Source organism: Duganella caerulea, from assembly GCF_040362985.1.
GTDB lineage: Bacteria > Pseudomonadota > Gammaproteobacteria > Burkholderiales > Burkholderiaceae_D > Rugamonas > Rugamonas vulcania.
The window spans coordinates 1-56,480 of the sequence record NZ_BPWJ01000002.1 but is presented as its reverse complement, the minus strand read 5'-3'; the positions used below and the strand labels follow the sequence as shown (position 1 = coordinate 56,480).

General features: G+C 63.1%; 53 protein-coding genes (1 of these 53 running past the window's edge). 18 read left to right on the top strand and 35 right to left on the bottom strand.

Features of this window, described 5'->3' with window-relative positions:
• The 19 genes from ACUJB0_RS05020 to pyrG form a co-directional block, all read right to left on the bottom strand.
• On the bottom strand, positions 1-103 hold the 5' end (the start) of the coding sequence (locus ACUJB0_RS05020; protein ID WP_444844271.1) for a hypothetical protein. The gene continues 329 nt to the left of window position 1, outside the view; only the first 103 of its 432 coding nucleotides appear in the window; its start codon is at positions 101-103; its stop codon lies off the left edge, out of view.
• A 40-nt stretch (positions 104-143) separates the two neighbouring features.
• Positions 144-602 carry a hypothetical protein gene (locus tag ACUJB0_RS05015; RefSeq protein WP_444844270.1) on the bottom strand — a complete coding sequence of 153 codons (459 nt, stop codon included), beginning with the start codon at positions 600-602 and terminating at the stop codon, positions 144-146.
• Positions 603-1,185: 583 nt separating this feature from the next.
• Positions 1,186-1,662: a hypothetical protein gene (locus ACUJB0_RS05010; protein WP_444844269.1), complete on the bottom strand. Its 477-nt coding sequence runs from the start codon at positions 1,660-1,662 to the stop codon at positions 1,186-1,188.
• A gap of 90 nt (positions 1,663-1,752) precedes the next feature.
• A complete protein-coding gene (locus ACUJB0_RS05005; protein WP_444844268.1) occupies positions 1,753-2,142 on the bottom strand; it encodes a DUF6331 family protein in 390 nt (129 codons plus the stop codon).
• 46 nt (positions 2,143-2,188) lie between these two features.
• Entirely contained in the window at positions 2,189-2,683 is a 495-nt protein-coding gene (locus tag ACUJB0_RS05000) for a DUF2199 domain-containing protein (protein ID WP_444844267.1), read from the bottom strand.
• 71 nt (positions 2,684-2,754) lie between these two features.
• Positions 2,755-3,057, bottom strand: coding sequence for a DUF5076 domain-containing protein (locus ACUJB0_RS04995; protein WP_444844266.1), 303 nt, complete (start codon positions 3,055-3,057; stop codon positions 2,755-2,757).
• 93 nt (positions 3,058-3,150) lie between these two features.
• Positions 3,151-3,462, bottom strand: a complete 312-nt coding sequence (locus ACUJB0_RS04990) for a hypothetical protein (RefSeq protein ID WP_444844265.1) — start codon at positions 3,460-3,462, stop codon at positions 3,151-3,153.
• A 97-nt stretch (positions 3,463-3,559) separates the two neighbouring features.
• Positions 3,560-3,859: a hypothetical protein gene (locus ACUJB0_RS04985; protein WP_444844264.1), complete on the bottom strand. Its 300-nt coding sequence runs from the start codon at positions 3,857-3,859 to the stop codon at positions 3,560-3,562.
• A 72-nt stretch (positions 3,860-3,931) separates the two neighbouring features.
• The gene (locus tag ACUJB0_RS04980; protein ID WP_444844263.1) at positions 3,932-4,564 is read right to left on the bottom strand and encodes a hypothetical protein; all 633 of its coding nucleotides are present in this window, start codon (positions 4,562-4,564) and stop codon (positions 3,932-3,934) included.
• A gap of 192 nt (positions 4,565-4,756) precedes the next feature.
• Positions 4,757-5,599, bottom strand: a complete 843-nt coding sequence (locus ACUJB0_RS04975; RefSeq protein ID WP_444844262.1) for a hypothetical protein — start codon at positions 5,597-5,599, stop codon at positions 4,757-4,759.
• 126 nt (positions 5,600-5,725) lie between these two features.
• Complete coding sequence (locus ACUJB0_RS04970) at positions 5,726-6,310, bottom strand: nucleotidyltransferase family protein (protein ID WP_444844261.1); 585 nt, start codon at positions 6,308-6,310, stop codon at positions 5,726-5,728.
• Between the two features lie 144 nt (positions 6,311-6,454).
• The gene (locus ACUJB0_RS04965) at positions 6,455-6,763 is read right to left on the bottom strand and encodes a DUF4124 domain-containing protein (RefSeq protein ID WP_161083626.1); all 309 of its coding nucleotides are present in this window, start codon (positions 6,761-6,763) and stop codon (positions 6,455-6,457) included.
• A 78-nt stretch (positions 6,764-6,841) separates the two neighbouring features.
• On the bottom strand, positions 6,842-7,756 hold the full coding sequence (locus ACUJB0_RS04960; RefSeq protein WP_444844260.1) for a L,D-transpeptidase family protein: 915 nt from the start codon (positions 7,754-7,756) through the stop codon (positions 6,842-6,844).
• Positions 7,757-7,838: 82 nt separating this feature from the next.
• Positions 7,839-8,234 (bottom strand): VOC family protein, encoded by a 396-nt coding sequence (locus tag ACUJB0_RS04955; protein WP_444844259.1) that lies wholly within the window; start codon positions 8,232-8,234, stop codon positions 7,839-7,841.
• Positions 8,231-9,031 carry a substrate-binding periplasmic protein gene (locus ACUJB0_RS04950; protein ID WP_444844258.1) on the bottom strand — a complete coding sequence of 267 codons (801 nt, stop codon included), beginning with the start codon at positions 9,029-9,031 and terminating at the stop codon, positions 8,231-8,233. Before ACUJB0_RS04950 ends, ACUJB0_RS04955 begins: the two co-directional genes overlap by 4 nt.
• Before the next feature lie 6 nt (positions 9,032-9,037).
• Positions 9,038-9,358 carry a cell division protein FtsB gene (gene ftsB / locus ACUJB0_RS04945; protein ID WP_444844257.1) on the bottom strand — a complete coding sequence of 107 codons (321 nt, stop codon included), beginning with the start codon at positions 9,356-9,358 and terminating at the stop codon, positions 9,038-9,040.
• Positions 9,359-9,401: 43 nt separating this feature from the next.
• Positions 9,402-10,685 carry a phosphopyruvate hydratase gene (gene eno / locus ACUJB0_RS04940; RefSeq protein WP_161083622.1) on the bottom strand — a complete coding sequence of 428 codons (1,284 nt, stop codon included), beginning with the start codon at positions 10,683-10,685 and terminating at the stop codon, positions 9,402-9,404.
• A gap of 129 nt (positions 10,686-10,814) precedes the next feature.
• On the bottom strand, positions 10,815-11,669 hold the full coding sequence (gene kdsA, locus ACUJB0_RS04935) for a 3-deoxy-8-phosphooctulonate synthase (RefSeq protein WP_161083621.1): 855 nt from the start codon (positions 11,667-11,669) through the stop codon (positions 10,815-10,817).
• Entirely contained in the window at positions 11,666-13,354 is a 1,689-nt protein-coding gene (pyrG, locus tag ACUJB0_RS04930; RefSeq protein ID WP_444844256.1) for a CTP synthase, read from the bottom strand. The genes kdsA and pyrG overlap by 4 nt, the downstream gene beginning before the upstream one ends.
• 203 nt (positions 13,355-13,557) lie before the next feature.
• Between pyrG and ACUJB0_RS04925 the strand changes: the two genes are divergently transcribed.
• A complete protein-coding gene (locus ACUJB0_RS04925; RefSeq protein ID WP_444844255.1) occupies positions 13,558-13,980 on the top strand; it encodes a PRC-barrel domain-containing protein in 423 nt (140 codons plus the stop codon).
• Here ACUJB0_RS04925 and ACUJB0_RS04920 read toward each other — a convergent pair whose 3' ends face one another.
• Positions 13,981-17,133 (bottom strand): error-prone DNA polymerase, encoded by a 3,153-nt coding sequence (locus tag ACUJB0_RS04920; RefSeq protein WP_444844254.1) that lies wholly within the window; start codon positions 17,131-17,133, stop codon positions 13,981-13,983.
• 199 nt (positions 17,134-17,332) lie between these two features.
• Between ACUJB0_RS04920 and ACUJB0_RS04915 the strand changes: the two genes are divergently transcribed.
• The 7 genes from ACUJB0_RS04915 to ACUJB0_RS04885 all read left to right on the top strand — a co-directional run bounded on the left by ACUJB0_RS04915 (position 17,333) and on the right by ACUJB0_RS04885 (position 26,994).
• Positions 17,333-19,735 carry a TonB-dependent receptor plug domain-containing protein gene (locus ACUJB0_RS04915; RefSeq protein WP_444844253.1) on the top strand — a complete coding sequence of 801 codons (2,403 nt, stop codon included), beginning with the start codon at positions 17,333-17,335 and terminating at the stop codon, positions 19,733-19,735.
• 94 nt (positions 19,736-19,829) lie between these two features.
• Entirely contained in the window at positions 19,830-20,714 is an 885-nt protein-coding gene (locus tag ACUJB0_RS04910; RefSeq protein WP_444844252.1) for a LysR substrate-binding domain-containing protein, read from the top strand.
• 121 nt (positions 20,715-20,835) lie between these two features.
• Positions 20,836-21,909, top strand: a complete 1,074-nt coding sequence (locus ACUJB0_RS04905) for a porin (protein ID WP_444844251.1) — start codon at positions 20,836-20,838, stop codon at positions 21,907-21,909.
• Between the two features lie 85 nt (positions 21,910-21,994).
• Positions 21,995-23,293 (top strand): MFS transporter, encoded by a 1,299-nt coding sequence (locus ACUJB0_RS04900; protein WP_444844947.1) that lies wholly within the window; start codon positions 21,995-21,997, stop codon positions 23,291-23,293.
• Positions 23,294-23,302: 9 nt separating this feature from the next.
• Positions 23,303-24,643 (top strand): glucarate dehydratase, encoded by a 1,341-nt coding sequence (gene gudD, locus ACUJB0_RS04895; RefSeq protein ID WP_444844250.1) that lies wholly within the window; start codon positions 23,303-23,305, stop codon positions 24,641-24,643.
• A 104-nt stretch (positions 24,644-24,747) separates the two neighbouring features.
• The gene (locus ACUJB0_RS04890; protein WP_444844249.1) at positions 24,748-25,209 is read left to right on the top strand and encodes a DUF2844 domain-containing protein; all 462 of its coding nucleotides are present in this window, start codon (positions 24,748-24,750) and stop codon (positions 25,207-25,209) included.
• 9 nt (positions 25,210-25,218) lie between these two features.
• Positions 25,219-26,994 (top strand): DUF3443 domain-containing protein, encoded by a 1,776-nt coding sequence (locus ACUJB0_RS04885; RefSeq protein ID WP_444844248.1) that lies wholly within the window; start codon positions 25,219-25,221, stop codon positions 26,992-26,994.
• 12 nt (positions 26,995-27,006) lie between these two features.
• Here the strand turns inward: ACUJB0_RS04885 and ACUJB0_RS04880 are convergent, their stop codons facing one another.
• Positions 27,007-27,930 (bottom strand): LysR family transcriptional regulator, encoded by a 924-nt coding sequence (locus tag ACUJB0_RS04880; RefSeq protein ID WP_444844247.1) that lies wholly within the window; start codon positions 27,928-27,930, stop codon positions 27,007-27,009.
• 100 nt (positions 27,931-28,030) lie between these two features.
• On the opposite strand from ACUJB0_RS04880, the gene ACUJB0_RS04875 reads away from it, so the two are divergent.
• The 4 genes from ACUJB0_RS04875 (at position 28,031) to ACUJB0_RS04860 (ending at position 32,592) form a co-directional block, all read left to right on the top strand.
• Positions 28,031-28,948 carry a DMT family transporter gene (locus ACUJB0_RS04875; RefSeq protein WP_444844246.1) on the top strand — a complete coding sequence of 306 codons (918 nt, stop codon included), beginning with the start codon at positions 28,031-28,033 and terminating at the stop codon, positions 28,946-28,948.
• 97 nt (positions 28,949-29,045) lie between these two features.
• The gene (locus ACUJB0_RS04870; protein WP_444844245.1) at positions 29,046-31,142 is read left to right on the top strand and encodes a bifunctional 2',3'-cyclic-nucleotide 2'-phosphodiesterase/3'-nucleotidase; all 2,097 of its coding nucleotides are present in this window, start codon (positions 29,046-29,048) and stop codon (positions 31,140-31,142) included.
• 50 nt (positions 31,143-31,192) lie between these two features.
• A complete protein-coding gene (locus ACUJB0_RS04865) occupies positions 31,193-31,936 on the top strand; it encodes a tetratricopeptide repeat protein (protein ID WP_444844244.1) in 744 nt (247 codons plus the stop codon).
• A 149-nt stretch (positions 31,937-32,085) separates the two neighbouring features.
• Positions 32,086-32,592: a hemerythrin domain-containing protein gene (locus ACUJB0_RS04860; protein ID WP_444844243.1), complete on the top strand. Its 507-nt coding sequence runs from the start codon at positions 32,086-32,088 to the stop codon at positions 32,590-32,592.
• On the opposite strand, the gene ACUJB0_RS04855 is transcribed toward ACUJB0_RS04860, so the two are convergent.
• The 6 genes from ACUJB0_RS04855 to ACUJB0_RS04830 all read right to left on the bottom strand — a co-directional run bounded on the left by ACUJB0_RS04855 (position 32,589) and on the right by ACUJB0_RS04830 (position 39,815).
• On the bottom strand, positions 32,589-34,253 hold the full coding sequence (locus tag ACUJB0_RS04855; RefSeq protein ID WP_444844242.1) for a phospholipase D-like domain-containing protein: 1,665 nt from the start codon (positions 34,251-34,253) through the stop codon (positions 32,589-32,591). The genes ACUJB0_RS04860 and ACUJB0_RS04855 overlap by 4 nt on opposite strands.
• A 133-nt stretch (positions 34,254-34,386) precedes the next feature.
• Positions 34,387-35,535 (bottom strand): pantetheine-phosphate adenylyltransferase, encoded by a 1,149-nt coding sequence (gene coaD, locus ACUJB0_RS04850; RefSeq protein WP_444844241.1) that lies wholly within the window; start codon positions 35,533-35,535, stop codon positions 34,387-34,389.
• Between the two features lie 32 nt (positions 35,536-35,567).
• The gene (locus ACUJB0_RS04845; protein WP_444844946.1) at positions 35,568-36,959 is read right to left on the bottom strand and encodes an ATP-binding protein; all 1,392 of its coding nucleotides are present in this window, start codon (positions 36,957-36,959) and stop codon (positions 35,568-35,570) included.
• Positions 36,960-36,964: 5 nt separating this feature from the next.
• On the bottom strand, positions 36,965-37,624 hold the full coding sequence (locus ACUJB0_RS04840; RefSeq protein ID WP_161083604.1) for a response regulator: 660 nt from the start codon (positions 37,622-37,624) through the stop codon (positions 36,965-36,967).
• A 59-nt stretch (positions 37,625-37,683) separates the two neighbouring features.
• Positions 37,684-39,189, bottom strand: coding sequence for a DegQ family serine endoprotease (locus tag ACUJB0_RS04835; RefSeq protein WP_444844240.1), 1,506 nt, complete (start codon positions 39,187-39,189; stop codon positions 37,684-37,686).
• Between the two features lie 167 nt (positions 39,190-39,356).
• Positions 39,357-39,815, bottom strand: a complete 459-nt coding sequence (locus ACUJB0_RS04830) for an Hsp20 family protein (RefSeq protein WP_117011535.1) — start codon at positions 39,813-39,815, stop codon at positions 39,357-39,359.
• 256 nt (positions 39,816-40,071) lie between these two features.
• On the opposite strand from ACUJB0_RS04830, the gene ACUJB0_RS04825 reads away from it, so the two are divergent.
• The 3 genes from ACUJB0_RS04825 to ACUJB0_RS04815 all read left to right on the top strand — a co-directional run bounded on the left by ACUJB0_RS04825 (position 40,072) and on the right by ACUJB0_RS04815 (position 43,328).
• A complete protein-coding gene (locus tag ACUJB0_RS04825; protein ID WP_444844239.1) occupies positions 40,072-41,946 on the top strand; it encodes a M61 family metallopeptidase in 1,875 nt (624 codons plus the stop codon).
• A 63-nt stretch (positions 41,947-42,009) separates the two neighbouring features.
• Positions 42,010-42,936 carry a sensor domain-containing diguanylate cyclase gene (locus tag ACUJB0_RS04820; protein ID WP_444844238.1) on the top strand — a complete coding sequence of 309 codons (927 nt, stop codon included), beginning with the start codon at positions 42,010-42,012 and terminating at the stop codon, positions 42,934-42,936.
• 44 nt (positions 42,937-42,980) lie between these two features.
• On the top strand, positions 42,981-43,328 hold the full coding sequence (locus ACUJB0_RS04815) for a hypothetical protein (protein ID WP_444844237.1): 348 nt from the start codon (positions 42,981-42,983) through the stop codon (positions 43,326-43,328).
• Between the two features lie 3 nt (positions 43,329-43,331).
• On the opposite strand, the gene ACUJB0_RS04810 is transcribed toward ACUJB0_RS04815, so the two are convergent.
• Entirely contained in the window at positions 43,332-44,324 is a 993-nt protein-coding gene (locus tag ACUJB0_RS04810; protein ID WP_444844236.1) for a thioredoxin fold domain-containing protein, read from the bottom strand.
• Positions 44,325-44,394: 70 nt separating this feature from the next.
• Complete coding sequence (locus ACUJB0_RS04805) at positions 44,395-45,150, bottom strand: alpha/beta hydrolase family protein (RefSeq protein WP_444844235.1); 756 nt, start codon at positions 45,148-45,150, stop codon at positions 44,395-44,397.
• A 265-nt stretch (positions 45,151-45,415) separates the two neighbouring features.
• Between ACUJB0_RS04805 and ACUJB0_RS04800 the strand changes: the two genes are divergently transcribed.
• The gene (locus ACUJB0_RS04800; RefSeq protein ID WP_444844234.1) at positions 45,416-46,060 is read left to right on the top strand and encodes a hypothetical protein; all 645 of its coding nucleotides are present in this window, start codon (positions 45,416-45,418) and stop codon (positions 46,058-46,060) included.
• Between the two features lie 5 nt (positions 46,061-46,065).
• A complete protein-coding gene (locus tag ACUJB0_RS04795) occupies positions 46,066-46,746 on the top strand; it encodes an RES family NAD+ phosphorylase (protein ID WP_444844233.1) in 681 nt (226 codons plus the stop codon).
• A 74-nt stretch (positions 46,747-46,820) separates the two neighbouring features.
• On the opposite strand, the gene ACUJB0_RS04790 is transcribed toward ACUJB0_RS04795, so the two are convergent.
• Entirely contained in the window at positions 46,821-48,299 is a 1,479-nt protein-coding gene (locus ACUJB0_RS04790; protein WP_444844232.1) for a Y-family DNA polymerase, read from the bottom strand.
• Positions 48,229-48,948, bottom strand: a complete 720-nt coding sequence (gene imuA, locus ACUJB0_RS04785) for a translesion DNA synthesis-associated protein ImuA (protein ID WP_444844231.1) — start codon at positions 48,946-48,948, stop codon at positions 48,229-48,231. Before imuA ends, ACUJB0_RS04790 begins: the two co-directional genes overlap by 71 nt.
• Before the next feature lie 138 nt (positions 48,949-49,086).
• On the opposite strand from imuA, the gene ACUJB0_RS04780 reads away from it, so the two are divergent.
• Positions 49,087-50,340, top strand: coding sequence for a putative Na+/H+ antiporter (locus ACUJB0_RS04780; protein ID WP_444844230.1), 1,254 nt, complete (start codon positions 49,087-49,089; stop codon positions 50,338-50,340).
• Here ACUJB0_RS04780 and ACUJB0_RS04775 read toward each other — a convergent pair.
• The 4 genes from ACUJB0_RS04775 to hrpA form a co-directional block, all read right to left on the bottom strand.
• On the bottom strand, positions 50,276-50,629 hold the full coding sequence (locus ACUJB0_RS04775) for an addiction module antidote protein (RefSeq protein WP_161083681.1): 354 nt from the start codon (positions 50,627-50,629) through the stop codon (positions 50,276-50,278). The two genes, ACUJB0_RS04780 and ACUJB0_RS04775, sit on opposite strands and share 65 nt — an antisense overlap.
• A gap of 6 nt (positions 50,630-50,635) precedes the next feature.
• Positions 50,636-50,923 carry a type II toxin-antitoxin system RelE/ParE family toxin gene (locus ACUJB0_RS04770; RefSeq protein ID WP_444844229.1) on the bottom strand — a complete coding sequence of 96 codons (288 nt, stop codon included), beginning with the start codon at positions 50,921-50,923 and terminating at the stop codon, positions 50,636-50,638.
• Between the two features lie 110 nt (positions 50,924-51,033).
• Complete coding sequence (locus tag ACUJB0_RS04765) at positions 51,034-52,326, bottom strand: extracellular catalytic domain type 1 short-chain-length polyhydroxyalkanoate depolymerase (RefSeq protein ID WP_444844228.1); 1,293 nt, start codon at positions 52,324-52,326, stop codon at positions 51,034-51,036.
• Positions 52,327-52,414: 88 nt separating this feature from the next.
• Positions 52,415-56,425, bottom strand: coding sequence for an ATP-dependent RNA helicase HrpA (gene hrpA, locus ACUJB0_RS04760; protein WP_444844945.1), 4,011 nt, complete (start codon positions 56,423-56,425; stop codon positions 52,415-52,417).
• Positions 56,426-56,480: the final 55 nt, after the last annotated feature.

Sequence of the window (56,480 nt, the reverse complement as noted above, 5' to 3'; positions counted from 1 at the left end):
CACCATACACCCCAGGGTTGACCTGTGATTCATCTGGAAGAAATGGAGCAAATTTATTGGTTCGCAATTCAACCAAATCCATCAAGTCATCTTGCACGCCCATACTTATCCTATCAACGTCTGTTATTGGCCGCCTGCAGACTTCAGCCAGGGAAATTTTTTCCATAGTCACATAGCTGTTTTAGCTGCGGTTGCAGGATGGCTAAGTCGCTTTCCGAAGGCGAAAAACCTCGAATTACATGCAGCGTCATCCCGTCCGCGTAGCCAACAATACGCCATTCGACCTCAACGGTTTTCCGACTCCGAACAAATATTTTTTGGTTCTGTACAATCCCAAACTTGAGATAAATATCTTTTGCATCCATAGTGACCGACGTCCAAATAACGTGGGCACTGTTATTTGCAATGATCGGTAAGCGAACCAACAAACCATCTGGGACCTTGGAAACCAAGAGCGCTGAGACATCGACCGATGTCGGTGCGTCACGAATGCCAGACAAATCCCTTAGTTCTTGGCCAAAACCGGTGGCGGCTGCCGTTTCCACTCCAGAGGAAATTTCAGTTACCTGCATTTCTTTACGCATTAGGAACGTCCATTTCATTCATTCTTTTCATTCTACTCGTTGTTAATGGCTGTCCGTTCCTGGCCGAAGTCGGTCGACGGCGTTTAGGATAGCAGTTTGCGTATCTGCATAACTCACAAATTCTAATTTCGGGCTCAAGGGCAATCTATGTGGACCTTGAGCTATCGGGGCGCACGATGTTACGTCTCCGCATCCAGCGACGCCACGCTAATCTGCAGACCGCAACAGCTAGCATCCAAAACAAAATCGAAAGCCCCAGTTGTGGCCATAAGACGTCATCCTCACCTACCATTAAAGATAAGGGGTCTCGGGCCACCGAGCCTACCGGTGATACTCCCTGGCTGTCTGCGATGAACGGAAGCGGAAAACCATATGCGAGCACCGGGCAATAAATGGGCGTCCCTATATTCGAGCAAACTGCGATGACGTGTCCTAGCACCACCAGCGAAAGGTAGGTCAGTGCGGCTGCGACCAAACAAAATGCCACTATTGATTTGATGTGCGCAATCATTTTTTCTGTAAATTTCCCAAATGGCAGCATTTCCAACGCACCGTGTAGGGAATCGGAGCCGAAGGGCCGTTCATGGCCGAACTCGGCCGATTATTCCTTTATTATAAAGTTCTGGACAAGGTCAAAAATCGCACGGTCGCGAGTCACAACAAATAAGTTAGGCGCTCCATCTCCAAGAACGTGAAGTGGTGTCGTTTCTTTGATTTGCGTCCAAAATGACCTGGTAACGTCGCTCTCATCAAGCAACGAAAAGTCGTAGTGGTTGACGTAATTTTGCGTCGGCACGACATTCGGAGTTTCATCAAAAACGTACCATTCATCAAAACCGACTGCCGGTAGTTCTAGAGGCTCCTCAATCTCTTTGCTGATTGCTGTACTTCCGACAAGGCTCCAACCTGCGTTGACCTCGTCCAGAGATGGCCTGTATGGTCCGCTGTCGCACGAAGTGATCGCCACACGCTTGCCATACACTAGCTCGGGGGCGACTCGAATCAGGTCGGCTAGCGATTGACACGCGTCCTCTGACCATTGAATCGCCCAATACCCGTCTCGTTGTATCTGTTTCACGTCACTTCCTGCGCCTTGTATAGTTCAAACGTCCTATATATTTTTAACTTAAGGTCGGCTTTTGGCCGCGAGAAGACTAGAAGTCCATGTTTAGCGAGATGTCTCCACATATGCGCGTAGAAGTTCATCACTATGTGCAAGCACCGACGGAGCCACAGACATAGCCCATGAAATTTGCTTGGCGAGTTCGGAAATCGATTGCGCGGAAAAATATTGGTTCGTCTTTGCTATAGAACAGACTAGCCCATCTTCATCTGGTACAAGACTTAGCGCTGCCGAGACAAGTACCTTTAGTTCTTCATTTATCGTATCAATTTCACGCGATCGTAGCTTTTCGGCGAACGTGGACAGGTACGCGGCGATGTTCAGAGGAGAAAATACAAAAGCATCGATCCCGCAGCAATCGTGCACGCACATTACTTCGCAAGCTGAAAATAGATTCGCGAGATGCGATCCTGGTGTGATTTTGGGCAATGTCATTGCTTACCTATCGTGGAACGACGGCTTCTGGCCGTTATGTGACGGCTCAGTGCATCATCTGAGCGTAGAGTTCTGCTACTCGCTCGACAGTGATACCCGCTCTTTGTTCAAGTGCTAGCGGATGGTCAGTAGATTGCAACTCGATGTATGGTCGGATGCCATCGTCTCTTAGTTGAACGTTGGCCTTCAAACTAGCCGTGTCTGGGTATGGCTTTATCCAAGCGTTAAGCCAGCCAAAAAAAGGACCGATATGTGAACGTTTATCCGATTCATAGCACTTTACCCATTCGAGGTAACTGGCCTCGCTGAGTGACACCCAAACGCCCCAGCTGAACGCTTCAACTTCACCGATGACGGGAATTTCTAAACATCCCCGAACGAAGAAAAACTCATCGTCAATTACACAGTCGTCAGTCCCCAAATGGCACCGCTTCTCTCGGTCCTCGGCTGGCACTTCATAGTAGCTAAGAGGGGCGTGTGCGCCAAAACTCGGCATGCCTTCATGAACTTCATTGCAGGAAGTGCATTTAAAAGAGAACATTCTTATTCACTCATAAAACATTGAAAATTCGAGAATACATCGAACGTCGGCAAGTGGCCGCATTCCGCCGATTATACAAATCCGCCTTTAGCATCTGATGTTGGCGCAGCGACCTCGTCATTAAAGCTATGGAGAATTTTTTCCAATGCCGCCGCCTCCGCTTTTGCATCTTCAGGGTACAGAGCTCTCGATACATGCCTAGCTGCATCTGCCAGTATTGTCCCCCAGGCCAATTCCTCATCAATGCCCATACCGTCGCTGTACATGCCAATCTTTAACGAACAATGCAACTGCCTCTCTGCCACCCAAACACGTAGCATTTCGATGGATTCAATGTCTCTTTGTGCTGCGAGCGGGATTGGGCGTTCATTCATACAAATATCTTCATAAATTTTCGATGGCTGCTTTTGGCCGAACTCGGCCCACAGTCTTCCGAAGAGAATTTCCCTCACTAGCCAAGTCAGCGTCTAAGGCGCACATCGCTTTTCATCTGCTAATTCTGCGCTGGAAAACGCCAGTTGTCTTGCGCGCCACTTAGGTGCACGCCAAATTCCTATAGTTACCGCAACCAGAGTAATGGGAAGGAAGGAGCCGGCAATATACGCAAGATTTGTTGCATTTCGTGCCAGTCCAACGAATATGCCCATCGTGTAAAGAAATGCATAACTTCCCGCAAGCCAATGCCATGGGTTAAACATAGGACGTTTGGCGAAGTAATTAACTATCTTTGCCACGACGAACAATAGTGCGAGCCAAACTAGTAGAGCGAAGATTTGCATATTAGCTGTGATTGAATAATTAAACGATGTGATGCAATTTAGATCTATCGAGAACGTCCGGTGCTGGCCGGATTATGCCGATCCGAGACGGACATTTCTACTCGGTGCAAAAAGCTATTTTTTCAAAATCCTGTAGTAGATGTGCTCCGTTCACACGCTCACCGTTCTTGTAAGCACCAAGGGCATGATCCAGTGTCCGGCGTAACTCCTGCATTTTCTCGGCGGTGACATTAGTAGCCAAATACCTAAGGCCCAGGTGAAGCTCAGTGAACGCTGCTGCCAAATTCATTTGATCTTCTGGCCGTAAAAAATCAAACTGCCGGAATGTATCCGGTGCGCTAACGATCACGACAGACAGAAAATTCAAGTAATCCTGACGACTATTTATTTGGTTCATTTCATGCTCGTCTTCCTGGCCCACACAAAAAATTCAACGGCAGCTACTGGCCGCATGGAGCCCTCCAATTGCTCAACGACTAAGCAACTCATCAAACGCCTCCGGCAAGTCCATCAAGGTATGCACTTGTCCATATCGTGCCGAAGGTGCGGCAACATCAATCCCTCCGACACGGGTTTCCACGTCGTACTCGCCCAGCGCTTGGTCCAAGATAAGGTACGCAATGCCAGTGTAGCTGTCACGTTTTGATTCCATATAGCCTGGAATTAGTACAGTAATGGCTACCTTTGCCCCATCCCTTGCAACGGATACAGTAACTGACGCTGCCTGAACAGATATCCCTTGGTACTTGATATCAAACGGTTCTCTACGTGGCCGGAATTTTATGACTCTCCACTTCTTCAATTGGGGCGCGGCGGCATAAAGTTTCTCCACACTGGGAAACGCGTCTTTAATACCATCAGCACTAATGACAAACTCTCGGATGCCATCTTTCTTTGGACCAAATTCGAACGTCAGTGATGGATTAATTTTTTGCATTTGTGCTGCAAGCTTGCCGAACACAATTTCCTGATTATTTTCAAAGTCAAAAATCTCTCCCTCATTCTGCTGGAACCACGACCAAAAATCAGATTCGGGCGAAGCTGCTGCTGTGCAGCCGAGGAGAGATAGCATCAACAAAAAAATCGTCCGAAAAAATTTCATCAAAGCCTTAAAAATTTCAAATAGTCAGTGAGTCTGCTTGTGGCCGAACGCGGCCGACGGTGTTCAGAATAGCAGCTTGCTCGAGCGCAAAACTCACAAATTCTCACGCTAGCCGAGAACGGCCCAAAGCGGATGGTGGTGACTCAGCGCTTCATTGCTGTACCGGACAATTTAAAAGCGGCCAAGTCGGAGCTATCCTTGCTGCTTCGCCGCTGATTCATGAGCTTTACGAAAAGCGGCTAATTTCTCAAGCTGACGCGCCAACTCCTCCGGCGCAACCATACATTTAGGCGCTCCTTCAGGCCGATTTCCAACTAAATTTTCGTCAATCAACAAGGCGTCAAAGCCCGCCGCTCGCTTAATCTCCTCCGCCTCTTTATTGCACCAACGAACCAGCATCAAAAGGGACGGAAAGTATTCGTCCAGCACGAAAAAGTAATTACCTAAAATCTGAGGACGAGGGAAGCCGTCCTCCTGGTCCGATGCGCGAATCCCGTTGATTATGTTTGGGTCCAGCAAACCTTGAGCCAGCTGACTTACTGAACGATACGCCTCCGGATCCAATATTTCGCTATGCAGATGCAGAATTTTTTCCGCCAGATTTTTTAAATCGATGGTCTGCTCTGGAAAAAACTGCCACCAAGTCCTTCGCGGCGTCACGTTGGGCACAGAGTTCATGTCGAGGTGCTCTCGAATCTTGTCAATAGACTCCGGCTGAACGAGGTGGGCAATGCTTGTTGGAAGTTCGCCAGGAACAGACTCCATGTAGGCGTTAAACCAAAATCCAACGCTTCTAGCCACAAGAAGGCGTACATCCTTATGTACCACTATCCTCTTCGGCAACTGACGAGCCGTCTCACGGCGCTCATAAAGCAAATCCACAATTAACACGGTTAAAGCTGTGCCAACGAACCCGGTTCCCAAATTTGCCAAAATTCCTGAGTCTTTTTCACTAAGCCCGGGTTGGTAAACTCCATAAAGAGAAATCACCGAAAGAACTGCAAAGATACTAATGATGAGAATCCTAGTTTTCATTTTATTCGATTGTTGTTGAGGCTAATTTTTGTTAGCATTTCGGAGCTTTGGGGGCTGTTGTTCTGTTCTCCGAGACTCATTTTTCAACGTACCCATTTGTGATTTGGGGGCGTCGGCTGTTGGCCGCTATCGGCCAACCTGCTGACCGCCAATGATGTTAGCCCTGAGACCAATACTTTGAAGCCACGGCCAGCGGGAGCGATACGATGCCGCCTTTGCTTCGAAGAGTTCTAAATGCGGAGTCAGCGAATTCATTGTGAGAATACCATCGTAAAGCATTTGTAGCCCATTTGGAGCATAGATAGCGTCCGGCCTCGCCCCAACACAGGTGGCGGGGATGAGGAATCTGTCAATTCCATCACGAGCACTTTGAAGCGGTGGATATGGGTGGCCGAAGTATGACTCATACCATATATGTACTCGAGCTTGGTTGCTGACTTCAATGGGGACTAGCAAATCGGCCAACACGTCATTAACACGCTCTTGAACGCGACGCTCCCCTTCTTCACTCAAGTCACTGTCGTCGAAATAAAATAAATCGTAGTCCTTGATGTCAGCGTCGGAAGCGCGTCCATCTTTTAAATTCCACACGGTTTGAAATAGGCAGCCCGCTACTAACCAACCATCTGGAAGCGCTAAGGCATCCCAGCGGTCAAAAATCATGCGGTTGTTATAGTTGGTGAGTATGTCCGAGCAAAATTTCTCTTGCATAAATCTTTCAGGAAAATAGCCCTATCTAGGGCATGGATGTCCGGTCATGGCCGATACCGGACCAAGCGCTTTCCTATCCGCTCAGACTGCCCTCGCCAATCTGGGCAATTATTTAAACACGTAAGCGGCAACAGGTGCCAATGTTCAGGACTGACGTTCCCCTCTCTCCGGTTCGAGCTGTTTGCGGACACGATAGCTCGGTGCCAGCAGTTTGTATTGCAGGCGTTGCTTGAACTCGGCTTCGCGCTGCTGCCAGGTCGGCGCGCGGGCCTTCGGGGCCGGCAGCACGGTCGGCTCGCCGTTCATCTTCAACTCGGCGACCGGGGCGTCGCCGGCGTCGTCCTTGTTGTCGGTGTAGTGGATGCGGCCCTGGGCGTCAGCCCATTTGTAGATCTGGGCGTGGCCGCTGGCGCAGGCGCACAGCAAGGCGATGGTGAGCAGGGTCCGGGACATGATGGGTTGTTCTCATGGAGAATCGACCCGTCGATTGTATTAAAAATTTCTATCGAGAAATCTATTGAAATGTCACCACTATTGCAGCAGCACCACAGCGCCGCGCGCGATCGAGTGCACCACGGCCATCACGTCCCAGTTGGTGAGGCGGATGCAGCCGTGCGACTGGGTCTTGCCGATCTTGCCCGGTTCGGGCGTGCCGTGGATGCCGTAATGTTCCTTGCTCAGCTCTATCCACGCGACGCCGACCGGATTGTTGGGGCCGGCCGCGATGCGGGCCTTGGCGTCGCCGGCCCTGGCGTCCCAGAACAGCTTGGGGTTGTAGCGGTATTCGGGATTGGTGGCCACGCCGCGCACCTGCCAGCGGCCTTCGGGCAGCGGGTCGTGCTTGCTGCCGGTGCTGGCGGGGAATTGCGCGAACGGCATGCCGCCCGCGTCGAGCAGGGTCAGCGTGCCGTCGTGGGCGTCGATTAGGATCGAGCTGGCCTTCGGCAGCGGCTTGGCGGCGGCCACGTTGGGCACGGTCAGCTGGGTGCCGGCGCGCGCGAGCGATTTGCCGGGATTGAGGCGGCGCAGCAGGTCGGGGCTGCAATGAAAGCGCTCGCCCAGCGCTTCGGCCAGGCTGGCGTAGCCGAGCGCGGGCAGCTTGGCCTTGGCCATCATGCCGGCCGGGACCGGCGTGTACGGGCCGGCGACATCCTGCGCGGTGATGGTGTAGGTGTCGAGCACGGGCGCCTGGTCGCGCTCCAGTTCGGTCCAGGTGGCGGCATCGACCACGCCGGTCAGCGGCAGCTGGTGCAGCTTCTGGAAACCGATGATGGCCTTGCGCATATTGCTGCCGTAGGCACCGTCCATTTCGCCGGACGAGAAGTGCGCGCGGTCGAGCAGCACTTGTGCCCGCAGCACCTGGTCGCCCTTGGCGTGCGGGCCGACGGTGGCGGCGTGGGCGACGCCGGCAGTCGCCAGCGCTAATGCAAAAAACAAAACTCTCAAACCAGAACTCGACTGACGATGTGGGCGCTTATTTTAGCGTACCGCCCTCCGCCGGGGGTGCACTGTCGCGCGCTCACCCACGTCAGGATTCCAGTTGTTGTGCGACTTCCCAGCTGTGGCCGGCGGGGTCGATGAAGTTAGCGGTGCGCATGCCCCAGGGGCGGTTGACGGGGCCGGCCAGCAACGTCACGCCGCGCTGCCGCAGCTGCGCGCAGACCGCATCCACGTCCGGCACCCAGATGCTGAGCTGGAAGCGCGATCCGGCCTCGCGCGGCGCCACCACGCCCGGCGCGATGATCTCCGGCGCGCTGCCCGTGTGCAGCAGGTTGACGATCAGCGTGTCGAACTTGAGCGCGGCCGATACCGCGTCCTCATACACGACCGGCGCGCCGAACACGTCGATGTAGAACGCCTTGGCCGCCGCAACGTCTTCGACGAACAGGCTGATGGCGCTCACATGGTTCAAAGGATTTGTCATGGGTCTGTTTTCCGGTATCGTTGCACGAAGGTGCCGAGGTGGTTGCGATGTGCGTCCAGCCAGCTCCACAGCGCTTCGACCTGCGCGGGATGGGCGCGATAGTAATTGGCGTTGAAGGCCAGCCACAACCGCGTGTTGATCAGCGGCTGCGGCAGCTGCACCACCGCGCCGCGATAGCGCTTCAAGCTGGCGGCCAGGTGCTCGGGCTTGACCAGGTTGACCACCACCCCGTCCACCCGCCCGAGCTTGAGCTTCTCGATGTTGCGCTCCAGGTCGCGGGCGCCGTCGTCCACGGTCAGGCCGGATTCGCGCAGGCGGGCGTTGGAGCTGCTGCCCTGCGTCGCGCCCAGCACCTTGCCGCGAAAGTACTCGCCGGGATTGGTGCTGGCTGGCAGCTTGTCCCTGGCGCGCACCAGCACCACCAGCGTGTTGTGCAGCGCGCGGTTGCGGTCGACGTTGCCGTCCTTGTCGCGCGGCAGCGCGATCGACGGCGCGTAGCTGGGCTGCTCGCCCAGCGGCGTCATGTCGATGTCGCCGGCCTCCAGCGCCACGCGCAAACGCGCCACCGGCAGGCGCACCAGCGTGGGCGGACAGTTGAAGCCGGATTCCATGACGGCGCTGCGGATCAGGTCGACCGCCGCGCCGGGTGGCTCGGGCACCTGCTCACCCTCCCCGATCCAGTATGGCGGACGGTTCTGGTCCATATAACCAACCCGCAACGGCGTGCAGGGGCCTGCGCCGTGCGCTACGGGGGCAAGCGTGGCCAACATCAGCAATATGCCAGCACGGATCGCCATGGGTGATCAGTTTTCGGGAGGTTTAGGGGCAAGTGGCGGCGGCGCCGCGGCCTGGCCCTTGCCGACGATCTGGATGAAGATTTCGTTTTGCTTGATCATGCTGAGCTCGTAGCGAGCACGCTCCTCCACCGCGCCGGTGCCGTCCTTGAGGTCGCGCACTTCGGAGTCGAGCTTGGCGTTGCGGGCGATCAGTTCCGCGTTTTTCTTATGGGCGGTGTCGACCTGCGCCTCGAAGTCCTTCACGCGCAGCCATCCCCCCTTCCCCAGCCAGAGCGGGTACTGTATCAACAGCAGCAAGGCTGCCAGTGCGAGGGTGATCAGACGCATGGAATCGACAGCGGCCGGAACGGGTCCGGCCGCGCTTGCTAAATTACTTCAGATTATAGAACGCGTCGCGGCCTGGGTAGGAAGCGATGTCGCCCAGGTCTTCCTCGATGCGCAGCAGCTGGTTGTACTTGGCCATGCGGTCCGAACGCGACATCGAGCCGGTCTTGATCTGCAGGGCGTTCAGGCCAACGGCGATATCGGCGATGGTCGAATCCTCGGTCTCGCCCGAACGGTGCGAGATCACGGCGGTGTAGCCGGCGCGCTTGGCCATTTCGATGGCGGCGAAGGTTTCGGTCAGGGTGCCGATCTGGTTGATCTTGATCAGGATGGAGTTGGCGATGCCTTTCGAGATGCCTTCCTTCAGGATCTTGGTGTTGGTGACGTACAGGTCGTCGCCGACCAGCTGCACCTTCTTGCCCAGTTCCTTGGTCAGGATCGCCCAGCCGTCCCAGTCGCCTTCGTGCATCGCGTCCTCGATCGAGATGATCGGGTACTTGTCGCACCAGGTCGCCAGCAGGTTGGTGAACTCGGTGGCGGTCAGGCTCAGGCCCTCGCCTTCCAGCTCGTACTTGCCGTCCTTGTAGAACTCGGAAGCAGCGCAGTCCAGGCCGATGGCGACCTGGGTGCCTGGCTCGTAGCCGGCTTCTTCGATCGCCTGGATGATCAGCTTGATCGCTTCTTCATGGTTGGCCAGCGATGGCGCGAAACCGCCTTCGTCGCCCACGGCGGTGCTCAGGCCCTTCTTGTGCAGGATCTTCTTCAGCGTGTGGAACACTTCGGCGCCGTAGCGGACCGCTTCCTTGAACGACGGTGCGCCCACTGGAATGATCATGAATTCCTGGATGTCCAGGTTGTTGTCGGCGTGTGCGCCGCCGTTGATCACGTTCATCATCGGCACTGGCAGCTGCATCGCGCCCGAACCGCCGAAGTAGCGGTACAGCGGCAGGCCGGCTTCCTCGGCGGCGGCCTTGGCGACAGCCATCGACACGGCCAGCATGGCGTTGGCGCCCAGGCGGGCCTTGTTCTCGGTGCCGTCCAGGTCGATCAGGGTGCGGTCCAGGAAGGCTTGTTCATTGGCGTCCAGGCCCATGATGGCTTCCGAGATCTCGGTGTTGATGTTTTCGCAGGCTTGCAGCACGCCCTTGCCGAAGTAACGCTTCGGATCGCCGTCGCGCAGCTCGATCGCTTCGCGCGAACCGGTCGATGCACCCGACGGCACGGCGGCGCGGCCCATCACGCCGGATTCCAGCAGCACGTCGCATTCGACGGTAGGATTGCCGCGCGAGTCAATGATTTCACGTCCGATGATGTCAACAATAGCACTCATGTCATTCTCCAAAGTTAGGCGATGCGAAGTCGCTACGCGTTCTGATGCGCGTTGCGGACGAAATAACGGGGATTGTACCCGGCGCACGGGCGCCACTCATACGGAAACCCGTACGCCAGGTATGTTGCATTAGTTGAAGCTGCTTTCGAGGAAGCCGGCTTTCTTGGTGATGCGGTCCAGCTCGATCAGCGTGGACAGCAACTCCTTCATGCGACCCAGCGGCACGGCGTTCGGGCCGTCCGACAGGGCTTCTGCAGGGTTGGGATGGGTTTCCATGAAGACGCCGGCCACGCCCACGGCCACGGCCGCGCGCGACAGCACGGGCACCATCTCGCGCATGCCACCGGACGACGTGCCGTTACCGCCTGGCAGTTGCACCGAGTGGGTGGCATCGAACACCACCGGGCAGTTCGATTCGCGCATGATGGCCAGCGAACGCATGTCCGAGACCAGGTTGTTGTAGCCGAAGGAGGCGCCGCGCTCGCAGGCCATGAAGTTGTCTTCGTTCAGGCCCTTGGCGCGGGCGGCCAGGCGGGCTTTGTCGATGACGTTCTTCATGTCGTGCGGGGCGAGGAACTGGCCCTTCTTGATGTTGACCGGCAGGCCCGATTCCGCGCAGGCGACGATGAAGTCGGTCTGGCGGCACAGGAAGGCCGGGGTTTGCAGCACGTCGACCACCGCCGAGACTTCGGCGATTTCGTCGATCGAGTGCACGTCGGTCAGCACCGGCACGCCCAGCTCGCGCTTGACGTCGCCCAGGATCTCCAGGCCCTTGTCGCGGCCCGGACCGCGGTACGAGGTACCGGAGGAACGATTGGCCTTGTCGAACGAGGACTTGTAGATGAACGGGATGCCCAGCGCGGCCGTCATTTCCTTCAGCGCGCCGGCGGTGTCGAACGCCATCTGGCGCGATTCGATCACGCAGGTGCCGGCGATCAGGAAGAACGGCTGGTCGAGGCCAACGTCAAATCCGCAGAGTTTCATGCCGCATCTCCTTGCAGTGCATCGGTGACAGCGTGCAGGCGGGCGCCGCCGGCGGCCTTGTGGGCCAGTGCTGCCTTGATGTAGGACGTGAACAGCGGATGGCCGTCACGCGGGGTCGATTTGAATTCAGGGTGGTACTGCACGCCCATGTACCATGGGTGCGAATTCTCGCCGGTACGCGGCAGTTCCATGATTTCGCACAGGTCTTCGGTCGGGGTGCGCGCCGCGACCACCAGGCCGGCCGCTTCCACGCGCGGCAGGTAGTGGTTGTTGGCTTCGTAGCGGTGGCGGTGACGCTCGGTGACCACCGCGCCGTAGATTTCCGACGCCAGCGTGCCCGGCTTGATGGCGCAGGTCTGCGCGCCCAGACGCATGGTGCCGCCCAGGTCGGAATTCTCGTCGCGCTTCTCGACCTTGCCGTCCTGGCCTTGCCATTCGTCGATCAGGGCGACCACGGGCTGCGAGGTTTCCAGGTCGAACTCGGTGGAGTTGGCGGCGGTCAGGCCGGCCTTGTGGCGGGCGTATTCGATCAGCGCCACCTGCATGCCGAGGCAGATGCCCAGGTAAGGGATCTTGTTCTCACGGGCGAATTGCGCGGCCATGATCTTGCCTTCCACGCCGCGCTTGCCGAAGCCGCCCGGTACCAGGATGGCGTCGTACTTGCCCAGCGAGGCGCAACCGGTGGTCTCGATCTCTTCCGAGTCGATGTACTCGATGTTGACCTTGCATTCGTTGTGGATGCCGGCGTGGCGCAGCGCTTCGGTCAGCGACTTGTACGACTCGGTCAGTTCCACATACTTGCCGACCATGCCGATCGACACTTCGGTCTTCGGATGTTCCAGCGTGTAGATCAGGCGGCTCCAGACCGACAGGTCGGCCGGGGCCGGGTTCAGGTCCAGCGCTTCGCAGATGATCGCGTCCAGGCCCTGGTCGTGCAGCATCTGCGGCACTTTGTAGATGGTGTCGACGTCCCACACGGAAATGACGGCCTGCTCTTCGATGTTCGAGAACAGCGAGATCTTGGCGCGCTCGTCTTCCGGGATGGCGCGGTCGGCGCGGCACAGCAGCGCGTTTGGCGAGATGCCGATTTCGCGCAGCTTCTGCACCGAGTGCTGGGTCGGCTTGGTTTTCAGTTCACCGGCGGAGGCGATGAACGGCACCAGCGTCAGGTGGACGAAGGCGGTGTTCTTGCGTCCGGCGCGCAGGCTCAGCTGACGAGCCGCTTCCAGGAACGGCAGCGACTCGATGTCGCCCACGGTGCCGCCGATTTCGCACAGCGCCACGTCGTAGCCTTCGGCGCCACGGCGGATGTAGTCCTGGATTTCGTTGGTGATGTGCGGGATCACTTGCACCGTCTTGCCCAGGTACTCGCCGCGGCGTTCCTTGCGGATCACCGATTCGTAGATCTGGCCGGTGGTGAAGTTGTTCACCTTTTTCATCCGGGTGGAAATGAAGCGCTCGTAGTGGCCGAGGTCGAGGTCGGTTTCGGCCCCGTCGTCGGTGACGAAGACTTCACCGTGTTGCATAGGGCTCATCGTGCCAGGATCGACGTTGATGTACGGGTCGAGCTTGAGCATGGTGACTTTGAGGCCGCGCGATTCAAGGATCGCGGCGAGAGAGGCGGCGGCAATCCCTTTACCAAGGGAAGACACGACGCCGCCAGTGACGAAGACAAATTTGGTCATTGCAGATGGTGCCGAACGGCACGTGCGGGAAATTGAAATTATACCCTAAAAGATGCGATTCTTCACCTTCCTGCCCGGAAAAATCCGCGCCCGGGCGTGCCCGCCCCTGGCCGTGCCCATCCGCCGTCACTGTGCTGCACCGTACAGACCGCCCTGTCCAATCGGTCAAAAATGATGACTCATTGATAATCTGGGAGGTCAAAATGAACTACGAAGAACTCGATGCCCTGGGCATGTATGTGGACCACGGCCACAAGGGCCCCGGCCCTGAACTGATGGGCGCCGACACGCTGATCGGCAACCACGTCCACAACCTGAAAAACGAGCACCTGGGGGAAATCAAGGAAATCATGCTCGACATGCGCACCGGCGGCATCGCCTACGCGGTGATGTCGTACGGCGGCGTGTTCACGCTGGGCGAGAAACTGTTCGCCGTGCCCTGGGAGGCGCTGACGCTGGACACGATCAACAAGCGCTTCACGCTGAACCTGGACAAGGAGCGCATCGAAAACGCGCCGGGCTTCGATTCCGACCACTGGCCCGACATGGCCAACCAGACCTGGGCCAGCCAGATCCACACCTACTACGGCACCAGCGGCAACCGCGCCGCCGGCCTGCGGCGCTAATCAGCAGAAATCGCGGCTGACGGTCGGCAGCCGTCCCAGCAGGTGGGACATGTCGACCAGCCGCTTGGCGACCAGGTGGCGCACGATGCCTTCCTGTTGCCAGACGCCGTACACTCCCAGCAGCGGCGCGCCCAGCACTTCGCGCCGCTGCTGCTCGACCAGCGACGGCCAGATGATGACGTTGACGCTGCCGGTCTCATCCTCGATGGTGATGAACAGCACGCCCTTGGCCGTGCCCGGACGCTGGCGCACCGTGACCATGCCGCAGGCGCGCGCCAGCATGCCGTTGGTGTAGGTGTTGAGCGTGGAGGCCGGCATGAAGCGGTGCTCCAGCAGCTTGGGCCGCAGCAGCGCCAGCGGATGACGGCCCAGCGTCAGTCCGTGCGAGCGGTAGTCGCCCAGGATGTCCTCCCCTTCGGTCGGCGGTTTGAGCTCGGGCAGTTCCTCGACCGGCGTGGTCGGGCGCAGCAAATCCTTGTCCGGCATGGCGCCGACCGCCTGCCACAGCGCTTGCCGCCGGTTGCCGGCCAGTTGCTGCAGCGCGTTGCCGGCGGCCAGCACCTGCAGGTCGTGACGGTCGAGGTCGGCACGCCGCGCCAGGTCGGCCACGCTGGCGAACGGCCGCAGCGCGCGCTCCCGCTCGATGCGCTGGGCCGCCTCCTCCCGCATGCCCTTCATCAGCGACAAGCCCAGCCGCACGGCCGGCTGGTTGCGCTTGCCCACCCGCTCCTCCAGCGAGCTGTCCCAGCCGCTGACAGTGACGTCGATCTCGCGCACCTGCACGCCGTGGCGTTTGGCGTCCTGCACCAGCTGCGAAGGGCTGTAGAAACCCATCGGCTGGCTGTTGAGCAGCGCGCACAGGAAGGCGGCCGGCTCGTGGCACTTGAGCCAGGAACTGGCATAGGTCAGCAGCGCGAAGCTGGCGGCGTGCGATTCGGGGAAGCCGTATTCGCCAAAGCCCTTGATCTGCTCGCAGATGGCGGCGGCGAAGGTTTCGTCGTAGCCGCGCTCGCGCATGCCGTCCATGATGCGCTGCTGGTATTTGTCCACCCCGCCCTTGCGCTTCCACGCGGCCATGGCGCGCCGCAGCTGGTCGGCCTCGCCCTCGCTGAAGCCGGCGGCGATGACGGCGATCTGCATCACCTGTTCCTGGAAGATGGGCACGCCCAGCGTGCGCTTCAGCGCTTCATCCAGCCCCGGCGGGGAATCGATCAGCTTGGGGTTCATGCGCCGCTGCAGATACGGATGCACCATACCGCCCTGGATCGGCCCCGGCCGCACCAGCGCGACCTCGATCACCAGGTCGTAGAACTCCTTGGGCCGCAGGCGCGGCAGCATGCTCATCTGCGCGCGCGATTCGATCTGGAACACGCCGATGGTGTCGGCCTCGCACATCATGGCGTAGGTGGGCTTGTCTTCCTTGGGGATGTCCTGCATCCGGAACGGCGCGCCGCGCTGCGCGCCCACCAGCGCCAGCGCGCGCCGCAATGCCGACAGCATGCCCAGCGCCAGCACGTCCACCTTCATCAGACCCAGCTCTTCAAGATCGTCCTTGTCCCACTGGATCACGCAGCGCCCTTCCATCGTGGCGGCCTCGATCGGCACCAGGCGCGACAATTTTTCGTGCGAGATGACGAAGCCGCCCGGATGCTGCGACAGGTGGCGCGGGAATCCCAGCAGGGCGATCGCCAGCGCGGCCCACTGCTGGGCCAGTTGCGATTCCGGGTCCAGCCCGCACTCGGCCAGCCGGCCCAGCAGGTCGTGGCGGCTGTCGAACCAGTGGTGCGCCTTGGCCACCTTCTCGACAATCGCCAGGTCCACGCCCAGCGCCTTGCCGCTGTCGCGCAGCGCGCTCTTGGGCCGGTAGCTGATGACCACGGCCGCCAGCGCGGCGCGGTCGGCGCCGTATTTTTTGTAGATGTACTGGATCACCTCCTCGCGCCGCTGGTGCTCGAAGTCGACGTCGATGTCCGGAGGCTCGTTGCGCTCACGGGAGATGAAACGCCCGGTCAGCATGTTGCTGCGCTCGGGATCGACCTCGGTCACGCCGAGGCAGTAGCAGACCACGGAATTGGCCGCCGATCCCCTGCCTTGGCACAGGATGTCCTGCGAGCGGGCGTAGCGGACGATATCGTAGACCGTCAGGAAGTACGGCTCGTATTTCAGCTCGCGGATCAGGTCCAGCTCCTTCTCGATCTGCCCGCGCACCTTGGCCGACACGCCGGCCGGGAAGCGGCCCTGCGCGCCGGCATACACCTCCTGCCGCAGATAGCTGCCCGGCGTGTGGCCCGGCGGCACCAGCTCGTGCGGATATTCGTAGCGCAGCTCGCTCAGGCTGAACTTGCATTGCTGGAGAATGTTGAGCGTTTCGGCCAGCGCCTGCGGCGGATACAGGTTGGCCAGCCGCAGGCGCGAGCGCAGATGCTGCTCGGCGTTCTGCGCCAGCGCGTAGCCGCACTCGGCCACCGGCTTGCCGACCCGCACCGCGCACAGGGTATCGAGGAGCGGCTTGCGCGAGCGCACGTGCATGCAGACATGGCCCAGCGCCACCACCGGCATGCCGTGCTGCAGCGCCACCTCGTCGATGCTGAGGCGGTGCGCCTCGTCCAGCGCGCGCTGCAGCAGGTTCAGCCCCATCCAGCTACGGCCGGGGAACGTGACCTCCATCCATGCCGCCTGCGCGTGCAGGCGGTCGACGTCGTCCGGCTGGAAGGCCGGGTAATGCGGCAGCAGGATCATCAGGCAGCCGGGCAAGCCTTTCAGGTGGGCGTAGGCCGGCGGCGGCGCGGCAAGGTCGGCCGGCGTGAGCAGGTAGCTGCCCTTGGCGACGCGGTTGCGCCCTATGGTGATGAGTTCGCAGAGATTGCCGTAGCCCTCGCGGTCCTGCGCCAGCGCGAGCAGCGACAGCGCCGGACTGCCATCCGGGTTCTTCAAATGGAAATGGCTGCCGATCACCAGCGGCAAGTCGGCGTCCCTGGCTTGGGCGTGAGCGCGCACTACACCGGCCAACGAGCATTCGTCGGTGATGGCCAGGCCGGCATAGTCCAGCTGCGCAGCGCGCGCGACCAATTCCTCTGCGCTGGACGCGCCTTGCAGGAAGGAGAAATTGGTCATGCAGAACAGCTCTGCGTAGGCCGGCAAGATGGTGTTCATGGCAATATACTGTGTTTTTATACAGTATCATACACCCTTCACGGCCATGCCGTCGCCACCCTAAGTAGTACTACGCAGCACACGGCGCCGCGTGGCGCGGCAAAACAACAGTAAATAAAGTTTGCCTGCAAAATTGTCAGAAAACTCATTCACTTATGAGCTATTTGACTAAAATCAAATTTTGCACGGGAGAGAAAACTTGTTCGCTAACACGCCATTACGTCATGCCGTACTGCTCAGCCTGTACGGCGCAGCAGCCCTCAGCCTCGCACCATCCGCCTTCGCACAGACCGCGCCGGAAGCCAAAGCCGACACCGCCATCCAGTCGGTCAGCATCGTCGGTTCGCGCCGCGCGACCAGTTCCTCCACCGACACCGTCGTGCCGGTCGATATCATTCCGATGAGCAAGTCCACAGAACAAGGCGGCCAGTTCGACCTGGCGCAAACGCTGACTTATATCTCGCCATCGTTCAACTCGACCCGCCAGAGCGGCTCCGACGGCGCCGATCTGGTCGATTCCGCCGCGTTGCGCGGCCTCGGTTCCGACCAGACCCTGGTGCTGGTCAACGGCAAGCGCCGCCACACCACCGCGCTGGTCAACCTGTTCGGCGCGCGCAACCGCGGCAACACCGGCACCGACATGAACACCATCCCGCTGCTGGCGATCAAGGACGTGCAGGTGCTGCGCGACGGCGCCGCCGCCCAGTACGGCTCGGACGCCATCGCCGGCGTGATGGACATCGGTCTGAAGAAGAGCAAGGGCTGCGAAGCGGTTGCCGGCTTCAGCGAATACTCCAAGCGCGACGGCAAGAACTACATGACCTCGGCCTATTGCGGCTTCGAGATCGGCAACGGCGGCACGCTCGGCATCACCGGCGAGTACCTCGACCGTGGCCGCTCCAACCGCGCCGACGCCGACAATCCGCGCATCATCGGCGACAGCAAGACCAAGAACCAGACCATCTACCTGAACGGCGAACTGCCGACCGTCGGCACCGGCAAGCTGTACTTCACCGCCGGCGGCCAGACCCGCGACGCCTCCAGCGCCGCCTTCGCGCGCGGCGGCGTCGGCTCCGACGACATCCCGAGCCGCAACTCGGCCGCGATGTACCCGAACGGCTTCGTCCCCTTCATCAACGCCGACATCGACGACCGCTATGCCATCCTCGGCCACCGCAGCATGGTGGGCGACTGGAACCTGGACGTGTCGCAGACCTACGGCTACAACAAGATGAAGTACAACATCAGCCATACGATCAACGCCTCGATCGCCAACAAGGACTTGCTGGCCGGCGGCAAGGGCATCAGCCCGGACCGCTTCGACGCGGGCGGCTTCTCGTTCCAGCAACTGACCACCAACCTCGACCTGAACCACTACTACGACGGCCTGGTCGGTGACGGCCTGAACGTGGCCTTCGGCGGCGAATACCGCAGCGAGAACTACAAGATCTTCGCCGGCGAGCCGGGCTCGTACAACGACGTCGACGGCGTCGGCTTCGGCGGCAACGCCGGCAGCCAGGGCTTCCCCGGCTTCCAGCCAGCCGACCAGGTCAACGCCAAGCGCCACAGCACCGCCGCCTACCTCGACCTGGAAGCGGACCTGAGCAAGATGGTCAAGCTGCAGGGCGCGGTGCGCTACGAGAAGTTCAGCGACTTCGGCTCCACCGTCACCGGCAAGCTGGCCGGCAGCGTGCGTGTGGCCGACAGCGTGCTGCTGCGCGGCTCTGCCAGCACCGGCTTCCGTGCGCCGTCGCTGCAACAAATTTATTTCTCGTCGACCTTCACCGACTTCATCGGCGGCGTGCCGACCGACGTGGTGCTGGCGCCGAACGGCGGCACCGTCGCCAACGCGGCCGGCATTCCGAAGCTGAAGGAAGAGAAGTCGACCAGCTTCACGCTGGGCACGACCTGGACGCCGAACGCCGCGCTGTCCGTGACGGCCGACCTGTACGACATCAAGATCAAGGACCGCATTGTGCTGTCGGGCCGCTTCAACGCCGACACCTATCCCGACCTGGCCGAGCGCCTGGCCAAGCTGGGCGTGGGCGAAGCGCAGTTCTTCGTCAACTCGGTCGACACCAAGACCAAGGGCCTGGACCTGACCGCGTCGCACAAGACCAACTTCGGCTCCAACAAGCTGACCACCTTCCTGGCGCTCAACGTCAGCAAGACCGAAGTGACCGGCATCCACGCGCCGGCTTCGCTGAAAGGCTTCGAGGACGTGCTGCTGTCGGAGAAGGAACGCCTGTACATCGAGCAAGGCGCGCCGCGCTCGAAAGCCACGCTGGGCTTCGACTACGTGACCGGTCCATGGGAAAGCGACCTGAAGATCATCCACTTCGGTCCGCAGACGCTGGGCACGTTCACCGGCACGGCAGGAGGTGCACCTAACCAGCACTACGAGTCGAAGACCTCGGCCGACCTGAGCTTCACCTACACCATCAACAAAAACATGAAGTTCACCTTCGGCGGCAACAACATCTTCAACGTCAAGCCGACGTCGCAGAACGCCGACGAGACCGACAACGGTTTCAAGTATGAGAGCGTGCAGTTCGGTCTGAACGGCGCGTCGTACTTCGGCCGCCTGTACGTCAAGTTCTAAGCTTCTGCGCGCGGAATCTTCCGCGCATGTAGACTAGCCCCGAAAGTTGCCTGCAGCTTTCGGGGTTTTTTTATGCCGTCACGAAAGGTGGAAAATGTTTGAGATCAGCCAGCTGCGCTGTTTTGTCGCCGTGGCCGAGGAGCTGCACTTCAGCCGCGCGGCCGAGCGGCTGAACATGACGCAGCCGCCATTGAGCCGTCAGATCCGCCTGTTGGAGCACAACGTCGGCGCCGAGCTCATCGAACGCAACAGCCGCATGGTGCGGCTGACCGCCGCCGGCAAGGCTTTCCTGCCGGAGGCCGTTCGCATCCTTCGGCTGGCGCATGAGGCGGCGCTCACGGCGCGCCGTGCGGCCAAGGGTGAACAGGGGCATCTCGCGATCGGCTTCACCTCCGCGTCAGGCTACAGCTTGCTCCCCGAGGTAGTGCGGCGGCTGCGCGAGCACTGCCCCGGTGTGTCGCTGACGTTGAAGGAACTGGTCAGCACGGCTCAGGTCGAGGCGCTCAATTCCGGCGAGCTGGACCTCGGCCTCATGCGCCCCCACACGCTCAACGCGGAACTTGAAACCATCCCGCTGGTGACCGAGTCGCTGATGCTGGCCATCCACGAAGACGATGCCGGCAACTGGCCGCTGGAGCCCACGCTGCAAAGCCTGCAGGGCAAGCCTTTCGTGATGTACTCGCCGTTCGACGCGCGGCCGTTTCATCACATGCTGAGCGAGCGGTTCGCCAAGGCTGGCGTGGAGCCGGACGTCGTTGAACATGTGGGCCAGGTGCATACCATGCTGGCCCTGGTGCGCGCCCGCCTGGGTGTGGCATTGATTGCCGAAGGCGCGGTGCGGCTCGGATTCAACGGCCTGGTGATGAGAAAGATGGCGACCGAGCCGGTGCACATGGTCTGCGTCCACCGGCGCGACAACGAAAACCCCGTGCTACGCGTCTTTAAACGCGAGGTGCTGCCAACGTTTCATGTCGATTGATCCCGCGCGGCGATTCATTAATTGAATTGCTGGCGACACTCTTTGGTTTGGTGATGCATAGACGCCAGCCTATGATTGATTTGCAAGCCAATCATAAAAATACACAAATCAAGGAGACAGCATGAAACTAGCGGCAGCTATTGTCCTCGCCCTGGGCGCAGCCACGGCACACGCCCAATCCAACGTCACGATCTACGGCATCGTCGATGCCGCCATCGTCGGCGAACGCGGCGGCAACGCCGGCAACCTCACCAAGGTCACCAGCGGCGCCGGCTCCGCCTCGCGCCTCGGCTTCCGTGGCACCGAGGACCTGGGCGGCGGCATGTCGGCGTTCTTCACGCTGGAGGCCGGCACCAAGATCGATACCGGCGAGATCGACGCGGCCGGCACCATATTCAACCGCCAGGCCTTCGTCGGACTGAAAAGCGATCTCGGCTCGCTCGCCCTCGGCCGCCAGTACACGCCCTATCACACCACGCTGGTCAATATCGTCGACCCGTTCAGCACGGGTTACGCGGGCACCTCCAAGAACCTGTTCCCGGACTCCGGCACGAACGTCCGCACCAGCAATACGATCAGCTATGCCTCGCCTCGCGTGAATGGCGTCGATGGCGAACTGTCCTACAGCGCCGGCGAGCAGACCAATATCCGCGCCGGCCGCCAGTTCGGCGGAGCGATCGGCTACGCCACAGGTCAGTTGAGCGTGCGCCTGGCCTACAACAGCAAGAACTCCGACGTGGTCGCCAGCGGCAGCACGCCGGCGGTGGACCGCACGCTGGGCCGCAACACGCTGCTGGGCGCGAACTACAACTTCGGCTGGATCAAGGTCCACGCCGGCTACGGCATCGACAAGGGCTACAACGCCGCGCCGCTGGGCAACTCGAACAATCCGTATGGCGGCGTCAAGCCGACCGCTTCGACCGATGGCCGCGACTACCTACTGGGCTTCAGCATGCCGGCCGGGATGGGCACCGTGCTGGGCTCGGTGATGCACAAGGACGACCGCACCAGCTTCAACCAGGACGCCAATTCCTGGGGCATCGGCTACCTGCATCCCCTGTCGAAACGCACATCGCTGTACGCGGCGTACGCCCACATCAGCAATAAAAACGGCGCCGGCTACACGGTCGCCAACAATACGGAAAGCGGCACCGGCAACACCGGCTACAACCTCGGCATGCGCCACACCTTCTAAACCGGCATAACAAGAGACAGGGCATACCGTGGAACAAGCTCAATTCACCAAGCCGCAAACGCGCAAGCGCTGGGTCATCCTGGCGATGCTGTTTGCGATCACCACCATCAACTACGCGGACCGCGCGACGATTTCGATCGCCGGGCCGGACATCAAAAAGGCGCTCGGCCTGGACGCGATCCAGATGGGCTTTGTGTTCTCGGCGTTTGCCTGGTCCTACGTGCTGGCCCAGCTTCCGGGCGGCTGGCTGCTGGACCGTTTCGGCTCGAAGATCACCTATTTCTTCAGCATCTTCCTGTGGTCCACGTTCACGCTGTTCACCGGCGCGGCGGGATTCGTGACCGGCGGCGCGGCGGTGGTGCTGCTGTTCGTGCTGCGCCTGCTGGTCGGCGCCGCTGAAGCACCTTCGTTCCCGGGCAACAGCCGGATCGCCTCGTCGTGGTTCCCGACCCACGAGCGCGGCCTGGCCGCCGCCGTGTTCAACTCGGCACAATACTTCGCCACGGTGCTGTTCGCGCCCATCATGGGCTGGCTGGTGCATTCCTATGGATGGCAAAGTGTCTTCTTCGTCATGGGCGCGCTGGGCATCTTCATGGCGTTTGTCTGGCTGAAGACGATCTACGGTCCAAAGGATCACCCAGGCATCAGCGCCAGTGAGCTGCAGTACATCCAGCAAGGCGGCGCGCTGGTCGACCTGGAGAGCGGAGCGCACGCCGCCCAGCCCGCGCAGGTCAACACCATGGCTTGCATTAAGGAGCTGCTCTGCAGCCGGATGCTGCTGGGCGTGTACATCGGCCAGTATTGCATCACCACGCTCACCTATTTCTTCCTCACCTGGTTCCCCGTGTACCTGGTGCAGGAGCGTCACATGACGATCCTGAAGGCCGGCTTTGTCGCCTCGCTGCCCGCCATTGCAGGCTTCCTGGGCGGCGTCAGCGGCGGCTGGCTGTCGGATCGCTTGAACAAGGCGGGCTATTCCCTGTCGGTGTCGCGCAAGCTGCCCATCGTGATCGGCATGGTGCTGTCGATGAGCATGATCGCCTGTAACTACATCGAGACCGATATGCTGGTGGTCGCCATCATGTCGCTGGCCTTCTTCGGCAAGGGCATCGGCGCGCTGGGTTGGGCAGTGGTGTCGGACACCTCGCCCAAGGAAGCCGGTGGGCTGAGCGGCGCGTTGTTCAACACCTTCGGCAACACCGCAGGCATCACCACGCCCATCGTGATCGGCTATATCGTGCAAAATACAGGCTCGTTCTCTGGCGCGCTGGTGTTTGTCGGCGCCAATGCCGCGATGGCCATCTTCAGTTACCTGTTCATAGTCGGCGATATCAAACGCGTCTCGCTGACGACTTCGTTGAACCCAATATCTCAACCACGCTAGAGCTTACCTATGAATCACATCGTCACCAACGCCCCGGTCGTGACCGACATGCGCGTCGTTCCCGTCGCCGGCCAGGACAGCATGCTGCTCAATCTCAGCGGCGCCCATGGCCCATGGTTTACCCGCAACATCCTGATCCTGACCGACAGCGCCGGCAACACCGGCCTGGGCGAGGTTCCCGGCGGCGAGAAAATCCGCCAGACCATCGAAGACGCACGGCCGTTTGTCATCGGCAAAACGCTGGGCGACTACAACGCCGTGCTCAACACCATGCGCACCGCCTTCGCCCACCGCGACGCCGGTGGCCGTGGCCTGCAGACCTTCGACCTGCGCACCACCATTCACGCGGTGACGGCGATGGAGTCGGCGCTGCTTGATTTGCTGGGGCAGTTCATGAACGTGCCGGTGGCGGCCTTGCTGGGGGAAGGCTTGCAGCGCAACGCGGTGGAGATGCTGGGCTACCTGTTCTACGTCGGCGACCGCAACAAGACGCCGATGGCCTATCGCAGCGAGCCCGGTGCCGATGACGCGTGGTTCAGGCTGCGCAACGAGGAAGCGCTGACGCCGGAAGCCATCGTGCGCCTGGCCGAAGCGACGCACGCGCGCTACGGCTTCAACGATTTCAAACTGAAGGGTGGCGTGTTGTCCGCCGACGAGGAGATGGAGGCGATCGTCGCCCTGCACGAGCGCTTCCCCGAAGCCCGGGTGACGCTGGACCCGAACGGCGGCTGGCTGCTCAAGGATGCGATCCGCGTCTGCCGCGACAAGCACGGCATCCTGGCGTACGCGGAAGACCCGTGCGGCGCGGAGGATGGCTACTCGGGCCGCGAAGTGATGGCCGAGTTCCGCCGCGCGACTGGCCTGCCGACCGCCACCAACATGATTGCCACGGACTGGCGCCAGATGGCGCATTCGATCCAGCTGCAATCGGTGGACATCCCATTGGCCGACCCGCACTTCTGGACCATGCAGGGTTCGGTGCGCGTCGCGCAACTGTGCCAGATGTTCGGCCTGACCTGGGGTTCGCACTCGAACAACCACTTCGATATTTCGCTGGCGATGTTCACCCACGTCGGCGCGGCGGCCCCGGGCAAGGTGACCGCGATCGATACCCACTGGATCTGGCAGGATGGCCAGCGCCTGACCAAGGAGCCATTGAAAATCGAGGACGGGATGATCCATGTGCCGGCCCGGCCCGGCCTGGGTATCGAGCTCGATCCGCTGGAGCTGGAGAAGGCCCACCAAGCCTACAAGAACATGGGCCTCGGAGCGCGCGACGATGCGGTGGCGATGCAGTTCCTGGTCCCGGGCTGGAAGTTCGACAACAAACGCCCCTGCCTGGTGCGCTGAGGCGTTGTCCGCCATAGATGTGTAACGTTTGCTTACACATCGCTAACGCCATCCAACCCGGCGCCGCTTTACACTTGCCTGCATCTTAGGCACAGGAGCGATTGATGCGCCGGGCATTCCTACTCATGTTGTTGCTCTCCCTGCTGCAAGGCGCGCTTGCCTATGCGGCGCTGGGCAGTTCGCCCTCCAATTTCGGCGCCACGCCCGTCAGGCAGGCCGCGCGCAGCCTGGCCGCGACCGGCGCCGACAACACGGCCGTCTACACCATCAGCCAGAGCACGCTCGACAGCGGCACCGTGGTGCGCGAATACGTCAATGCCGACGGCAAGGTGTTCGCCGTCAGTTGGAACGGCCCAACCCTGCCCGACCTGCGCACCCTGTTGGGCGACAAGTTCGCCGTGCTGACCAACGCCGCCGCCAAGCGTCCCAAGGCGGGGCACTCGCAGCTGGCGCTGGCGCAGCAGGACGTGGTGATCGTCTCGGGCGGGCACATGCGCGCCTACGCCGGCCATGCGTGGATCCCGGCCGCGCTGCCTGCCGGCTTCGACACTTCCGTCATCGAATAGGAGAGGCGCATGCATCGTCCCCTCGCCATCGGCCGGCTGCGGCAGCGCGCCGGTGCGGCCCTGCTGGCCGCGTCCGGCTCGACCTGGTTCATCTTCCTCGCCAGCTTCATGCTCGCCCTGGTGCTCAGTGCCTGCGGTGGCGGAGGCAGCGGCGCCGCAACGTCCGCCGCGCAGACCACGCAATCCACCAGCCAGGCCGGCACCGGCACGCCGGTGGTCAGCATCAGCGCCACGCCGACCGCCACCACTGTCGGCCAGGTCATCACCCTGAGCTGGAGCGTCAGCAATCCCACGACGACCGGCTGCACCGCCTCCGGCGCCTGGAGCGGCGCGCTGGACAACAGCGGCTCACGCACCGTCACGGCCGGCGCGGCCGGCACCGCCTACTACACCGTCACTTGCGGCGAAGTCAGCAAGACCACCAGCGTGGTCGTCAGCTCGCCGCCGCCCTCGCCCACCGTCAACCTGACGCTGGCGCCGGCCAGCATCACCACCGCGCAGACCTCGGTGCTGAGCTGGTCGTCGGCCAACGCCAGCGGCTGCACCGCCGGCGGCGCGTGGAGCGGCGCCAAGGCCACCTCCGGCTCGGTCAGCATCGCGTCCAGCGTGGCGGGCAATTACGTCTACACGCTGTCCTGCGCCGGCGACGGCGGCACTGTCAACGCCAGCGCCACGCTGAGCGTGACCGCGCCGACCAGCAACAGCACCGCCATCGTGGTCGACAGCGGCCCGACCGGCGTCAACGGCGCCATCAACATCCCGTACGTCAGCGTGACGGTGTGCCGCCCCGGCACCACCATTTGCCAGACCATCGATCACGTGCTGCTCGACACCGGCTCCTATGGCCTGCGCCTGCTGGCGCCGCTCGATGCGGCGCTGAACCTGCCGGCGGTGCAGACGCCGTCCGGCGCCGACGCCGGCACCTGCGGCAAGTTCATCAGCGGCTACACCTGGGGCGCGGTGCGGCAGGCCGACGTCAAGATGGCGGACGAAACCGCCGCCGGCATTTCGATCCAGGTGATCGGCGACAGCGGCGCCAACTACGCGGCCACGCCGTCCAGTTGCAGCAGCGCCGGCAACAACCTCGGCACGCTGGCGGCACTGGGCGCCAAGGGCGTGCTCGGCGTCGGCCTGTTCAAGCAGGATTGCGGCGACAGCTGCGCCCGCTCGGCGGTCGCCGGCGCCTACTACGCCTGCACCGGCAACGGCTGCGTCGCCAGCAGCATGGCGCTGGCCTCGCAGGTCAGCAATCCGGTGGCCTCGTTCGCGGTGAACAACAACGGCGTGCTGCTGGTGCTGCCCGCCGTAGGCGCGTCCGGCCTGACGTCGGTCAACGGCACGCTGATCTTCGGCGTCAACACGCAGGCCAACAACACCATCGCCGGCGAGACGCTGTTCACCACCAACAGCGGCGGCGACTTCAGCACCATCTACAAGGGCAAGACCTACGGCGCCAGCTTCATCGACAGCGGCTCGAACGGCTACTTCTTCAACGACAGCACGATACGCACCTGCTCGGGCGGCGACTTCTACTGTCCGGCCAGCACGTTGTCGCTCAGCGCGACCAACGCCGCCGCCGACGGCAGCGCCAGCGGCGTGGTCAATTTCAACGTGGCCAACCTGGTGCAATTGGCATCCACCATCTCGGCGGCGCAGGTCGGCGGCACCGCCGGAACCGGCAACTACTTCGACTGGGGCCTGCCCTTCTTCTACGGCCGCCGCGTGTTCGTGGTGATGGAGGGCGCCAGCGTCAACGGCAAGACCGGGCCGCTCTGGGCGTACTAGCGCCCCGCTTTCCTACCCCTGCATGGCGCGCACGCCAGCTGCGCATATCGCGCTGACGTGCGCGCGCAGCCAGCGGTGCGCGGGATCGGCCTGATGACGCTTGTGCCAGCTTTGCGACACCTGCACCGTCGGCGCCTCGATAGGCAGGCGAAACAGCTGCAGCCGGTGGTGTTCCTTGCCCCAGCGCGCAAATGGCTCGGGCATGGCCGCGATGAAATCCGAGGTGGAGGCCATGACCAAGGCCGCCTGCACGCCGGGCGCGACGATGGCAACGTTGCGCCGCACGCCCGCCGCCTCCAGCGCCGCGTCGAGCCGGCTGATGCCCGAGCCGTGTTGGGATGCCGAAATGTGCGGCCAGGCCACAAACGCCTTCAACCCAACCTTGCTGCGTGGTCCCTTGGCAAGCAGCGGGTGCCCTTGCCGCACCACGCCAACGAATGAGCTCTCGAACAGCGCGTCGTCGACGATGTCCGGCTCCGATGCCGCGGGTACGCCGATGTCCAGATCGATCGCCCCACTGCGCAACACATCCGTATTCTTGTTCGCGCGCGGCACGAAGCGCAGGCTGACGCCAGGCGCTTCCGCCATCATCGCGCTCACCAGCCGCGCGGCCCAGACGCCGACGAAGCCGTCGCTGGCACGCAGCGTGAAGGTGCGCCGCAGTTGCGAAAGATCGAGTTCGTCGGAGAAGAAAATGCTGCGCACCTCGTCGATCGCCGCGCGCACCCGCTCATGCATGGCCAGCGCGCGCTGGGTCGGCGCCAGCCCCCGCCCTGCGGCGACAAACAGTGGATCGGCGGCAGCCTCGCGCAACCGCGCCAGGCGGCGGCTCATCGCCGACGGGCTGACGTGCAAGGCCTGCGCGGCGCCCACCACGCTGCCCTCCCGCAGCAGCGCATCCAGGTCCAGCAGCATATTGAAATCGACTTGGCTCATTCGTGCATCCCATGCATTCATTTAGTGCAATCATATCACTGTACACAGCAATGAACCGCGTGAGACGATCCTTGCAACACGACTATGCAAGGATTTCACCATGTCATCTCCCTCCATTGCGCGCCCGGCGGCGGCGCCCGCGTTTTCCATTTACCCGCTACTCGCCGTGCTGATCTGGACCGGCAACACCCTGGTCACCAAGGCGGCGGCCGGCGTGATCGCGCCATCCGCCATCACTTTCTATCGCTGGCTGCTGGCCGGCCTGGTGCTGACGCCGTTCGTGCTGCCGTCGCTGATCCGGCAACGCGCGGCTGTGCTCACGCAGCTGCCGCGCCTGGCCCTGCTGGGTTGCCTCGGCATGGGCCTCTACCAGGGCCTGGCGTACCAGGCCGCGCAGACCACATCGGCCATTAATATGGGCGTCATCGTGGCAACGATGCCGTTGATGTCGGCCCTGCTGTCGAGCCGGCTTGCGGGTGAATCGTTGTCCGTGGAGCGGCTGTGCGGCGCGGGCTTGTCGCTGGCCGGGCTGGTTATCCTGAGCACACGCGGCCAGCCGCTCGGCCTGCTGCAAGGCGCGGTGCACGCCGGCGACGGCCTGATGCTGGTGGCGGTGGGCTCCAACGCCCTGTACGGTGTGCTGATCAAGCGATGGGCGATGCCGCTGTCGACGTGGCTGCAGCTGTATGTGCAAATCGCCTGCGGCCTGCTGCTGATCCTGCCTTTCTGGTGGCTGGCGCCGTCATCGCCGGTGACGGCGGCCAGCATGCCGCTGATCCTGTACGCCGGCACGCTGGCATCGATCGGCGCACCGTTCTGCTGGATGAGCGGCATCAAGCACCTGGGCCCGGCACGCGCCAGCCTGTTCATGAACCTGCTGCCGGTGTTCGTGGCGCTGGCCGCCGCCGTGCTGCTGCATGAACGCTTGCACGGCTACCACGCACTGGGCGGCCTGCTGGCGCTGTCGGGCGTCTGGCTGGGCATGGCGAACCGGTGGAGCGGCGCTCCGGCCAGGTGACGGCAACCGGGTCTTCAATGTTTTTGTATTGTCACGACAATGTCACGTAAATTGGATACAGTTCCCAGCTTATATTTTCTTAATTTGCGGGGAAGCAATGAAACTGAATCTGGTGATGTTGGCTGCGATGACGGCAGCGGGTCTGGTCGGTTGCGGCGGCGATTACACGCCACCGCCGGCCGTCGCGGAAGGCACGACCGTCACGCTGGCGCTGATGGAGACCACCGACATCCACGCCAACGTGATGAGCTACAACTACTACTCACTGGCGGAAGACACCAGCCTGGGCTTGGAGCGCACCTCGACCCTGGTCAGCGCCGCGCGCGCGGAAAACCCGAACAACGTGCTGCTGGACGACGGCGACGTAATCCAAGGCACGCTGCTGGGCGACATGCAAGCCGTCACCAAGCCGATCGCCTGCACCGACACCATGGCCGTGCACAAGGTCATGAACGCCATGAAGTACGACGGCGGCGGCTTCGGCAACCACGAGTTCAACTACGGCCTGCCGCTGCTGAGCCAGATCACCAACACCGACTTCGGCATCCCAGGCGTCGCCAAGCCGAGCGGCACCTGCGGCGCGCCGGCCTTCCCGCTGGTGCTGACCAACGTCACCGGCGTGGCCAGCAACAAGCCCATCGTGCAGCCGTACACGCTGCTGCCGCGCACCTTCACCGCCACCAAGCCGGACGGCAGCAAGGTCGACGTGAAACTGAACATCGGCATCATGAGCTTCGTGCCGCCGCAGATCCTGGACTGGGACCAGAAGAACCTGGCCGGCAAGGTCGCCGTGACCGGCGTGCAGGAAGCAGCCAAGCAGTACGTGCCGGAGATGCGCACCAAGGGCGCCGACCTGGTGGTGGCGCTGTCGCACGGCGGCCTGGACCCGAGCGCCTACAGCCCGAAAATGGAGAATGGCAGCTATCACCTGACCAGCACCGGCATCGACGCGCTGCTGATCGGCCACTCGCACCTGATCTTCCCGAAGGGTAAAGAGATCGGCGCGCCGGCGCTGGACCCTTCGTTCGCGGCGTTCCCGGCCAGCGCCAAGATCGACGCCGTCAACGGCTTCGTCAACGGCGTGCCGACCGTGATGGCGCAAAGCTGGGGCCGCCGTTTGGGCATCATCAAGATGACGCTGGTCTACACCGGCGGCAAATGGGTGGTGCAGCAGGATAAGACCACGGTGGAATCGCGCGGCTTCAAGTATGCCGACGGCACCACCATCGTCAAGGCCGATCCGGCCATCGCGCCCCTCGTCGCCACCGAGCACGCGGCCACCATCGCCTACGCCAAGCAACCGCTGGGCGTGAGCACCGACTTCGAAATGTCGGCCTACTTCTCGCTGGTGGGCGACGTCAGCGCGATCCAGCTGGTCAACCAGGCGCAGCTGGATTATGTGAAGAAATTCATCGCCGCCAGCACCGACGCCACCATCGCCAGCTACAAGAACATTCCGGTGATCTCGTGCAGCGCGCCGTTCAAGGCCGGCCGCAACGGTCCTTCCGACTTCACCGACGTGGCGCCGGGCGCCAGCGCGGCCGCGCCTATCGGTCTGCAAGTGCGCAATCCGGGCGACCTCTACCTGTACAGCAACAACAACCTGCAGGCGGTGAAGATCAAGGGTTCGGACCTGAAGGCCTGGCTGGAAACGGCGGCCAAGCAGTTCGGCCAGATCGACCCGGCCAAGACCACCGAGCAGGACCTGGTGCCGTCGTATGGCACGATCTACAACTACGACGTGTTCTACGCCGAGAACAACGCGCTGACCTACCAGATCGACGTGACCAAGCCGGTTGGCAGCCGCATCGTCAACCTGACCTACCTGGGCAAGGCCGTGGCCGACGGTGACGACTTCATCGTCGCCACCAACGACTACCGCGCGGGCGGCGGCGGTGCCGTGCCTGGCATCGACGGCAGCAAGACCATCATCAAGTCGCCGGACGCCAACCAGACCGTGGTCAGCAACTACCTGACGGCGCAGGGCGCGGCCAGCGGCAAGGTCACGCTGGCGGGCAATGGCAGCGCGCGCAGCTGGAGCTTCGTCAAGGTGGCGACGGCCGGTCCGGTGATCCTGCGCTCGGCGCCGGGCCACCTGGCGCTGGCCAAGAGCAGCGGCATCACCGCCGTCACGGCCGAGGGCGCGCAGGATGCCAGCGGCTTCGCCAAGTACGCTATCGATCTGAGCAAGTAAGTGTAGATGGGGCCGGCGTTGCCGGCTCCGTTTATCGTGAGGTCACTATCATGCAAGTGAAAAATTATCCCGGCGTTGCGTTGATTGGCCTGCTGGCCGGTGTGTTCCTGTTCGGCTGCCAGTTGCAGCAGGAGAAGCCGACTTCGGCGCAAATCGAGACGGTCGGCATGAAGGCCATGCAGCAGGCCGACGCCAGCGCCGAGCGCAAGCTGATGTCGTGGTCGGCGCAGAACATGCCGGTGGCGCAGCGCGAGCTGGGACTGTTGTACCAGACCCGTCCCGAGCAGCGGGCGCAGTCGCTGAAGCTGTTCGAGCAAGCCGCGCGCGGCGGCGATGTGGATGCGGCCTATCAATTGGGCGAGATGTTGCGCGTGGGCGTGGTGGGCGTGGCGCCGGCGCCGGCTGCCGCGGCGCCGTGGTATGAGATGGCGGCCAGGCAGCATCATGCGCGGGCGGCGCTGATGCTGGGCATGCTCTACAAGAACGGCGACGGCGTCGCGCGCGACGATGCGCAGGCGGCGCAGTGGCTGAAGGTTGCCAGCGATCTTGGCAATCCACACGCCATGTTCCTGCTGTCCTACATTTACCGGGATGGCCGAGGCGTGGCGCAGGACAGCGCCCAGGCACGCCATCTGCTGGAGGAAGCCGCGGAGCATGAGTATCCGCCGGCGATCCAGGAGCTGGCGATGACGGTACAGCTGGGCGACGCCCTCAGCCCAAAAGACGAACGCCGCGCCGGCTACCTGCTCAAGGAAGCCGCCGAGCACCGCCACAACAACTGGAATCGCTTCTGACGACAGGCGCGATGCTACGCGTGGTGGCATCGTGCTGATTCTTTCGATTCGCAGCCAGCGGCAAGGTTGAACAACGCACAGACCGTCGTTGATCGCGCTCCTAGACTGGGTCCGCAGTATCCCATTCATTCGCCACGCAAGGAGCCGATATGAGAACCACCGCCCGCTCGCAAGACAAACTACCCAAGCCCCTCCCCACCGAGACCGAGCCGCAGGACGCCATCACGCTGCTGACGGAAGACCATGAACACGTCAAGTCGCTGTTCGAGCAATATGAAGAACTGGGCGACCGCGCGCATGTCAGCAAGCAAAAACTGGCCCTGCAGATCTGCACCGAGTTGACCAAGCACGCGACGGCGGAAGAGGAAATCTTCTACCCCGCCGTGCGCGCCGCGACCAAGGCCGACGACCTGATGGACGAAGCCCTGGTGGAGCACGCGTCCGCCAAGGACTTGATCGCACAGATCATTTCGATGGAGGCCACCGACGACCTGTACGATGCCAAGGTCAAGGTGCTGTCGGAGCTGATCGAGCACCATGTCCAGGAAGAGGAAGGCGAGGTCTTCCCCAAGGCCCGCAACGCCAAGCTGGACCTCGATGCGCTCGGCGCCGAGATCGCCGCGCGCAAGGAGCAAATCGAGCTGCCGCCGCACTAGGCCCGGTTCATCCAGAACGCCAGTTCCTTGGCGCGGTTGCCGCTCTGCCAGCCGGTCAGCGGCTGGTAGATGGACGCCGGATCGCCGCCGTTCGACAGGAAGGCGCGCCAGGCGAAGTGGTCGTACACGCCTTCGATGTGCACCGCGTACGCCTGCGCCAGCGCCTTGTCGCCACGGATGATGACCAGGTTCTCGTCGTTCTTGCCGGACGCCGCCGGCGAGAAGTTGTGCGAGCCGGTCACCACCACGCAATCGTCCGAGAACGGATCGATCACCAGCGTCTTCGAATGGACGATCGCGTTCAGCCCGGCGCTCAGGTACATGCTGCGCTGGAATTCGTCCAGCGCCCACTTGGGCAGGTTGGCCGGCGGCAGGCCGTCCGGCTTGAGCACCTCGTTGTGGAAGCGCGCCGGATCGACGCCGTTGGCGATCACCTGCGCGTTGTGCTCGGTGACCACGCCCTTCTCGCTCCGCGTCACCGCCGACACCACGCCGCGGATGTAGGGCGCGTCCGCCTCGGCCACGCGCGCCAGCAGCGCCTCCAGCAACGGCGACTGGCCCGGCATGAACATCAGGAACAGCACGCCGTGTTTGGCCTTGGCGATGGCGTCCAGCACCGGCGCGAATTCCGCCTGGCCCTTGGTGGCGGCGAAGAAGGTGGTGATGTTGCCGTCCACCGAGGCCTTGCCGTTGTCGACGCGCAGCTGCTCGGGCATGTCGTCGCCCACTTCGGCCAGCTTGCGCCATTGCTGGTAGAAACGGTTGGCCGTGCCCGGACGCTCCAGCACCAGCACGTTGTTAAGCTGTGTGCACAGGCCCGTCGTGGTCCAGTTGGTGCTGCCGGTCAGCATGCGCAGCGCCTGGCCGCTGGCGGAGTCGACCTCCACCACGAACTTGTTGTGCACGCTGGGGCTGGACGCGCCATTGTGCGACAGGTCGCGGTGCTTGACGATGACGTCGGCCGCCTCCAGCTCGTGCGCGGTGTCGTCGAAGGTGGAGCTGCCGTTGCCCAGCAGCAGATGGCAGCGCGCGCCGAACGCTTTCAGGCCGGCGATCAGTTCGGGATCGTTGAGCTCGTACAGTGCCGCGTAGATGTGGTTGCCGCGCCGGTCGGCGTTGGCCATGAAGTCCAGCAGCGCGTGGCGCGCCTGCCCTGCCAGGTAGCGCCGGCCCGGATAGCCGGGCTCGGCCAGGTGCGCCTTCAGGGCCTTGAGCGACTTGATGTTGACCTCGCCGCCAGCCAGCCGCGACACCACCTGCGACATGATCGTGCCGCGATTGAAGTACACGGCCGTGCCCTCGTCCCCGCTGTCCGGCGCCTCGGCCGACACCCAGGGCGAGGCCTCGCCTTCGCGCACCACGAAGCCATCGGCTGAGGCCGCCATCGGCGTGACCCGGTAGGCGGCGTGGCCCGCCTGTTCCACGTCGTGGTCCACCCACATGCAGCGGCGGATCGGCGACGCGGTCGAGGCGACCCCGCCCACCGGCACCTGCGTGCCGTCGGCCCCGGCCGGGATGCGGTTATTGAGAACCGTGACGTTGCCGGTCTTCAGATCCTTGCGTTCCAGCCGGAAGCCGACCAGGTCGTCGCTCCAGGGATCGGGCGTCCAAGCCAGCAACGCGTCGTCGGAATTCGTCACCACTTGCAGATGTGCAGCCATAGTGCCCCCTGAGAAAGTTTGCGGAAAGTCAATGCACTATAGTTCGCAATGTGCATCAAAATCTACGCACTTTCTCACCGGAGGCGGATCCCGGCCACCCCGCCGCTATGACGGCGGGCAACATGAAATTATTTCACGACACAGCCAGGCGTTCCATCTCGCGCTGCATATTGTCGATGGCGCGCTCGTTGTACTGGTCGGCGAAGTAGGCGTTGCCGAACAGCAACCCCGCCTCGGCCTTGCGGCACAGATGGGCCAGCGCGCCGCCGCGCTGCTCGCGGTACTTGGCGTCCGGCAGGTGGATGTATTCCTGCCGGATGGCGCGCGCGTAGTTCTGGTAGACCTCGTCGTCCTGGCCCAGGATCGCCAGGTCCACGCTGAGCATGGTGTCCTTCAGGCGGTGGCTGATCAAGGCTTCCTGGAAATGGTCGGTGGCGCGTATCAGTTCGGCGGCGTCGGCCATCTCCTGGCCCAGGTGGCTTCCCAGCCACAGCTGGGCGCTGGCTTCCTCGTTGGTCAGCGCGCCCGGCTCGCCGCTGTGGCCGTACTCGGCGTCATGGAACCAGAACGCCTGCTTGACGATGTCCACGTCCACCGGATCGGGCCGCGTGTTGGCCGCCCACACGCGGATCTCGCACAGGCCGTGCACCAGGTGGTCGAGGTTGTGATAGTGGCGCGCCGGGCCGCCGTAGGCCGTGGCGCCGGTCAGTCGCACGAACCACTGGTCGGCGTGGGCGATGGCGGTGGCGTCGCGGTGCTCGTAGTCCCACAGCGCTTCCCATTCCTTGCGCAGCCAGCTCAGCACCCAGGCGTGGTAGGCCGGGCCGGGCACGAACTTTTTCATGATCCAGTTCCAGCCGATCGGCCCCTCCAGCGCCTTGACGAAGCTGGAGCTGACCGAGCCCAGGTCGCGCGGCGGCATGACGAAGATGGTCTTGGCGCCCTGCAGCACGTCGACGTTGGTTTGCTGGATCAGGTTTTCGTAATCGAAGTCGGCGGTGGTGCGGATGCCGCGGATCAGGCAGTGCACGCCCTGCTTCTTGGCCGCGCGCGCCGTGTAGTCGCCCTTGACGATGACCACCGTCACATTGTCCCAGCCCTGCTCCGCGCAGCTGAGGGCGATGATGCTCTTGCGCTCCTCGGCCGTGAACTTGGGCTTCTTGGCCGGGTTCTCGGACAGGAAGACCACCACCTCGTCCGCCAGCGAACGGGCTTCGTTCATCACCCACATGTGTCCGTTGGTGATAGGGTCCAGGGTGCCCGAAAAGCCGATTTTCCTCATACGCCGCTCCAACGCCATGTCAAAGTGGCATTTTAGACTGGAGTGGCCTTCGCAGTCTCGGGAAAATCGACTTTGACCAGCAAGCCGCCCAGGCGCTCGGACTGGCCCAGGGTCAGCACGGCGCCGTGGCGCTCGGCGATGGACTTGATGATCGCCAGCCCCAGCCCGCTGCCGCCGGCCTGGCTGCCGGGCACGCGGTAGAAGCGGCCGAACACGCGTTCGCGCTCCTCGGCCGGGATGCCGGGGCCGGAATCCTCGACGCTGAGCACCACGCGGCCGGCCGCCGCTTTTGTGGCGCCGGCGCTACGGCGCAGGTCGATATCGACGGTGCCGCCGGCCGGCGTGTACTTGATGGCGTTGTCGACCAGGTTGCGCAGCAGGATGATCAGCGCGTCCGGCTGGCCGCCCACCGACGCATTGTCGTCGGCGTGGTGCAGGCCCAGGTCGATCTGGCGCGCCTGCGCCAGCCCGGCCATGTCGCCCAGCGTGCGCTTGACCAGCTCGCTCAGGTTGACCGGCTCCAGCTTGACGTCGTTGGCCGAGCCTTCCTGGCGCGCCAGCACCAGCAACTGTTCCACCAGCCGAGTGGCGCGCTCGATGCCGGCCGTGACGCGGCCGATGGCCACGCTGCGCGCCGCCTCGTCCTGCGCGCGCTCCAGGCTCAGCACCTGCAGCTTGAGCGCGGCCAGCGGCGAGCGCAGCTCGTGCGCGGCGTCCGCCACGAAGTGCTGCTGGGCGTCGAAGGCGGTACGCACGCGGCCGAACAGCAGGTTAAGCTCGTGCACCAGCGGCAGCACCTCGTCGGGCAAATCGTTTTCGGAGACGGGCGACAGATCGTCCGCCTGGCGCGCCGCCACCTGCCGCTTGACGCGCGACACCGGCGCCAGCGAGCCGCTGACCACCCACCACACCACCAGCATCAGCACCGGCGCCATGACGGCGATCGGGCCGACCGTGCGCAGCGCCAGCGTGCCGGCCATGCGCTGGCGCACGGCCATGTCCTGCGCCACCTGCACCGTCTGGTTGCTGGTCTGCACGGAGAAGATGCGGTAGGTGGTGTTGTTGGCCTTGACGTTGGAGAAGCCCAGCACGGCGCGCTGCGGCAGCGCCGCGCGCGACAGCGACCGGAACACTTGCGCGCCGTCCGGCGTCCACACCTGCACCACCAGGTCGTCGTTCTCGGGATCGGCGGCGGTGTCGGCCGCCTTGTTGGTCAGCGTGGCGCTGGAGCGCAGCGACATCGCCATCTGTTGCATGTGATAGTCGAAGATCTGGTCGGCGTCGCTGAGCGCGCTCCGGTAGGCGATCATGGCCTGCGCTATGGCGGCCATGGTGATCGCCGCCAGCAGGAACCACAACAGGCGTCCGCGCAGCGAGTGCGTCACCACGGGCACCCGTGGCAGCGACGGCAGCTTGACCTTCATCGCCTTCATAGCTTGGGTACCATGTATCCCAGGCCGCGCACGTTTTGGATCAGTTCCGCGCCCAGCTTCTTGCGCAGGCCGTGGATGTAGACTTCGACCGCGTTGCTGTTGACCTCATCCTTCCAGCTGTACAGTTTTTCCTCCAGCTGGTGGCGCGACAGCACGATGCCCGGCCGCGCGATCAGCGCCTCCAGCACCGCCCATTCGCGCGCCGACAGGCTGACCTGCTTGCCGTCGGCGATCACTTCGCGGGTCTGCGGATTGACGCTGACGCCGCCATGCTCGAACACCGGCTCGGCGCGGCCGGCCGAACGGCGCAGCAAGGCGCGGATGCGCGCCAGCAGTTCGTCGAGGTCGTAGGGTTTGAGCACGTAGTCGTCGGCGCCGGCGTCCAGGCCGGCGATGCGCTGTTCCTTGGCGTCGCGCGCGGTGGCGATCAGCACCGGCGTGAGCTCCTTGCGCGCTCGCATCGAGCGCAGCACTTCCAGGCCGTCCTTGCGCGGCAGGCCCAGGTCCAGCAGCACCAGGTCGTAGGTCTGGGTCTGCAGCGCGGTGTCGGCCATCGCGCCGTCCTTGACCCAGTCCACCGCGTAGTGCTCGGCCCTGAGCAGGTCGAGCACCACTTCGCCGATCATCGTATCGTCTTCCACCAGCAGAAGTCGCATATTGTTTCCTTTCTGTTTTTGTGTTGCGTTCTGCCGGCCCGCGCGGGGTCAGCTTAACCTTAGCCCAATCGCACCGGAATGAAGATTTTATCGTCGCCGCGCTGGATCAGCAATGCCACCGACTTGCCGGACTTGTCGACCACCTCGCGCACCTGCTCCACGCTGTTGACCGGCCGGCCGTTGACCGACAGCAGCACGTCGCCCGGCTGCACGCCGGCGTTGGCCGCCGCGCCGCGCGCATCCTCGATCAGCAGGCCGCCCGGGATGCCGGACTGGCGCTTCTCGATGCCTTCCAGCGGACGCAGCGACAAGCCCAGCTTCAGCTTGGCGCTGGCCTGGCCGGCGCGCTCGTCGCCGTCGTCCGCCGCGACCTTGTCGTTGGCGTTGCCCAGCGTGGCGCTCAATTGTACCGGCTTACCCTGGCGCCAGACTTCCAGCGTCACTTTATCACCCGGCGAGGCCAGGCCGACGATGGCAGGCAAATCGCCCGAGCTGATGATCTTGGTGCCGTTGATGGTGCGGATCACGTCGCCCGCCTTCAGGCCGGCCTTGTCGCCGGGGCTGCCCTTCTCGACGTTGGCCACCAGCGCGCCTTCCGGCGTGGCCAGGTTGAAGGAATCGGCAAAGCCCTGGTTGACCTCCTGCACCGTCACGCCCAGCCTGGCGTGGGTGACCTTGCCGGTGGAGACAATCTGGTCCTTGATCTTGCCGGCCACCTCGATCGGGATGGCGAACGACAGGCCCTGGTAGCCGCCGGTCTGGCTGTAGATCTGCGAGTTGATGCCGACCACCTCGCCGCGCGTGTTGAACAGCGGGCCGCCCGAGTTGCCGGGGTTGACGGCGACGTCGGTCTGGATGAAGGGCACGTTCCCGTCGGGCAGCGAGCGGCCCTTGGCGCTAACCACGCCGGCGGTGACGGTGTTGTCGAGGCCGTATGGCGAACCGATCGCCAGCACCCACTCGCCCACCTTCAGGTCGTTGCCCTTGGCCAGCGGGACCACCGGTAGGTTCTTGGCGTCGATCTTCAGCACGGCCACGTCGCTCTTCGGATCGGAGCCCAGCACCTTGGCGCGGAACTCGCGGCGGTCGGTCAGCTTGACCACCACCTCGCTGGCGTCGCGCACCACGTGGGCGTTGGTCAGGATGATGCCGTCGGCGCTGATGATGAAGCCCGAGCCCAGGCCGTGGGTCGGCATGCTGCGCTGGCCGCCGCGCTGTTGCGGGCCCTGGAAGCGGCGGAAGAATTCGTAGAAGGGATCGTCGGCGAACGGATCGCCACGGCCGCCCTGCTCGCCACCGTCATACGCGGTCTTGGTGCTGCCGGTGACGCTGATGTTGACCACGGCCGGGCCGTTGTGAGCGACGATGACGCTGAAGTCGGGCAGCGCGATGGGCGGCGCAGGCACGGCGACTGGCGCGGCGGCCTGCACCGGCGCGGCGGCTTGCACCACGACGGGGGCGGCGGCGACGGCATTCCCTTGTTTGACAACGGCGGCGCCACCCACGCCTATCACGCCCAGCACTGCCACGGCGAGGGCTGCACGTTTGAGAGTAGATTCGGACATAGCTGCACTCCTGAATTGAATGAGGTTTGTAGATGTATCCAATATGAAGGTAAAAACTTAGACCCGTCTTAACAATACAATTGCTTACAAGCAGCCGAGCTTATGTGAAAGTTTACGCAAAACTGGCCGGATAAACCGGCCAGTCGGGACTACTCAGCTACGGAAGCTCAGGCGGCCTGGCGCTGCTCCAGGGCGGTGACGTTGTCGCTGCCGTCGATGACGATCTTGCGTGGCTTGAGCGCCTCGGGCACTTCACGCACCAGCTCGATGTTGAGCATGCCGTTGTCGAACGTGGCGCCGGTCACCTTGACGTGGTTGGCCAGCTGGAAGCGCTGCTCGAAATCGCGCGCCGCGATGCCGCGGTGCAGATAGGTGCGCTCGGTGGTGTCCTTCTGCTTGCGGCCGACAACGTGCAGCGAATCGCGCTCGAAGGTGATGTCGATTTCCGAACGGTCGAAGCCGGCCAGCGCCATCACGATGCGGTACTTGTCTTCCGAAACGAGTTCGATGTTATAAGGTGGATAGCTCGGGGTCGAATCGCCGCGCTGGGCGTCGTTGAGCATTTGTGCCAGGCGGTCAAAGCCGATGGCGGAACGATACAGTGGAGTCAGGTCAAAAGTACGCATGATAAATATCCTTTTAAAGTTAAGCGATATGGACGGGGAAGATTCCCCTCGGTGGTCCCCATCTGGGCAACCACTGAGTCCGATATAAGGATGGTTTTCGGGCCTTTCAAGGCCTTGAAAAACGGTCTCAAGATCCCCAGCGCCGCACTTTTTTTAAAATATTTTCGCTGCGGCGCGCCATCTTTTTGCCAGATTTATAAGTTACCTGCGTGCTACACTCGCCTTCCTGTCCAACCTCGTTATTAACCAAATGTCCATGTCACGTGCCGCCCTCGCCGTCCTGTTGGCTACCGCCTTCAGCGCCCAGGCAGAAGCCATCTCCGAACAGCCTTACCCAGGCACCATCGTCTTGAAAGTGGACGCCACCAACACGGCGCAGCAAATCTTCCGCGTGCGCGAAACCATTCCCGCCAAGCCCGGCAAGCTGACCCTGCTGTATCCGCAGTGGGTGGTCGGCAACCACGGCCCCAGCGGCGCGATCAGCCAGTTCGCCGGCCTCAAGGTCAGCGCCAACGGCAAGCCGCTGGAGTGGAAGCGCGACACGGTCAACGTCTACGCCTTCCACATCGAGGTTCCCAGGGACGCGTCGTCGGTGGACGTGGAGTTCCAGTACCTGTCGCCGACCGAGGCCAACCAGGGCCGCAACACGATGACCAACGACATCCTCGGCGTGCAATGGCAATCGGTGACGCTGTACCCGGCCGGCTACAACAGCCGCCGCATCACCATGCAGCCCAACCTGACGCTGCCGGCCGGCTGGCAGTACGGCACCGCGCTGGAGACAGCCGCGCGCAACGGCGACGAGATCGCCTTCAAGCCGCTGGACCTGGAGGCGATGATGGATTCGCCGCTGTTCGCCGGCCGCCACTTCCGCCGCTACGACCTCGATCCGGGCGCCAAGGTGCCGGTGCACCTGAACGTGGTGGCCGATACGCCCGAGCAGCTGGAGGCGACGCCGGAACAGATCGCTCCGCACCGCGCCATGGTGCAGCAGGCCTACAAGCTGTTCAACTCGCGGCACTACCAGCACTACGACTTCCTGTTCGCCATCAGCGACGAGTTCGGCGGCATCGGCCGCGAGCATCACCAGTCGAGCGAGAACGGCGTCAAGACGGGTTACTTCACCGACTGGGGCAAGAACGAGGCCGGCCGCGAACTGCTGCCGCATGAATTCACCCACTCGTGGAACGGCAAGTTCCGCCGCCCGGCCGACCAGAACGTCCCCAACTTCAACACGCCGCTGCAGAACTCGCTGCTGTGGGTGTACGAGGGCCAGACCCAGTACTGGGGCGCGGTGATCGCGGCGCGCTCGGGACTGATCAAGCCCGAGCACACGCGCGACCTGCTGGCCGCCACCGCCGCCCGCTACGACAACACCCGCGGCCGCGAATGGCGCGCGGTGCAGGACACCACCAACGACCCGATCGTCAACGCCCGCCGGCCGCAAGGCTGGAACAACTGGCAGCGCGCCGAGGACTACTACTCGGAAGGCGAGTTGATCTGGCTGGACGCCGACACGCTGATCCGCGAAAAATCCGGCGACAAACGCTCGCTCAACGACTTCGCCCGCAGCTTCTTCGGCGTCGACGACGGCGTCAACGTGGCCAAGCACTACACCTTCGACGACGTGGTGAAGGCGCTCAACGCGGTGCAGCCCTACGACTGGGCCGGGTTCCTGCGCACCCGCCTGGACGGCCACGGCCCCGGCGCGCCGCTGGACGGCCTGGCGCGCGCCGGCTGGAAACTGGTCTACACCGACAAGCAGACCGAGTTCCTGAAAGCCAGGGAAGACCAAAGCAAGTCGGCCAACTTCCAGTACTCGCTGGGCTTCTCGGTGGGCCCGGATGGCAAGCTGGAAGGCTTCGTGTGGGAAGGTCTGGGCTTCAAGGCCGGCCTGTCGGGCGGCAGCACGCTGCTGGCCGTCAACGGCCGCGCCTACAAGGCCGATGTGCTGCGCGCCGCCGTCACGGCCGCCAAGACCGGCAAGGAGCCGATCAACCTGCTGGTCAAGAAGGGCAGCTTGTACCAGACCTATGCGCTCGACTATCACGACGGCCTGAAGTATCCGCGCCTGGAGCGCATCGAGGGCACGCCGGACCGCCTTGATGCAATTCTGCAACCGCTGAAGTAACATTGTCGTTTCGACGGGGCGCCGGCCGCTTGTGGCGGCGCCCCGCCGGGTTATACTGGTCCCATGCCAGACCGGATCGATCCCCTCCCTCCACCGCGCACCGAACTAGACCAACTGCGCGCGTCCGACCGCATTTTCCACGCCCTGCTCGACAACGCTCCCATCCTGATATCGACCAAGGATTTGCAGGGCAATATCACGATGGCCAATCGCCATTTCGACATCCTCGACGGCTACGACGCCGCCAAGTTTGTCGGCACCAACGTGTTTGAGCTGTTCCCGCGCGAGATCGCCGAGCAGCTGTGGCGCAACGACCGTACGGCGGCGCTGGAGCGGCGCGCCATCCATGAGGAGGAAACGGTCTACCACCGCGACAAGACGCTGCACACCTACATGACCGTGAAGTTCCCGCTGATCGACGAAGAGGGCCGGGTCTACGCCACCTGCGCCGTCTCGACCGACATCACGGACACCAAGGCCGCGCAGATCGACAGCGTGACCGACGAGCTGACCGGCCTGAAGAACCGCCGCTACCTCAACATCCGCTTCGGCGAGGAGCAGAAGCGCGCCCACCGCGACCAGCGCCTGCTGACGCTGCTGCTGATCGACGTCGACCGCTTCAAGGAATACAACGACAGCTACGGCCACCCGCAGGGCGACCAGGTGCTCAAGGCGGTGGCCGACGCCATGCGCCACGCGCTCAACCGTCCGGGCGACCTGTGCTTCCGCATCGGCGGCGACGAGTTCGCCTGCCTGTTCTCCAGCAACAGCGCCGATGAAAGCCAGGCGCTGGCCGAGCGCATCCGCGCCGACGTGGCGGCGCGCCGCATCCCGCACCAGGGCAACGCGCCCAGCGGCCATGTGACCTTGTCGCTGGGCCTGGCGTTCATGACGCCACACGCGGCGCTGAGCCAGGAAGAGGTCTACGAGCAGGCCGACCAAGCCCTGTACCGGGCCAAGCACCAAGGGCGCAACACCGTTTCGCGCTAGGCCGGCGCCTTGGCGTTTGCGGATTTTGGTGTATGCTGAGCGCTATGAACAAAGACACCGACATCCAACTCAGCGGCCCCTTCAAGGCCACCGACGGCTCCGGCCGTGCCCACGACGCCAAGGCGATCCGTATCTTCGACGAAGGTTACGGCGCGATCGATGTGTATGTGGACTTTTCCGGTTCGATCAGCGGCCTGCACAAGGACAAAGCGCTGATCGACGCCGTGGTCGCGCAACTGCGCACCGTCGGCTACAAGGGCCCGGCCCTGACCGCCGGCGATTCCGTGCTCCAGGAAAGCAAGCTGCTGGTGCTGGAAGCGCCGGACGAATTCAACACCTTCGCCGCCGGCAAGGGCTGGAAAGACCTCGCCGAAGAATTCGGCGACGAATAAGCCTTAGTTAAACAACTTCTTCAACGCATCCTTCACGTCGATCTTGATTTTCTTCGACTGCTGCTGTTCGCCCGGCTGGGCGGCAGCGGGCTGCTGCGCATCGGCGGGAATGTCCGCCGCCGCCACCAGCCACTGCGCCGGCTTCGGCGCCGCCAGCTTGGGCATGGCTTCGCCGCCGAAGGTCCTCTTCATGTAGGCAAGATCCATATCGGCCTTGTTGTTCAGGATGGAGCCGTCCTCACGCACAAAGCTGGGCGTGCCGCCGGCGCGGCTGCCCACGGCCGCCAGCACCTGCTTCAGATAGCGCGCCGCCTGCTCGGCATTCTTCGGATCGAATTCGCAGCCATGGCTTGGCGCCGCGTCCAGCGTGGTCCAGTACTTCTTCCACGCCGCGGTGTTGTTGTCGGCGCACCAGATGCGCGACACGGTCTGCCATTTCGCCACGCCGCCACTGTAATCCTGCAGCGACATCGGCACGACGTAGAAGGTGGTGTTCACGCCGCTGCCTTTTTTCATGAAGTCCTGCTCGAAGCGCTGGCAGAAGCCGCAATCGACCGCTGAGAACAGCACGATCTTGCGGCCGCCGCCATCGCCGTAGCTGACCTTGATCAGCTTGTCGTAATCGATGGCCGCGAGCACTTCCTGCTGCAGGTCGCGCAGCTCTTCGCTGGTCATCTTGCGTGGCGGCGTGGTGGTGGTGCTCAGCACCTGGAAGCCGTTGATGTCGCCGTAAATCGTGCCCGCTTCGTTGATGATGCCGACGAACGCGCCCGTGTTGTCGTTCAACACGTACATGCCGCGCACCAGCGTCGGTATGGCGCGGCTATTGTTTTCGGTGATGCCCAGGGTCCGGTTGGCGCGCGCCATATTGGCCAGCAGGTTGTGGGTCGCGCTGCGGCCATCCGCGTGCGCGGGCGATGCCAGCAGCGCGCAAGCCATGCCCACGACAGCGCCAAGTGCGCGCCACTGTCCGATGCTCTGTTTGAATATGTTCATCGCTAATGTTCCCTGATGTGCCGGCGTCGCCGGTGGTTAAACAAAAGGAAATATTATATAACAACATCATTCAGATATAGCGGTCGCTCCAGGCCGCGATCAGGTTGGCCACGTAGACGGCGTCGTCGCGGTCGGTCAGCAGGTGGCCCGCGCTGTCGAGCGAGATGAAGCTTTTCGGATGCTTGGCGGCGGTGAAAATCTCCATCGCGTTGCTGATGTCGACCGTGTCGTCGCCCGGCGCGTGCATCACCAGCAAGGCCCGTTTCAGGGCCGCGATCTTCAGCTTCAAATTGTGTCCGCCCGCGTCCTCGACAAACTGTTGGCGGATGCGGAAAGGCCGGCCCGCCAGCTGCACCTGCGCCTCGCCCTCGGCGGCGATCTGGTCGAGGTGCTGGCTGAACAAGCCGGTCACGCGCACCGGATGGCTGGGCGCGGCCAGCGTCACCACCGCCTTGGCCTCCGGCACATCGCCGGCCACCGCCAGCACCGCCGAGCCGCCCAGACTGTGGCCGATCAGCAGGCTGGGCGCCTTGTGGCTGGCGCGCAGGTAGGCGGCGGCCGCCAGCAGGTCCGCCAGGTTCGACGAGAAATTGGTGTTGGCGAACTCGCCCTCGCTGGCGCCCAGGCCGGTGAAGTCGAAACGCAGCACGGCAACGCCATGCTCGGTGAGCGCCTGCGCGATGCGGCTGGCGGCAATCGCGTCCTTGCCGCAGGTGAAGCAGTGGGCGAACAAGGCGTAGGCGCGGATGTCGCCGTCCGGCGCGTCCAGCCGCGCGGCCAGCTTCTGGCCGTCGGCGCCGTGAAATTCCTGTCGATGTGATCGCATGTGATGTTCCGTTTAAAGGGTCAAATGCGAGCATAAAATAAATTCACCCCGGCCGGGCGCCGGGCATATGATAACAACAAGAAACTTGATAAAATTGAGAGAGTGTGACACCATGCCAGCAAAGAGTCTTCCAGCAGGAGATGTCATGATCGTTGCAGAATTAACTCCAGTTTATCCCAGCATCCGGTCAAGTTAAATCGGGTCCGTCGACTAACCGCGACGCATCCTGCGATAGCTCCACCACAATACGCGTGAGGATCGAGAGATGACACCAACTACCAACGTCATTGAGCGAACTGATACCCCCTTGGCCGAAAGTGATCTTCCTGCCGTTGAACAGTTTTCCGAACTGTTAATCGAACGTCTGGATGCGCTTGCACAGAAGCCCGGGGATATACGTTTGATGAAAATGGTCAAGCAGACTGTCCTTGAAGTTAAACAGCTGTTGGTCACGGGCGCTCTTGCATTGAATCGCCCAGACCGTCTGCCGGTGTCAAAGCTCAAGGCCTCGGATGTCCTCGAACAAGGGTGGGTGAAGCTTTCTCAAGCATCGTTTTATCGCGCTGCCGAGAACAAAAAGTTTTATTGCCTCACCCCGACTGGACGAAGTATCGGTAAGGAGTTCCCGGCATGGCAATTTGTCCAGCCGGTTCCCGAATTGATCTCTCCGGTGTTGATTATGCTCGATGACATGCCGAGTAGCGAAACTCATGCGTTCTGGGTGGGCGAAGCCGAGGAGTTAAATGATCTATCTCCCGCTGAAGTACTTGCGGGGCTACCATTTGAAACTCGGAGAGCAATCCACGATAGCCAGCGATCGTTACTCAAACTGCCGACGCATGAACGGATGCGCAAGGTAGTTGAACAAGCGAAGTGGCAACTCAGGAGCATGGCCGAACTTGTGGACTAAATTAAATGTCGCGCCGTGATGAAGATGTTCAACAAGACATAGCAATCAAACTACCGCCGCCGGATCTTTTGCGCACCGTGCTGGCGTCTACAATTTTCGAACTACCGGTTAAACAAAGCCTGGTTCGCGCTGCCCGAAATACGGCATCAATCTGGCCAACTGAAGTGAGCCGTACCGGAAGGTTCGGGCCGGCTCAGGGACCAGCGGATAAAGACGGAGACCATGTTTTTTGGATTTACGCCGCGGAGGATGACGCCACCGCAGTATGGGAGGGCAGGTTCTGCAAGAGCCTGGCGACGCTTCCGGGTAGATTCGTCTTCACCGGCGCAGCCAGGAGAGGGGTTATTGCCCAGCTGAGCTTTGGTGAGCCGCTGCGACTCTTCGATCTGTCCGGCGAAGCAGCCAGCAAGCTGGGGATTTACGACGAGCTGCGCAGCCCGAACTACAGCTGGTGCCAGTGCCTGGGTCGGGAGATCGATCAGATCATCAAGGAATATCAGGGAGCGGTTCATGGTTTTGCGTATCCCTCACGCCGGAGTCCGGGAAAGGTCGCCTATGTGATTTCTTCGCGCGTGAGAGATGTCCTGGCCTCACAACTGACTATGGCCGCCCATCCCTTTGTGGGTAGCGATGAGTACCTCAAACTCCTTGCCGATCCATGCTACATCAGGCCGGAGGCGTTGTAACCGTTGAAGCTGGCGCAGATGGACACGCGCCAGCTTGAGGCGCGCTCGGCCACGTGGCCTTATTCCCGTGATGTCTAACCAAACAAACCGTGCAGATACCAGCGCGCCGACTGCTCGCCCTCGTGGCCGATGCGCTCGCGGTACAGCCAGTAGTGGGCGTGGTCCTCGCCCTCGGCCATGAAGTAGTCGCGGGTTTGCATCGCGCCCCACCAGCCGGCCTCGATGCGCTCGCCGGTCGACATGATCTTCAGCGGCGAGCCGTAATAGGGCCGGTGGTCGCGCATCAGCAGGGGAATCGGCTTGGCCAGCAGCCACGCCGGACGCGGCAGGCTGGGCATGTCCGGCGGCAGCTGGGCGCGGGCGTCGGCGGGTCGGATTTTTTCCTGCACGCTGACCCAGGCGTTGGCCTGCTCGGGGCGGTAGTCGGCGCGCGGGGCCGCCTGCAGCACGTTCTCCGGCCCCAGCCGCGCGGTCAGCAGTTCCAGCAGGCGCTGCCAGTCCTCCTTGCTGCCGCCCGGCTCGGGGAACAGCGAGTCGCTCGGCGGCGCCATCGGCTGCACCTGCGGCGCCTCCAGGCACAGGCCGATCACCGGGGCGTCCAGCACCTGCTTGGCCAAGCGCTCTTTGAGCAACCGCACCAGGTGCTCGTCGCGCCAGGTCGGCTCGGCCAGCATGATGTCGATGACGGTTGGCGGGCCGGCCACCTTGCCGCGCTCGTGCTCCAGCAGCAGGCGGATGCGCTCGACCGCGAACTGGCGCGCGCTGAGCCAGCCGGTCAGCTGCTGCAACAGGCGGCGCGCGCCGAACAGCAGCGCCTCGGCGTTTTCCACGCGGTCGAACAATTCCAGCCTGGCGCGGAAGCTGGCCGGCGCCTCCAGCCACTGGTGCATCTCGGCGCGCTCGCCGTGGGCGTCGTCCAGCATGTCCAGCAAGGCGCGGCCGCAGCGGCGCTGCAAGCCGGGACGCGGTAGGCGGCGCATCTCGCCCAGCGTCAAGCACCCGATGCCTTCCAACCAGCTCAGGTAGGGCCGGGCCGGAGGCAGCAGGCTGCCGGGCAAGCGGTCCATGCGCCGCACTAACGCGTCCATCGTCAAGGCCCGTCCGGCGTTGCTGCGGGCCAGCAGCCAGGCGCCGCGCGCGGTGGGCGCGCAGCTGAGCCAGGCCGTGAAACCAAGCGCCTCCATGCTGGCAGCCACCTGCCGGCACAGCGCGCGGATGCCGCCGAACAGGCGCAGGCTGGCGCCGATGTCGAGCAGCAGCGTGCCCTCCTCCGCCTGCGCCAGCTGCGGCGTGAACTGCAGCAGCGCCATCGCCACCGCGTGCTGCGCGTCCGCCTCCAGCTGTGGCGCGCGCTGCTGGAACTGCGACTGCGGCGCCAGCATCAGCGCGCCGCCGCGCCGCATGCCGGCCTCGATGCCGGCCTGCCGCGCCAGCGCCGACATGGCCACCACCCGCTCCTGCTCCAGCACCACGGTGCAGCGGTCATCCGACCAGCGCGGGCAGAATACTTCGAGCGGGAGCCGTGGCAGGTGTAGTCCGATCCAGAGGCGCATGGCGTTGTAAGAGCGATGGGGTTAAGGGCAAAAACAAGGGCGTGTCGCGCTGCGGCCCTCGTCGCTTGACGAAGCCGATGTTGACGCCGCCCGGCGCAGTATGCAACGACAGCCGCAGCGGCGCCGGCGAGGCATCCTGCGCGGCGGCCAGCGGACGCAGCATGCAGAACAGCGTGTCCCCGCTTTGCGCCGCCAGGTGCAGGCGGCGCAGCGTTTCGCCGCGCGCGTGGTTTTGCCACAGCAGCAGCGCGCCGCAACAGCCGCTGCGCAGCACCTGTTCGGCCGCCCATAAGGCGTCGCCGCTCTTGGCGCCGCTGCGTATCCACACCAGTTGCGACGGCTCCAGCCCCAGCGCGGCCAGCGCCAGCGCCTGCGGCGCGTGCGGCGGCTGCAGCAGCACGATGGGCCGCTTGCCCAGCCCCAGCAACGCCGGCCGCAGCAGCCGCAGCTCGCCGATGCCGTGCTGCTGCACCAGCAGGTCGATCAGCACGCCCAGCGGCCAGCCGCCGCCCGGCAGCTGGGCCGACAAGGCGGCAAAGCCGGTGTCGGCGCAGCGGGTGGCGCTGTGCGCCAGCTGCGACGCCAGCCATAACGATGGGTGGACGGCTTCGGGCGCCAGGGTGGCTGGAGAGGTGGCGGATCGGCTCATGGTCTGGATGGGATTCTACCGCATATACTGTACAAATACACAGTACTATTTGCGGCGGTTTTTGGCAAGGCCGATCTCTGTATCGTGCGTCCCATGCTGTACCATGTGGTTCAGGCAACCTAACAATAAGGACATCCTTTGCAAACCATTCAACTGGTCGGCGCCATCCTGTTCGGGCTGGCGCTGCTGCATACTTTCGCAGCCAAATCCTTTGAAATCCTGTCGCACCGCCACCCGCGCCACGCGGGCCTGTTCCACCTGCTGGGCGAGGTGGAGGTGGTGTTCGGCTTCTGGGCCTTCATCCTGATCGCCGCCATCGCGCTGCTGAGCGGCGGCGAGGCGGCCATCCATTACGCCGAGTCGCGCCAATACACCGAGCCGCTGTTCGTGTTCACCGTGATGGTGGTGGCCGCCTCGCGGCCGGTGCTGGACATCATGGAGCGCCTGCTGCTGGTGCTGGCGAAGCTGCTGCCGATGCGCGTCGAACTGGCGCTGGTGTGGTTCGGCCTGGCGCTGGTGCCGCTGACCGGTTCGCTAATCACCGAGCCGGCCGCGATGACGCTGGCCGCGCTGATGCTGGCGCCGCTGGTGTTCCGCGACGGCATGCCGGAGTGGCTGAAGTATGGCGCGCTGGGCGTGTTGTTCGTCAACGTCTCGATCGGCGGCACGCTGACCGCCTACGCCGCGCCGCCGGTGTTGATGGTGGCTGGCACCTGGCAATGGGACAGCGCTTTCATGCTGACACATTTCGGCTGGAAGGCGGCCATTGCGGTGGTCATCAACGCGACCGCTGTCACCTTCATGCTGCGCAAGCATTTGCGGACGCCGTCCGCGCCATCGGCCGAAGCTGCTGCGGCGCCGGCGGTGCCATTGACGGTCACCGCGATCCACCTGGCCTTCCTGGCGGCGGTGGTGCTGCTGGGCCATCATCCGGTGCTGTTCCTTGGCATCTTCATGCTGTTCCTGGGATTCACGCAGGCTTACCAGCGCTACCAGAATCCGCTGATCATCAAGGAGGGCTTACTGGTCGGCTTCTTCCTGGCCGGGCTGGTGGTATTGGGCGGCATGCAGCAATGGTGGTTGCAGCCTATCGTCGAGAGCCTGCCGCCGACGGCGCTGTTCTTCAGCGCGCTCGGCCTGACGGCGATTACCGACAACGCCGCGCTGACCTACCTCGGCTCTTTGATCCAGGGGATTTCGGCACAGTCGCAATACATGCTGGTGGCGGGCGCAGTGGCCGGCGGCGGCTTGACGGTGATCGCCAACGCGCCGAATCCGGCAGGCGTCTCGCTGCTGCGGCGCGGCTTCCAGGATGAATCGATAGGCGCTATCGGCCTGCTGGCCGGCGCGCTGGCGCCGACGATCGTGGCTGCGCTGGCTTTTCTGCTGTAAGCACTCCGACGTGGAATTTCAATCCAAGCGCGCGCACAACTTTCAGGATGGTCGCGAAGCTTGGATTGCCGTCGGCGGACAGGGCTTTGTATAAGCTTTCGCGGCCCATGCCGGTTTCGTTGGCAAGTTGCGTCATCCCGTAGGCGCGGGCGATGTTGCCGAGCGCCTTGGCAATGAACGCCACGTCATCGCCCGCCTCTTCAAGGCAGACCTCAAAGTACAGAGCCATGTCTTCTTTGGTCTGAAGATGTTCGGCACTATCCCATTTTTTTAATTTCAGCTCCACGATGACCTCCTACAGTTGTCGTGCCAGCGCTTGCGCAGCTGCGATGTCCTTGGCCTGGGACGATTTATCTCCGCCCGCCAACAAAATAATCAGCGAAGCACCTCGGAACGTGTAGTACAAACGATATCCGGGACCGTAATCGATACGCATCTCGGAAACGCCATCCCCTACAAACTTATGATCGCCCAGGTTGCCATCCTCCGCCCGGTCAATACGAACCTGTATGTAGGTACGGGCTCTACGGTCTCTCAGGCAACGAAACCATGAACTGAAAAGTTCGGTCTGAAGGATATCCATATTCCAGAGGGCCTAATCTGATTGTATTCCATGGGATACACCAATACAAGGACGATGTTATCCCATCATTCGACATCAGAATGAGCAACTGCGAACTTCAATGATATGCATCAGGTGCGCCGGTGGCGTGAGAAAAATTCCAGCATCATCTTGCTGGCGTCGGGGCCTGCTTTGGCGTTGAAGGCCAGTGCGGGGTCGCCTCCGCTCCAGGCGTGCTCGAGGTCGGCGATCCGGGCGACGCGCAGCAGCAGTTTTCTGCCTTCGTAAAAATCGTGCAGCTGGTGGGCGTTGTGGCGGCCGCCGCGTCCTTGCGGCTTGTGGGTGATCTTCGGTGCGGCGGACAGCTTATTCAACAACCTGCTTTGGCGGAGCAGCTGCAGTTGGTTGACCGGACGAACCACCTGGTCGCCCTCGCCCTGGATCAGGATCGCGGGCATGCCGGGGAACTGAGGATGGCGCATCAACACCTCATGCGCGGCGCTGTCCATCCGCGTGGCGGCGCCGTGCTGCATCACGCCCAGCGCGCCGATGGTGTTGTGGCCCGCGCCGAAGACGGGGCCTGAGTGCAGCCCCACCGCGGCGAACAATTGCGGGTGGTTCAGCGCGATGATGTTGGCCATGCCGGCGCCGGCCGAGATGCCAGCGATGTAGATGCGCGAGCGGTCGATGGCGTATTGCGTCATCACCTTGCCGATCATGCCGACGATGGTGGGGACGTCGCCGCCCCCCTCCTGCGTGGCGCGGTCGTACCATTTCCAGCAGCGCTGCGCTTGCACGCTGACCAGTTGCTGCGGATAGAGCACGGCGTAGCCCATTTGCTCGGCCCACTGGTTCATACGCGTGCCTTGTGCGAATTGGGTCGCGGTCTGGTGGCAGCCGTGCAGCATCACCAGCAGGGGCAGGCCTTTGCGTTGCGTGTCTTCAGGCGGATTGTTTGGCAGGTAGAGCCAGTAGCTCATGCGGCGTGTCGGAGTGGCGTAGTGCGATGCGAGCCATTTGCCGGGCGACGGCGGGACGTGTGTGGCGGCCGATGGAATGGTGCTGCGGCCGACCGTGGTGCCTGGAGCTGCGGGCGGCGTGGTGCGGACTCGCGGTGCGGCGGTGGCGGTGGCGGTGGCGCGGACTCGTGATGCGGCGGACGTGGTGGCGCGCACCTGCGGCACAGCAGGCGTCGTGGCGGCGCGCACTCGCGGCGCGGCCGGCTTGGCCACGGGCTTGGCGGGCTTCGCGGGTTTGGCCAGCGCGGCCGGCTTGGCCACCTTGGCGGCGGGTTTGCGTTTGCGTTTGGTCTTGGCGGCTGCGGGGGCGGTGAACAGTGCCGTCACGAGCTTGCTGACGGTACGGCTTTGCCGCGTCCCGGCGCGGACCAAAGTGCGCAACAAACTGCTGGCGGATCTCTTCATCGCGGCGTTCTCCTGTTGCGATAAAGTCTACTTGAAACCCGCTCCAGCCTGCGTGCGCCAGCGCTCATAGCAAGCGCTTAACGAACGATTAACGCTGCATCGACTCCCATACTTTCTGCAGCCGCTTGGCCGATACCGGCATCGGCGTGCGCAGCTCCTGCGCGAACAGGGACACGCGCAACTCCTCCAGCATCCAGCGGAATTCCACCATCTTCGGATCGGTGTTCTTGCCGGCCGATTTGTCCTTGTTGGCACGCTGGTACAGCATCGCAGCCTGCTGCCATTCGGCCATCAGCTTGGCGTCGCGCGCGGGGTCGCCGCGCAGCTTCTCGATACGCACGTTCATCGCCTTCAAATAGCGCGGGAAGTGCGACAGCTGGCTGTACTCGTTCTCCGACAGGAAGCGCTTGTTGACCAATCCCTGCAACTGCGACTGCATGTCGGCCGCCGCCTGCGCGGGCAGGCCTTGCAGGCGCTTGGGCAGGCCGTGGAATTCGGTCAGCACTTGCGACAGCAAACGCGCGATCTCGTTCACCAGCAGCACCAGGCGCGATTTACCTTCGTCCTTGCGCTTGGCGAAACTGGCCGCGTCAATCGGCAGCGGGTCCTGCAAGCAGGCGATGTCCAAGGCCTTATTGATGATCTGTTCGCGCAGCTCTTCCTGCGTGCCCATGCTCATGAACTGCATGCCCATCTGCTGAAGGCCGGGGATGCTCTTTTCGATGAACTTGATCTGGTCCTTCATCTGCAGCGCGAACAGGCGGCGCAAGCCAATGCGGTGCGTGCGCGCGGCCACGGTCGGGTCGTCGAACACTTCCAGGTCGCAGTGCGTGCCCTTGTCCACCAGCGCCGGGAAGCCGATCAGCGTCAGCTTGCCCTGGGCGATTTCCAGCAGCTCCGGCAGCTCGCCGAAGGTCCACGAGGTCAGGCCGGTCAGCGTGATGCCGCTTGTGGCCGTCGGCGCGGCGGCCGCCGTCGCCGGCGCGCCCTTGCCCTGCGCCGCCGCTGGCGCACCGGCTTTCGCCGATGTGGACGGCGCCGCGCTGCCGCCCGTCCCCAATGCCCGCATGCTCACACCCTGCCCGCCCGACGACTCGGCCATCTTCTGGAAGCTCTCGCGTGCCTGTGTGCCGAATTCCGCCTGCAGCGTGGCCAGGTTGCGGCCCATCTCCAGCTGGCGTCCGTGCTCGTCGATCACCTTGAAGTTCATGAAGTGGTGGGCCGGCAGCGTCTCCGGCTTGAAGTCGCTGGTCAGCACCGAGATGGTGATCTGCGCGCGGATGTCGGCGATGATCGCATCGATCAAGTCGCCCCGGCCGAACACGCCCGCTTCGTGCACACGTTCGCAGAACTTGGCCGCGTAGTCCGGCAGCGGCACGCAATGGCGGCGCAGCTTCTGCGGCAGGGATTTGAGCAGCAGGTGCACCTTCTCCTTCAACATGCCCGGCACCAGCCACTCGCAACGCTCGCGCGGCAGCTGGTTCAAGGCGTACAGCGGCACGGCCATGGTCACGCCATCGCGCACGCTGCCCGGCTCGAAGTGATAGGTCAGCTGCATCTCCAGCCCCGTCACCGACATCATCTTCGGGAACAGGTCTGTGGTCACGCCGGCCGCTTCGTGGCGCATCAACTCGTCGCGGTTCAGGTACAGCAGTTTGGGCTCGGCGGCCGTCGCATCCTTGTGCCACTTTTCGAAGCCGGCGCCGTTGACCACGTCGGCCGGTATCAGCTTGTCGTAGAAGGCGGCGATCAGTTCATCGTCCACCAGCACGTCGAGGCGGCGCGACTTGTGCTCAAGGTTTTCGATTTCCTTGATCAGCTTATGATTGTGCGCGAAGAACGGCGCGCGCGTTTCGTAGTCGCCGCCGACCAGCGCATCGCGAATGAAAATCTCGCGCGCCTCCACTGGATTGAACAAGCCATAGTTGATGCGGCGCTGGCTGTACACCACCAGCCCATACAGCGTGGCGCGTTCGGACGCGGTCACCTGCGCCGATTTCTTTTCCCAGCGCGGTTCGCCCCACGATTTTTTCAGCAGGTGGCCGCCGACCTTCTCCAGCCACTCCGGCTGGATCTGCGCCACGCAGCGCGCGTAAAGGCGCGTGGTGTCGACCAGTTCCGCCGCCATGATCCACTTGCCCGGCTTCTTCAGCAGCGAGGAACCCGGCCAGATGTTGAACTTGATGCCGCGCGCGCCCAGGTAGCCGGCGCCCGGTTCGTCCTCGCTCTTGAAGCCGATGTTACCCAGCAGGCCGGTGAGCAGCGCCAGGTGCAGGTTCTCGTACGTGGCAGGCGTCTCGTTGATGCGCCAGCCCTGCTCTTTCACGATGGTCAGCAGCTGCGAATGCACGTCGCGCCACTCGCGCAGCCGCAGTTGCGACAGGAAGTTGGTGCGACAGTTGTCCATCAGCTGGCGGTTGGTCTTCTTGTGCTCAATCGCGTTTTCGAACCACTTCCAGATCTTGATATAACTGAGGAACTCCGACTTCTCGTCGGCGAACTTCTTGTGTGCTTCGTCGGCGGCCTGCTGGTGCTCCATCGGCCGGTCGCGCGGGTCCTGCACCGACAGCGCGGAGGCGATGATCAGCATCTCGTCCAGGCAGACGTTGTCCAGCGCGGCCAGGATCATGCGGCCCACGCGCGGGTCCAGCGGCAGCTTGGCGAGCTTCTTGCCCAGTGCCGTGAGCTGGTTGTATTCGTCGACCGCGCCCAGTTCCTGCAGCAGCTGGTAGCCGTCGGCGATGGCGCGTGCCAGCGGCGGTTCGATGAACGGGAAGGTCTCCACGTCCGTCAGGTGCAGGGACTTCATGCGCAGGATGACCGACGCCAGCGACGAGCGCAGGATTTCCGGCTCGGTGAATTTGGGGCGCTGCAGGAAGTCCTGCTCTTCGTACAGGCGGATGCAGACGCCGTCGGCCACGCGGCCGCATCGGCCGGCGCGCTGGTTGGCGGCCGATTGCGCGATCGGTTCGATCTGCAGCTGCTCGACCTTGTTGCGGTAGCTGTAGCGCTTCACGCGCGCCAGGCCGGCGTCGACCACGTAGCGGATGCCCGGCACGGTCAGCGAGGTTTCGGCGACGTTGGTGGCCAGGACGATGCGGCGGGCGTTGGTCAGCTTGAACACGCGCTCCTGCTCTTCGGCCGACAGGCGGGCGAACAGCGGCAGGATTTCCACGTGCGGCGGGTGGTGCTTGCGCAGGGCTTCGGCGGCGTCGCGGATTTCGCGTTCGCCGGGCAGGAACACCAGCACGTCGCCGGAGCCGAGGCGCGCCAGTTCGTCGACGCCGTCGACCACGGCGTCCATCAGGTCGCGCTTTTCGCGGGCGGCGGCGGTGCGCTGGCCTTTGCCTTCGGCGTTGGCCACGGCGGGGTTCTGCACGTCGCTTTCGATCGGGCGGTAGCGCACTTCCACCTTGTACAAGCGGCCCGAGACTTCGATCACCGGCGCCGGCTTCTCGGGAGTGCCGAAGTGGCGCGAGAAGCGGTCGGCGTCGATGGTCGCGGAGGTGATGATCACCTTCAGGTCCGGGCGGCGCGGCAGCAGCTGCTTCAGGTAGCCAAGCAGGAAGTCGATGTTCAGGCTGCGCTCGTGCGCTTCATCGATGATGATGGTGTCGTAGTTCTTCAGCAGCGGGTCGGTTTGCGTTTCGGCCAGCAGGATACCGTCGGTCATCAGCTTGACCGACGCGCCTTTGGTCAGCGTGTCGGCGAAGCGCACCTTGAAGCCGACCGTGACGCCCAGCGGCGTGCCCAGTTCCTGCGCGATGCGCTTGGCGGTGGACGAGGCGGCGATACGGCGCGGCTGCGTGTGGCCGATCAGGCCTTTCTGGCCGCGGCCCAGTTCCAGGCAGATCTTCGGCAGCTGGGTGGTCTTGCCGGAGCCGGTCTCGCCGGAGACGATGATGACCTGGTGGCCTTGCAGCGCTTCGGCGATTTCGTCGCGGCGGCCGGAGACCGGCAGGTCTTCAGGATAGGTGATCGGCGGCAGCGGGTTGCGGAAGGTGCGTTCGGCTTCGCGGGCGGCCAGTTCCTCGGGTGTCAGGCGCGGTGGCCGGCCCTCGCGGCGCGGCGGCGGCAGCGCGCCCTCGCCATCCGGCAGCGCGGCGCGGGGCGGGCGCGGAACGCGCGGCTGCTGCGGCTGGCCACCGTCCGGG

What these genes read in the sequence shown, in the direction of transcription:
- ACUJB0_RS05015 (WP_444844270.1), bottom strand. Translation starts at nt 602, where the DNA reads ATGAAATGGACGTTCCTAATGCGTAAAGAAATGCAGGTAACTGAAATT.
- ACUJB0_RS05005 (WP_444844268.1), bottom strand. Translation starts at nt 2,142, where the DNA reads ATGACATTGCCCAAAATCACACCAGGATCGCATCTCGCGAATCTATTT.
- ACUJB0_RS05000 (WP_444844267.1), bottom strand. Translation starts at nt 2,683, where the DNA reads ATGTTCTCTTTTAAATGCACTTCCTGCAATGAAGTTCATGAAGGCATG.
- ACUJB0_RS04995 (WP_444844266.1), bottom strand. Translation starts at nt 3,057, where the DNA reads ATGAATGAACGCCCAATCCCGCTCGCAGCACAAAGAGACATTGAATCC.
- ACUJB0_RS04990 (WP_444844265.1), bottom strand. Translation starts at nt 3,462, where the DNA reads ATGCAAATCTTCGCTCTACTAGTTTGGCTCGCACTATTGTTCGTCGTG.
- ACUJB0_RS04985 (WP_444844264.1), bottom strand. Translation starts at nt 3,859, where the DNA reads ATGAACCAAATAAATAGTCGTCAGGATTACTTGAATTTTCTGTCTGTC.
- ACUJB0_RS04980 (WP_444844263.1), bottom strand. Translation starts at nt 4,564, where the DNA reads ATGAAATTTTTTCGGACGATTTTTTTGTTGATGCTATCTCTCCTCGGC.
- ACUJB0_RS04975 (WP_444844262.1), bottom strand. Translation starts at nt 5,599, where the DNA reads ATGAAAACTAGGATTCTCATCATTAGTATCTTTGCAGTTCTTTCGGTG.
- ACUJB0_RS04970 (WP_444844261.1), bottom strand. Translation starts at nt 6,310, where the DNA reads ATGCAAGAGAAATTTTGCTCGGACATACTCACCAACTATAACAACCGC.
- ACUJB0_RS04965 (WP_161083626.1), bottom strand. Translation starts at nt 6,763, where the DNA reads ATGTCCCGGACCCTGCTCACCATCGCCTTGCTGTGCGCCTGCGCCAGC.
- ACUJB0_RS04955 (WP_444844259.1), bottom strand. Translation starts at nt 8,234, where the DNA reads ATGACAAATCCTTTGAACCATGTGAGCGCCATCAGCCTGTTCGTCGAA.
- ACUJB0_RS04950 (WP_444844258.1), bottom strand. Translation starts at nt 9,031, where the DNA reads ATGGCGATCCGTGCTGGCATATTGCTGATGTTGGCCACGCTTGCCCCC.
- ftsB (WP_444844257.1), bottom strand. Translation starts at nt 9,358, where the DNA reads ATGCGTCTGATCACCCTCGCACTGGCAGCCTTGCTGCTGTTGATACAG.
- eno (WP_161083622.1), bottom strand. Translation starts at nt 10,685, where the DNA reads ATGAGTGCTATTGTTGACATCATCGGACGTGAAATCATTGACTCGCGC.
- kdsA (WP_161083621.1), bottom strand. Translation starts at nt 11,669, where the DNA reads ATGAAACTCTGCGGATTTGACGTTGGCCTCGACCAGCCGTTCTTCCTG.
- pyrG (WP_444844256.1), bottom strand. Translation starts at nt 13,354, where the DNA reads ATGACCAAATTTGTCTTCGTCACTGGCGGCGTCGTGTCTTCCCTTGGT.
- ACUJB0_RS04925 (WP_444844255.1), top strand. Translation starts at nt 13,558, where the DNA reads ATGAACTACGAAGAACTCGATGCCCTGGGCATGTATGTGGACCACGGC.
- ACUJB0_RS04920 (WP_444844254.1), bottom strand. Translation starts at nt 17,133, where the DNA reads ATGAACACCATCTTGCCGGCCTACGCAGAGCTGTTCTGCATGACCAAT.
- ACUJB0_RS04910 (WP_444844252.1), top strand. Translation starts at nt 19,830, where the DNA reads ATGTTTGAGATCAGCCAGCTGCGCTGTTTTGTCGCCGTGGCCGAGGAG.
- ACUJB0_RS04905 (WP_444844251.1), top strand. Translation starts at nt 20,836, where the DNA reads ATGAAACTAGCGGCAGCTATTGTCCTCGCCCTGGGCGCAGCCACGGCA.
- ACUJB0_RS04900 (WP_444844947.1), top strand. Translation starts at nt 21,995, where the DNA reads ATGCTGTTTGCGATCACCACCATCAACTACGCGGACCGCGCGACGATT.
- gudD (WP_444844250.1), top strand. Translation starts at nt 23,303, where the DNA reads ATGAATCACATCGTCACCAACGCCCCGGTCGTGACCGACATGCGCGTC.
- ACUJB0_RS04890 (WP_444844249.1), top strand. Translation starts at nt 24,748, where the DNA reads ATGCGCCGGGCATTCCTACTCATGTTGTTGCTCTCCCTGCTGCAAGGC.
- ACUJB0_RS04885 (WP_444844248.1), top strand. Translation starts at nt 25,219, where the DNA reads ATGCATCGTCCCCTCGCCATCGGCCGGCTGCGGCAGCGCGCCGGTGCG.
- ACUJB0_RS04880 (WP_444844247.1), bottom strand. Translation starts at nt 27,930, where the DNA reads ATGAGCCAAGTCGATTTCAATATGCTGCTGGACCTGGATGCGCTGCTG.
- ACUJB0_RS04875 (WP_444844246.1), top strand. Translation starts at nt 28,031, where the DNA reads ATGTCATCTCCCTCCATTGCGCGCCCGGCGGCGGCGCCCGCGTTTTCC.
- ACUJB0_RS04870 (WP_444844245.1), top strand. Translation starts at nt 29,046, where the DNA reads ATGAAACTGAATCTGGTGATGTTGGCTGCGATGACGGCAGCGGGTCTG.
- ACUJB0_RS04865 (WP_444844244.1), top strand. Translation starts at nt 31,193, where the DNA reads ATGCAAGTGAAAAATTATCCCGGCGTTGCGTTGATTGGCCTGCTGGCC.
- ACUJB0_RS04860 (WP_444844243.1), top strand. Translation starts at nt 32,086, where the DNA reads ATGAGAACCACCGCCCGCTCGCAAGACAAACTACCCAAGCCCCTCCCC.
- ACUJB0_RS04855 (WP_444844242.1), bottom strand. Translation starts at nt 34,253, where the DNA reads ATGGCTGCACATCTGCAAGTGGTGACGAATTCCGACGACGCGTTGCTG.
- coaD (WP_444844241.1), bottom strand. Translation starts at nt 35,535, where the DNA reads ATGAGGAAAATCGGCTTTTCGGGCACCCTGGACCCTATCACCAACGGA.
- ACUJB0_RS04845 (WP_444844946.1), bottom strand. Translation starts at nt 36,959, where the DNA reads ATGAAGGTCAAGCTGCCGTCGCTGCCACGGGTGCCCGTGGTGACGCAC.
- ACUJB0_RS04840 (WP_161083604.1), bottom strand. Translation starts at nt 37,624, where the DNA reads ATGCGACTTCTGCTGGTGGAAGACGATACGATGATCGGCGAAGTGGTG.
- ACUJB0_RS04835 (WP_444844240.1), bottom strand. Translation starts at nt 39,189, where the DNA reads ATGTCCGAATCTACTCTCAAACGTGCAGCCCTCGCCGTGGCAGTGCTG.
- ACUJB0_RS04830 (WP_117011535.1), bottom strand. Translation starts at nt 39,815, where the DNA reads ATGCGTACTTTTGACCTGACTCCACTGTATCGTTCCGCCATCGGCTTT.
- ACUJB0_RS04825 (WP_444844239.1), top strand. Translation starts at nt 40,072, where the DNA reads ATGTCACGTGCCGCCCTCGCCGTCCTGTTGGCTACCGCCTTCAGCGCC.
- ACUJB0_RS04820 (WP_444844238.1), top strand. Translation starts at nt 42,010, where the DNA reads ATGCCAGACCGGATCGATCCCCTCCCTCCACCGCGCACCGAACTAGAC.
- ACUJB0_RS04815 (WP_444844237.1), top strand. Translation starts at nt 42,981, where the DNA reads ATGAACAAAGACACCGACATCCAACTCAGCGGCCCCTTCAAGGCCACC.
- ACUJB0_RS04810 (WP_444844236.1), bottom strand. Translation starts at nt 44,324, where the DNA reads ATGAACATATTCAAACAGAGCATCGGACAGTGGCGCGCACTTGGCGCT.
- ACUJB0_RS04805 (WP_444844235.1), bottom strand. Translation starts at nt 45,150, where the DNA reads ATGCGATCACATCGACAGGAATTTCACGGCGCCGACGGCCAGAAGCTG.
- ACUJB0_RS04800 (WP_444844234.1), top strand. Translation starts at nt 45,416, where the DNA reads ATGACACCAACTACCAACGTCATTGAGCGAACTGATACCCCCTTGGCC.
- ACUJB0_RS04795 (WP_444844233.1), top strand. Translation starts at nt 46,066, where the DNA reads ATGTCGCGCCGTGATGAAGATGTTCAACAAGACATAGCAATCAAACTA.
- ACUJB0_RS04790 (WP_444844232.1), bottom strand. Translation starts at nt 48,299, where the DNA reads ATGCGCCTCTGGATCGGACTACACCTGCCACGGCTCCCGCTCGAAGTA.
- imuA (WP_444844231.1), bottom strand. Translation starts at nt 48,948, where the DNA reads ATGAGCCGATCCGCCACCTCTCCAGCCACCCTGGCGCCCGAAGCCGTC.
- ACUJB0_RS04770 (WP_444844229.1), bottom strand. Translation starts at nt 50,923, where the DNA reads ATGGATATCCTTCAGACCGAACTTTTCAGTTCATGGTTTCGTTGCCTG.
- ACUJB0_RS04765 (WP_444844228.1), bottom strand. Translation starts at nt 52,326, where the DNA reads ATGAAGAGATCCGCCAGCAGTTTGTTGCGCACTTTGGTCCGCGCCGGG.